Source organism: Mucilaginibacter sp. OK098, assembly GCF_900142915.1.
Taxonomy (GTDB): domain Bacteria; phylum Bacteroidota; class Bacteroidia; order Sphingobacteriales; family Sphingobacteriaceae; genus Mucilaginibacter.
This window is the reverse complement of sequence record NZ_FRCM01000004.1, coordinates 115,343-173,013: the sequence shown is the minus strand read 5'-3', so window position 1 is coordinate 173,013 and position 57,671 is coordinate 115,343. Positions and strand designations below refer to the sequence as shown.

The 57,671-nt window shown below is 41.3% G+C and carries 48 protein-coding genes (2 of these 48 running past the window's edge); 35 read left to right on the top strand and 13 right to left on the bottom strand.

Annotated elements, in window-relative coordinates:
- The 20 genes from BUE31_RS14145 to BUE31_RS14050 form a co-directional block, all read left to right on the top strand.
- Positions 1 to 1,315, top strand: the 3' portion of a protein-coding gene (locus tag BUE31_RS14145) for a TraG family conjugative transposon ATPase (RefSeq protein WP_073404469.1). Its footprint begins 1,100 nt before the window's first position; only the last 1,315 of its 2,415 coding nucleotides appear in the window; the start codon falls outside the window, past its left edge; it ends in the stop codon at positions 1,313 to 1,315.
- A 1-nt stretch (position 1,316) separates the two neighbouring features.
- Positions 1,317 to 1,982 carry a hypothetical protein gene (locus tag BUE31_RS14140; protein WP_073404468.1) on the top strand — a complete coding sequence of 222 codons (666 nt, stop codon included), beginning with the start codon at positions 1,317 to 1,319 and terminating at the stop codon, positions 1,980 to 1,982.
- Positions 1,979 to 2,641: a hypothetical protein gene (locus BUE31_RS14135; protein ID WP_073404467.1), complete on the top strand. Its 663-nt coding sequence runs from the start codon at positions 1,979 to 1,981 to the stop codon at positions 2,639 to 2,641. Before BUE31_RS14140 ends, BUE31_RS14135 begins: the two co-directional genes overlap by 4 nt.
- On the top strand, positions 2,638 to 3,297 hold the full coding sequence (locus tag BUE31_RS14130; RefSeq protein ID WP_073404466.1) for a hypothetical protein: 660 nt from the start codon (positions 2,638 to 2,640) through the stop codon (positions 3,295 to 3,297). Before BUE31_RS14135 ends, BUE31_RS14130 begins: the two co-directional genes overlap by 4 nt.
- Positions 3,294 to 4,073 (top strand): hypothetical protein, encoded by a 780-nt coding sequence (locus tag BUE31_RS14125; RefSeq protein ID WP_073404465.1) that lies wholly within the window; start codon positions 3,294 to 3,296, stop codon positions 4,071 to 4,073. Before BUE31_RS14130 ends, BUE31_RS14125 begins: the two co-directional genes overlap by 4 nt.
- The gene (locus BUE31_RS14120) at positions 4,070 to 5,224 is read left to right on the top strand and encodes a plasmid transfer protein (protein ID WP_073404464.1); all 1,155 of its coding nucleotides are present in this window, start codon (positions 4,070 to 4,072) and stop codon (positions 5,222 to 5,224) included. Before BUE31_RS14125 ends, BUE31_RS14120 begins: the two co-directional genes overlap by 4 nt.
- Positions 5,225 to 5,287: 63 nt before the next feature.
- Positions 5,288 to 5,902, top strand: coding sequence for a conjugative transposon protein TraK (gene traK / locus BUE31_RS14115; protein WP_073404463.1), 615 nt, complete (start codon positions 5,288 to 5,290; stop codon positions 5,900 to 5,902).
- Complete coding sequence (locus BUE31_RS14110) at positions 5,880 to 6,284, top strand: hypothetical protein (RefSeq protein WP_073404462.1); 405 nt, start codon at positions 5,880 to 5,882, stop codon at positions 6,282 to 6,284. The genes traK and BUE31_RS14110 overlap by 23 nt, the downstream gene beginning before the upstream one ends.
- A 6-nt stretch (positions 6,285 to 6,290) precedes the next feature.
- A complete protein-coding gene (gene traM / locus BUE31_RS14105) occupies positions 6,291 to 7,436 on the top strand; it encodes a conjugative transposon protein TraM (RefSeq protein ID WP_073404461.1) in 1,146 nt (381 codons plus the stop codon).
- Between the two features lies 1 nt (position 7,437).
- A complete protein-coding gene (gene traN / locus BUE31_RS14100) occupies positions 7,438 to 8,232 on the top strand; it encodes a conjugative transposon protein TraN (RefSeq protein WP_073404949.1) in 795 nt (264 codons plus the stop codon).
- A 12-nt stretch (positions 8,233 to 8,244) separates the two neighbouring features.
- On the top strand, positions 8,245 to 10,218 hold the full coding sequence (locus tag BUE31_RS14095; protein ID WP_073404460.1) for a type IV secretion system DNA-binding domain-containing protein: 1,974 nt from the start codon (positions 8,245 to 8,247) through the stop codon (positions 10,216 to 10,218).
- 4 nt (positions 10,219 to 10,222) lie between these two features.
- Entirely contained in the window at positions 10,223 to 10,633 is a 411-nt protein-coding gene (locus BUE31_RS14090) for a hypothetical protein (RefSeq protein ID WP_073404459.1), read from the top strand.
- A 2-nt stretch (positions 10,634 to 10,635) separates the two neighbouring features.
- Positions 10,636 to 11,067 (top strand): M23 family metallopeptidase, encoded by a 432-nt coding sequence (locus tag BUE31_RS14085; protein WP_234997823.1) that lies wholly within the window; start codon positions 10,636 to 10,638, stop codon positions 11,065 to 11,067.
- Positions 11,051 to 12,259 carry an ArdC family protein gene (locus BUE31_RS14080; RefSeq protein ID WP_073404457.1) on the top strand — a complete coding sequence of 403 codons (1,209 nt, stop codon included), beginning with the start codon at positions 11,051 to 11,053 and terminating at the stop codon, positions 12,257 to 12,259. Before BUE31_RS14085 ends, BUE31_RS14080 begins: the two co-directional genes overlap by 17 nt.
- A 1-nt stretch (position 12,260) precedes the next feature.
- On the top strand, positions 12,261 to 13,037 hold the full coding sequence (locus BUE31_RS14075; RefSeq protein WP_073404456.1) for a DUF4099 domain-containing protein: 777 nt from the start codon (positions 12,261 to 12,263) through the stop codon (positions 13,035 to 13,037).
- Entirely contained in the window at positions 13,037 to 13,642 is a 606-nt protein-coding gene (locus tag BUE31_RS14070; RefSeq protein ID WP_073404455.1) for a hypothetical protein, read from the top strand. The genes BUE31_RS14075 and BUE31_RS14070 overlap by 1 nt, the downstream gene beginning before the upstream one ends.
- Entirely contained in the window at positions 13,614 to 14,072 is a 459-nt protein-coding gene (locus BUE31_RS14065) for a PH domain-containing protein (protein WP_083619906.1), read from the top strand. The genes BUE31_RS14070 and BUE31_RS14065 overlap by 29 nt, the downstream gene beginning before the upstream one ends.
- Positions 14,073 to 14,219: 147 nt before the next feature.
- On the top strand, positions 14,220 to 14,519 hold the full coding sequence (locus BUE31_RS14060) for a hypothetical protein (protein ID WP_073404453.1): 300 nt from the start codon (positions 14,220 to 14,222) through the stop codon (positions 14,517 to 14,519).
- A 196-nt stretch (positions 14,520 to 14,715) separates the two neighbouring features.
- Positions 14,716 to 15,891, top strand: a complete 1,176-nt coding sequence (locus BUE31_RS14055; RefSeq protein ID WP_073404452.1) for a HEPN/Toprim-associated domain-containing protein — start codon at positions 14,716 to 14,718, stop codon at positions 15,889 to 15,891.
- Between the two features lie 68 nt (positions 15,892 to 15,959).
- A complete protein-coding gene (locus BUE31_RS14050; protein WP_073404948.1) occupies positions 15,960 to 16,139 on the top strand; it encodes a histone H1 in 180 nt (59 codons plus the stop codon).
- Between the two features lie 307 nt (positions 16,140 to 16,446).
- Here BUE31_RS14050 and BUE31_RS14045 read toward each other — a convergent pair whose 3' ends face one another.
- On the bottom strand, positions 16,447 to 17,382 hold the full coding sequence (locus tag BUE31_RS14045) for a putative phage abortive infection protein (protein WP_073404451.1): 936 nt from the start codon (positions 17,380 to 17,382) through the stop codon (positions 16,447 to 16,449).
- On the bottom strand, positions 17,363 to 17,764 hold the full coding sequence (locus tag BUE31_RS14040; protein ID WP_073404450.1) for a hypothetical protein: 402 nt from the start codon (positions 17,762 to 17,764) through the stop codon (positions 17,363 to 17,365). Before BUE31_RS14040 ends, BUE31_RS14045 begins: the two co-directional genes overlap by 20 nt.
- Before the next feature lie 303 nt (positions 17,765 to 18,067).
- On the opposite strand from BUE31_RS14040, the gene BUE31_RS14035 reads away from it, so the two are divergent.
- From BUE31_RS14035 to BUE31_RS14025, 3 genes are read left to right on the top strand one after another with little or no spacing between them, the layout of a single operon-like run.
- Positions 18,068 to 24,343, top strand: coding sequence for a hypothetical protein (locus tag BUE31_RS14035; protein WP_073404449.1), 6,276 nt, complete (start codon positions 18,068 to 18,070; stop codon positions 24,341 to 24,343).
- Complete coding sequence (locus tag BUE31_RS14030; RefSeq protein ID WP_073404448.1) at positions 24,267 to 24,956, top strand: hypothetical protein; 690 nt, start codon at positions 24,267 to 24,269, stop codon at positions 24,954 to 24,956. Before BUE31_RS14035 ends, BUE31_RS14030 begins: the two co-directional genes overlap by 77 nt.
- Positions 24,957 to 25,010: 54 nt before the next feature.
- Positions 25,011 to 29,243, top strand: coding sequence for an NACHT domain-containing protein (locus BUE31_RS14025; RefSeq protein ID WP_073404447.1), 4,233 nt, complete (start codon positions 25,011 to 25,013; stop codon positions 29,241 to 29,243).
- Between the two features lie 626 nt (positions 29,244 to 29,869).
- Here the strand turns inward: BUE31_RS14025 and BUE31_RS14020 are convergent.
- Positions 29,870 to 30,295 (bottom strand): hypothetical protein, encoded by a 426-nt coding sequence (locus tag BUE31_RS14020; protein WP_073404446.1) that lies wholly within the window; start codon positions 30,293 to 30,295, stop codon positions 29,870 to 29,872.
- Between the two features lie 393 nt (positions 30,296 to 30,688).
- Between BUE31_RS14020 and BUE31_RS14015 the strand changes: the two genes are divergently transcribed.
- Positions 30,689 to 31,495, top strand: a complete 807-nt coding sequence (locus tag BUE31_RS14015; protein WP_143167128.1) for a hypothetical protein — start codon at positions 30,689 to 30,691, stop codon at positions 31,493 to 31,495.
- Between the two features lie 136 nt (positions 31,496 to 31,631).
- Here the strand turns inward: BUE31_RS14015 and BUE31_RS14010 are convergent, their stop codons facing one another.
- A complete protein-coding gene (locus tag BUE31_RS14010; RefSeq protein WP_200801925.1) occupies positions 31,632 to 32,132 on the bottom strand; it encodes a VOC family protein in 501 nt (166 codons plus the stop codon).
- 375 nt (positions 32,133 to 32,507) lie between these two features.
- Between BUE31_RS14010 and BUE31_RS14005 the strand changes: the two genes are divergently transcribed.
- Positions 32,508 to 33,203 carry a hypothetical protein gene (locus BUE31_RS14005; protein WP_073404444.1) on the top strand — a complete coding sequence of 232 codons (696 nt, stop codon included), beginning with the start codon at positions 32,508 to 32,510 and terminating at the stop codon, positions 33,201 to 33,203.
- Between the two features lie 11 nt (positions 33,204 to 33,214).
- Positions 33,215 to 33,556: a hypothetical protein gene (locus BUE31_RS14000; RefSeq protein ID WP_073404443.1), complete on the top strand. Its 342-nt coding sequence runs from the start codon at positions 33,215 to 33,217 to the stop codon at positions 33,554 to 33,556.
- A 169-nt stretch (positions 33,557 to 33,725) separates the two neighbouring features.
- Here BUE31_RS14000 and BUE31_RS13995 read toward each other — a convergent pair whose 3' ends face one another.
- The 5 genes from BUE31_RS13995 to BUE31_RS13975 form a co-directional block, all read right to left on the bottom strand.
- Positions 33,726 to 34,499: an ABC transporter permease gene (locus BUE31_RS13995; RefSeq protein WP_073404442.1), complete on the bottom strand. Its 774-nt coding sequence runs from the start codon at positions 34,497 to 34,499 to the stop codon at positions 33,726 to 33,728.
- 2 nt (positions 34,500 to 34,501) lie between these two features.
- Positions 34,502 to 35,416, bottom strand: a complete 915-nt coding sequence (locus tag BUE31_RS13990) for an ABC transporter ATP-binding protein (protein ID WP_073404441.1) — start codon at positions 35,414 to 35,416, stop codon at positions 34,502 to 34,504.
- Positions 35,417 to 35,535: 119 nt separating this feature from the next.
- The gene (locus BUE31_RS13985; protein ID WP_073404440.1) at positions 35,536 to 36,219 is read right to left on the bottom strand and encodes a LytR/AlgR family response regulator transcription factor; all 684 of its coding nucleotides are present in this window, start codon (positions 36,217 to 36,219) and stop codon (positions 35,536 to 35,538) included.
- A complete protein-coding gene (locus tag BUE31_RS13980; protein ID WP_073404439.1) occupies positions 36,220 to 37,251 on the bottom strand; it encodes a sensor histidine kinase in 1,032 nt (343 codons plus the stop codon). It lies immediately after the preceding gene.
- A gap of 155 nt (positions 37,252 to 37,406) precedes the next feature.
- Positions 37,407 to 39,401 (bottom strand): HRDC domain-containing protein, encoded by a 1,995-nt coding sequence (locus BUE31_RS13975; protein ID WP_073404438.1) that lies wholly within the window; start codon positions 39,399 to 39,401, stop codon positions 37,407 to 37,409.
- 336 nt (positions 39,402 to 39,737) lie between these two features.
- Between BUE31_RS13975 and BUE31_RS13970 the strand changes: the two genes are divergently transcribed.
- From BUE31_RS13970 to BUE31_RS13955, 4 genes are all read left to right on the top strand, one after another.
- Positions 39,738 to 40,310, top strand: coding sequence for an RNA polymerase sigma factor (locus BUE31_RS13970; RefSeq protein ID WP_073404437.1), 573 nt, complete (start codon positions 39,738 to 39,740; stop codon positions 40,308 to 40,310).
- 364 nt (positions 40,311 to 40,674) lie between these two features.
- Positions 40,675 to 41,808 (top strand): FecR family protein, encoded by a 1,134-nt coding sequence (locus BUE31_RS13965; RefSeq protein ID WP_073404436.1) that lies wholly within the window; start codon positions 40,675 to 40,677, stop codon positions 41,806 to 41,808.
- Between the two features lie 201 nt (positions 41,809 to 42,009).
- Positions 42,010 to 45,327, top strand: a complete 3,318-nt coding sequence (locus tag BUE31_RS13960; RefSeq protein ID WP_083619903.1) for a SusC/RagA family TonB-linked outer membrane protein — start codon at positions 42,010 to 42,012, stop codon at positions 45,325 to 45,327.
- Positions 45,328 to 45,359: 32 nt separating this feature from the next.
- Entirely contained in the window at positions 45,360 to 46,838 is a 1,479-nt protein-coding gene (locus BUE31_RS13955) for a RagB/SusD family nutrient uptake outer membrane protein (RefSeq protein WP_073404435.1), read from the top strand.
- A gap of 104 nt (positions 46,839 to 46,942) precedes the next feature.
- On the opposite strand, the gene BUE31_RS13950 is transcribed toward BUE31_RS13955, so the two are convergent.
- The gene (locus BUE31_RS13950; RefSeq protein WP_073404434.1) at positions 46,943 to 48,805 is read right to left on the bottom strand and encodes a tetratricopeptide repeat-containing sensor histidine kinase; all 1,863 of its coding nucleotides are present in this window, start codon (positions 48,803 to 48,805) and stop codon (positions 46,943 to 46,945) included.
- Between the two features lie 290 nt (positions 48,806 to 49,095).
- Here BUE31_RS13950 and BUE31_RS13945 point away from each other — a divergent pair, with 290 nt between their 5' ends.
- The 5 genes from BUE31_RS13945 (at position 49,096) to BUE31_RS13925 (ending at position 54,871) form a co-directional block, all read left to right on the top strand.
- Complete coding sequence (locus BUE31_RS13945) at positions 49,096 to 50,013, top strand: helix-turn-helix domain-containing protein (protein ID WP_073404945.1); 918 nt, start codon at positions 49,096 to 49,098, stop codon at positions 50,011 to 50,013.
- 89 nt (positions 50,014 to 50,102) lie between these two features.
- Positions 50,103 to 51,344 carry an MFS transporter gene (locus BUE31_RS13940; protein ID WP_073404433.1) on the top strand — a complete coding sequence of 414 codons (1,242 nt, stop codon included), beginning with the start codon at positions 50,103 to 50,105 and terminating at the stop codon, positions 51,342 to 51,344.
- Positions 51,345 to 51,557: 213 nt separating this feature from the next.
- Positions 51,558 to 52,427 (top strand): OmpA family protein, encoded by an 870-nt coding sequence (locus BUE31_RS13935; protein WP_073404432.1) that lies wholly within the window; start codon positions 51,558 to 51,560, stop codon positions 52,425 to 52,427.
- A gap of 116 nt (positions 52,428 to 52,543) precedes the next feature.
- Complete coding sequence (locus tag BUE31_RS13930; RefSeq protein ID WP_073404431.1) at positions 52,544 to 53,308, top strand: SDR family NAD(P)-dependent oxidoreductase; 765 nt, start codon at positions 52,544 to 52,546, stop codon at positions 53,306 to 53,308.
- A gap of 42 nt (positions 53,309 to 53,350) precedes the next feature.
- Entirely contained in the window at positions 53,351 to 54,871 is a 1,521-nt protein-coding gene (locus tag BUE31_RS13925) for a glycoside hydrolase family 32 protein (RefSeq protein WP_073404430.1), read from the top strand.
- 63 nt (positions 54,872 to 54,934) lie between these two features.
- Here the strand turns inward: BUE31_RS13925 and BUE31_RS31685 are convergent, their stop codons facing one another.
- The 3 genes from BUE31_RS31685 to BUE31_RS13910 all read right to left on the bottom strand — a co-directional run.
- The gene (locus BUE31_RS31685; RefSeq protein WP_143167152.1) at positions 54,935 to 55,156 is read right to left on the bottom strand and encodes a PIN domain-containing protein; all 222 of its coding nucleotides are present in this window, start codon (positions 55,154 to 55,156) and stop codon (positions 54,935 to 54,937) included.
- A 185-nt stretch (positions 55,157 to 55,341) separates the two neighbouring features.
- Entirely contained in the window at positions 55,342 to 55,485 is a 144-nt protein-coding gene (locus BUE31_RS13915) for a hypothetical protein (protein ID WP_234997822.1), read from the bottom strand.
- Positions 55,486 to 55,722: 237 nt separating this feature from the next.
- Positions 55,723 to 57,671, bottom strand: the 3' portion of a protein-coding gene (locus BUE31_RS13910; RefSeq protein ID WP_073404428.1) for a TonB-dependent receptor domain-containing protein. Its footprint extends 487 nt past the window's final position; the window shows 1,949 of its 2,436 coding nt (coding positions 488-2,436); its start codon lies off the right edge, out of view; the stop codon is at positions 55,723 to 55,725.

The following is a 57,671-nucleotide window of genomic DNA, read 5'->3' as shown; positions in this document are numbered from 1 at the left end:
TAAAGAATCCCTGCCAAAGGATGAGCCTTCGGATTTTCTAATCAGGTTTACCGACCGACAGGGCATTCCAGTTGCCATTGATCCATCTGATCTTCCAATGCGCACTGGGCGGATAAATTCAAGAAATCGCTTCATTTTAGGTCCTTCAGGTTCCGGAAAAAGTTTTCTAACATGCTCATTAATAGAAAATTACATGCTATACAATATGGATATGGTGATTGTTGATACTGGTCATTCCTATTCTGGACTATGTAAATATTACAATGGCAAATATATCACCTATACAGATAAGCAGCCGATAACCATGAATCCATTTCAGATCACTGAAGCAGAGTACAATATTGAAAAAAAAGATTTCTTATGTACACTGGTTGCTGTAGCCTGGAAAGGTGCTGAAGGGATACTCAGTCCTGTTGAACGGGACGTCATCGCAAACGTGATCTCGGCTTATTATGGAAATTTTTTTGACAATGGTGAAAAATTAAACTTCAATACCTTTTATGAATTTGCGCTTGAAAAAATCCCTGAAATAAAAAGGGAAGAAAAGATATTGTTTGATTTTGATGAGTTTCGGTACGTCCTGAAAAAGTTCTATCAGGGGGGAGAATTTGAAGCAATTCTGAACAATGAAACCGATAGATCCCTATTCACTGAACGCTTTATTGTTTTTGAAATTGATAGTATAAAAGAGCACAAAATTCTCTTCCCACTGGTAACGCTCATCATCATGGATGTATTCATTCAAAAGATGCGGTACCGCTCTGATAGACGCAAAACCCTAATAATTGAAGAAGCATGGAAAGCAATCGCAAGCCCGCTAATGGCGGGGTATATTTTGTACCTCTACAAAACTGTACGTAAATTTTGGGGTGAAGCCATCGTAGTAACCCAGGAATTGGGGGACATTATTGGCAATGCTGTTGTTAAAGATAGTATCATTAATAATTCTGATACCATCTTTTTGCTTGATCAGACCAAGTTCAAAGACAATTACGATCAGATCGCAGCTTTGCTTTCTATAAATGAAACAGAAAGGCGTAAGATCTTTACAATTAACCAGCTCGATAATACAGATCAACGGGGCCGTTTTAAGGAGGTATATATACGCCGTGGCACTATCGGTGAGGTGTATGGTGTGGAGGTATCATTGCATCAATATCTTACCTATACCACAGAAAAGCCGGAAAAATCTGCTGTAGAAAAATATATCGACAGGTTTGGCAGCTATGCTGAAGGGCTTGACGCATTTGTAGGCGATTTTCAGATGAGTGGCAAATCTCTGCCCGCATTTATCACCCAAGTAAATAAATCATAACATGAAAAAAATAATTACCACCATGCTTGGCTGTTTGCTGTTTGTTGCAGCCTTAGCGCAGGAAATTGTAGTTGACCCGGCAGTGTCAGGTGCAATTGTTGTCAGTGCATCTACCATTAACGGACAACTAAATACAACCAATAATAAACTCGACCTCATCCAGAAAGGCCAGCTTGCTGTGACCGGCCAACTGGTCATAGTCAACAATATGCAGAACAAAATTTATCAGGGGCTTAGCCAGGTTGCATCTGTGATCAATAACCTAACCACTATTAAAGAAATAGCGGAATGCGGTTCGGATATTGTTTCGGATGTGGAAAGCTCAATTAAGCTGGCGCAATCAGACCCGGTGTTATTACTTTTTGCAGAACAGGGCGCTCGTGATTTTCAAACTCGGGCTGCGACCTTAGCTGCAGATGTAAGTGCATTTGTCTTGAAAGGAGGTACAAATAACCTAATGGATTCCGGCGAACGTGGTAAACTGCTTAATCATATTGCTACAGAAATGCGCATCCTTCGCGGTATTGCCTATGGAATGAACCGAGCCATGTACTGGGCGAAAATAGACGGCATCTTTCGCTCGCTTAATCCATGGGCAGAGTGGCAGAATGAGGATGTTCGCATCGCCAATGATGTATTAACCAACGCTAAATACCTGAAGCAATGAAAACTTTACTTATGCTCACCGCATTTCTCGGGCTATACATTACTGCTTTGGCTCAGCAAAAAACTCTGGACATTGTTGGCATTCATCAGTTAGTTTCTGAATCACAATCCGAAAACAAGTTACAAGGGACGGCTAGGAACGAGCAGGCGACCGTAAATGCTAATGAACAGGCTAACCTAACCTTGCTTTCAAAAATAAAAGGAACCTACAGGGAATTGCAGCATCGATATAATACGTTGGGAACGGCCATCAACCTTGCAGATATCGGTATCTACGCCAGCCCTATGGTCAGCCGAATTGTAAATAATCAGGTGCAGATCATCCAATTGGTGCAAAAAAACCCGGCATTACTGGCTATTGGTTATCAATCAGCATTACAATTTGCAGTACAGGCTAAAGACTTGATGGGTTATGTCACTGGGCTCACCTTATCATTAGGTGATATTAACCAGATGAAGGCATCTGACCGAAAAATGCTTTTCGATTACGTGATTTCGGAATTAAGCAACATCCAGAACCTATCCGGCAATATGCTGAGCATAATGCAATATTCCAGCCTTTCCTCATTGCTCAAAGCCGCCAATCCCTTTCAAAACTTTATTGATGCGGATATGAATATCGGTAAAGACATCATTCAAAACGCAAAATACCTCAAATGAAAAGGTGGCTATTTTGCCTGCTGCTTTACAATGGTATTGTGCAGGCGCAGCAATATGTTGTCGATCCCTGGCACTTTGCTGCCGTAACGGAGAATGCTGTTGTCAGAAGCAGTGCGGAAGCCACTCATGATCAGTATTTGGGCAAAATCAATAATAATATCACCGATCTCAACACAAATGTGGGCTCAGTGGTATTAGCCCAAACCATTATTTACCAGTCTTTATCTAATGTAAATTCTGCATTAAAAGACGGGCTCGCCGTAAAAAACATGGCCGTCATCATTGCCGATATAACCAACTATACGCAACAAGCTTTGTCGCTCGCAAAATCTGATCCAGCGCTATTGCTTGTCGCAAGCAGCATCACCTCCCAAATGCGGGCGCGGGCGATCATGCTGGTAACAGATGTTTCAGGGTATATTCTCAAAGACGGTGATAACGTACTCGCAAACTATAGTGCAAGAGACGAACTGCTGCGCAAAGTGACACAGCAGCTTCAGATAATAGATGGCCTTGCCTACGGTGCTTGGCGCGCCATGTACTGGGCAAAAGAGAGAGGTATTATTAGTTCCCTTAATCCTTTTTCAGGATACATCAATCAGGATAAATCCATCGTCACACAAATTATTCAAAACGCTAAATATTTAAGACAATGAAAAGTATTATTTTATTGCCGCTGCTCATTTTGAAATGGGCTTGCAGCTGTTTTGCGCAATCAGTTGTGCAAGACCAAAGTATCAGGTATCAGCAGGAACGCATGGTCTACCTGCAATGGGATCAAAAAAAATTCACCCCCAAAGCTGGTTTTCTTAGCCTGAATCCATACTACTGGCTAACATGGGGGCTTTTCTATCCCAACTATCACAAAACAGACCTGCGACCGCTGAGCGTAAACGGGCCGCAAACCCAGCGCCTTGCTTTGGTCGGCGCAATGAACACCACTGATAACAAATACAAGCTGCAATCAGATACAGTAAGAAATACGGCTTTGTCGGAGATCGCAAACCAATCCGGTCTGGTCAGTGACGCAGATCCATTGTGGTTGCTTTATTACAAAGGCCAGCTTTCGCCGGTGCTCAATAATTCAGCGGCCACTATTCTCGCCGGGCTTTCCCCCCAAGTATCCGCTAAGCTTGTCTCGGAGGGGCTTTACAGTTGGTACAAAAACGAACTGGATATGCTTAAGCAGCGTGTTGAGGCTGCCCATTCCACCGATATGGATCGCGGCGCGCGTATTCTTGCTTACCACAGGTATCTTCTGGAGTATAGACGGCTTTCCGGAGTGTGGGCGATCAGAACAGCATCGGCACGATCAACACTTACCATGGCTGCGCAACAGCTGCGGTTAAAAACAAACCAGGTCGGCGTACCTGACTGGACACCGCAGTCCGATATCGCTATTGCTAACAAGGTATTACAACACGTGCAATGAAAAAAAAACTTATCCTATTCTTGCTGCTTTGCCTGGTGGCACCGGCAGTTTTTGCACAGACTACAACCACTGACAATACTAAAACACTTGAATTCCTGCAAGGTGACGGGGTTTACGAGCATGGTGTAATGGTGTTTTTACAAGGATTAAAAGATTCTGTCTGGACGCATTTCGACTTATTTATTACGGACGCAAAAGCACTCGCTGCGATTTTTATGATCATCTATTTTGCAATTAAAAGCTATGAGATGATGGTTGGTGACAAGCAATTGGAAATCATGCCTTTGATGCGGCCATTTGGTTTAGCCATGATCATACTTTGGTGGGGAACGTTTGTCAAAGTAATTGCATTCCCGACAGATATTGTGGCCAATCAGACGGAGCAGATGTTCAATAGCGAGCAAACTACCGTTGACAACCTACGCCTGAATCGCTCTAACCTCATGCTTGCAGTGGCCAATTCGCTTTATACTTATCAGGCCCAAACGCAGGTTGCGGAGAAAGAAAGTGATACATGGTACGGTGAGGCCTGGGATTCCGTAACCAGCACTGTAAAGCAGGGCATCAGCAGTGTTGTCTCTCCTTTACTGGAATTGAAGAACAGGTTGGAAGTGGGCATGCAATTGCTGTTTACCCAAATGCTGGAATTACTTGGTATATGGATTTTGCGACTGGCGGTTTACATCATCTTCATGATTCAGATCATCTATTCCACGATACTAATTATTCTTGGGCCCTTCGCCGTTGCAGTTAGTATCCTTCCCGCATTCCGGGATAGTTTTAGCACCTGGATCGCTAGATTTGTCTCCGTTAACCTTTATAGCGGAATCGCTTACCTGATTATGTACCTGACAGGCCTGATGCAGGAATATGCGCTTACATCCGAAATTAGTAAATATCAGGAACTTGTCGGTAAGGATGGCCTCAGTGCAAATCTTGAAAAGATGGCCTGGTTTGCCGGTAACGGCGTATTGTCTTTTGGTACCGTGATAATTGTATTTCTCATTGGTGCCATCTGCATGTTTACCGTCCCAAGCATTTCAACCTGGATCATATCTACTTCGGGCATTAGTTCCGCCACCTCAACTTTCGGCAGAAGCGCAGGAACTGTTTTAGGGGTTGCACGTCGCGCCTCCGGAAGCTTTATCTAATCAACTCATCGTTCACCTAAAGGCTGCTTTTTCAAAAAGGCGGCCTTTTTTATTGCAAAAATCATGATTATTAAAAATATCGAAGCCAAGATCAGGCTTGCGACGATCATTGCCATAGGAAGCCTGATGACATCATTGGTAATCGTCGGCATGAACTGTATATACGCCTATAAGTTGGTTTCCAATGCACAAAAGAGCATTTATATACTGGATAACAATGTACCCATACTTGCCCGCCAAACAGATATTCAAATGAACAGGCCGGCTGAATATCGCGCGCACATTGACCTCTTTCATTCCCTGTTTTTTTCGCTTACGCCGGATGATAATTACATGGAGTATCAGATGAAAAAAGCAATGTACCTGGTCGATGAATCAGGGATGCAGCAGTACAACGATCTGAAGGAGAATGGTTTTTTTAACTCTATTCTGTCATCAAGTTCTGTGCTCACCCTACAAACCGATTCCATTGCGGTGGATATGCCCAAGAAATATTTCAGGTATTACGGCAAGTTAAAAATAGACCGGCGCAGCTCAACGGTCATTCGCTCGCTGGTCACGGAAGGCTACCTAAAAGATATTCCGCGAAGCGATAACAATCCTCACGGTGTACTGATCACCAATTGGAAAACCCTCGAAAATAAAGACTTGCAAGATGTGGAGAAAAATACATTCTAACCGCGATCCAAGGGATACGCTGTATTCAGAGATCCATAAAGAGTTTGGCACTTATTTCGGAGCCGCAGGAAATGTTTTAAAGCAGGTACTGAATGCCCGTCCAAAAATATTTCTCGGGCTGATGATCGTATTGATGATAACATCTGCCGCGCTGTCTTTTACGGTTTTTCGTCATCCCGAGGCTAAAATAACCAGAATAGAAAAACCTGTCGATCCGGTTGAAGACGGTTTTTCAAAGATCCTGCAAACCGCGGCAAAGATCAAGAAAGGCATGGGCCTTAAAAAGCTGGTAGATAGCCTGAGCGCCAGACAACAACTTACATCTGCCGATAGCGCGATGCTCGAAAGTGCGCTTGACAGCCTGCAACAAATCCAACATTAAAATATTATGAAAATCAATTTTAAACAACCCAAGTATATCCTGCCTTTGGTGTTGCTGCCGTTCTTTTGCCTGTTCTATTATGCCTGGCATAGCAGCTTCGATAAACCCAAACAGGATACGGCCCCCAAAGCAGGGCTAAATGCGAGTGTAGGCAATGTATCATCTGATGTTCGCAAACGACAGCTTGCCGATAAGTTGGATGCTTTTAGAAATACCTATAAGGAAGCAGATGGTATGTCAGCTGTCGGCGTCTTACCTAAAGAATCGACGAGTAATCCGTCTTACCACAATGATTATTCCGACCAGCAGCAAAAGATGCTGGATTCCATCGCAGCCAATGCGAAATCACACGACGTAGAAAACACCGGCATAAACCGCGAACGGCAACTGGCAAATATCATAAATGCAAAAGTCCCACCAAGGCAAAGAAACGAATTGCCACCTGAGCCACATGAAAAAGACCCGATGGAAGTTTTTAAACAGCAAATGGCGGTTATGGACAGCATTAATAAAGCAAATGATCCTGCCTACAAAGCCGAAAAACAAAAGCGCGATGCTGCCGACAAATTCGCCAAAGAAAAAGCTTCCCAAGTTAAGTTCACGGTTGTAAGGGCTGCGCAGACTTCAGATGATTTTAATACAGTGCTGCCAGAAAAGCGACAGGATTTCATAAGTGCCGTTATTGATGAAAACATCACAGGTTATGCAGGTTCACGCTTGCGCCTCAAACTTTTGGAGGACATAAAAGCTGGAGACATCCTGATAAAAAAAGGCACCTATCTTTTTGCCCAGATAAGTGGCTTTTCCGAGCAAAGGGTAACGTTGTCTATCACTTCAGTCCTTTACGACAGTAAAATATTACCTGTGAAACTGGAGGTTTATGACCTTGATGGTATGCCGGGCCTGTATGTTCCTGCTTCCTCATTCCGTGAGTTTACCAAGGATTTAGGCAGTAATACCGTTCAGGGAGTCACCATAGATGGCAATTCAAGCGGCAGCCAGTTCCTGATGAGTACGGTTGACAAGGTATTTCAGTCAACCTCATCTGCTATTGCCGACCTGATCAGGAAAAATAAAGCCAAGCTTAAATACAACTCTTATATCTATCTCATCGATTCAGATGCATTACAAAACGCTCAAAAAAAATATTAATATGAAAAAGTTACTGCCATACCTGTTCCTGCTTTTAGCTGCCTTTGCGCATGCTCAGGAAAAACTTCCGGTTGTTTATTTGCCGGAAAATCTAACTGTCCATTTTATCTCCCCGGAACCCGTACAGTATGTGGATATATCGGACAAAAACCTCATTGGTGATTTACCGCTTAAAAATGTGCTGCGCATCAAACTGAAAGACTCCCTTAAAAGCTTTACCGGTTCCGTTATTACCATCGCAGGGGAAAAATTCATTGCGCAATATCAATTATTGCCGGGTTCTCTAGGTGTCCCAACAGAGATTAATATCCTTCCGGCAGATACCAGGCCATTGGATATCTCGGGCATCGGCCTTTCACAAAATCAGCTTAAACTGCTTTGCCTAAAGCTATACACAGCAAGTTCAGAGAAGAAACTTGACAAGGTAAAGGCCTTCGGCCTCAAAGGGCAGGTTAACCATATAGCCACTTTAGGGGATTACATATTCCTGGACATTGCCTTTAAAAACAAAACCAATCTTAGATACGATATCGAAGATTTCAGGTTCAAGATCGATGATAAAAAGGTAACAAAAGCCAGTAATATTCAGTCTGTTGAGATAAGTCCTGTGTTTGTGCTCTCCGGCGTGCCATCGTTTTCAAAATACTATCGAAACGTTTTTGTGTTTAAAAAAATGTCCTTTCCGGGTAATAAAGTCCTTCATACGGAACTCAGCGAAAAGCAAATTTCCGGACGCGTGGTAACGCTTACCATCAATTACAAAGATCTGCTTGAAGCGGATACGATTGATTTTTAATAACAATAGTTTATGGAAGAAACCCGTGAACAGCAGAAGTTGCATGGGTTCATGCAAACTGCTATATACCTGTCTGTATTGCTCGAAGCAATCATCTTCGTTTATCGCAAAGCCCCAATCTGGGGCTTTTTTTATACCCCGTTGGATAAGATCGCGGAGATAGTGATTTACAATAACATTACTTACAGCAAACTCACTACGCTTACAATAATGTGCCTGGTCAGTATTGGTACGTTAGCAAAAAAAGAAAAAGACCTTAACCCTAAAAAGCATATCGTTTACCCGCTCAGTCTTGGTCTTTTCCTGTTTTTTGGAAGCATTATTTTCCAGGGACGTCCTTCAGCGCTGGCTTTTGCCTACACTTCATGGTATAATCTGGTCTATGTCATTTTTTCATTGGCCGGCACCTTGATGACGAGTCTTGCGATGGATAATATATCCAAGCTGATCAAATCGGGCCTCGGTAAAGATCAATGGAATACAGAGGCGGAAAGCTTTATGCAGCCGGTTGGCAAATTGGAAACACCGTACTCGGTGAACATCCCGATGCTCTTTTATTACAAAGGAAAGGTCAGAAATGGCTGGATCAACATCGTTAACGTTTTTCGCGGAACGATTGTAATCGGCACGCCGGGTTCCGGTAAAACATTTTCAGTTGTTAACCCATTTATCCGGCAGTTAATTGCAAAGGAATTTACGGTCTGCTTGTATGATTTTAAATATCCCGACCTCGGACATATTGCTTATTATCATTATCTACTGGCCAAGCAACAGGGAAAACTAAAGGGTTTTACTTTCCATGTAATTAATCTTAATGAGGTTGAAAAGAGCAGGCGTATTAATCCCTGGCGGGCCGATTACATCCGGTCACTTGCTGATGCTTCTGAGACAGCCGAAGCTCTTGTTGAAGCACTCAAAAAAGGAGATCGTTCGGGTGGAAGCGACCAGTTTTTCACGCAATCTGCTATCAATTTTCTGGCATCCTGTATTTACTTCATGAGCAAATACAACAACGGAATTTTATCCAGTTTTCCCCATGTTCTTGCCTTACTTAACTGTAGCTATGAAGAAATATTCAACGCCCTTACTTCCGAGGCAGAATTGAGGCCTTTGCTTTCGCCATTTATGACCGCTTATAATGCAAAAGCTTTTGACCAGTTGGAAGGTCAGATTGGCACTTTAAAGATCTTTACCAGCCGTTTAGCTACGAAGGAGACATTTTGGGTTTTCTCTGGAAATGATTTCGATTTGAAAATCTCCTCCAAAGAAAATCCTTCTATTTTGGTTTTGGCGAATGACCCGAGTACTCAAAATATTAATTCAGCATGTTACTCGATTGTCGTTAACCGGTTAACCAAATTAATCAATTCCAAAGGCAATCTTCCTTCGGCACTGTTAGTGGATGAGTGCTCATCCTTATATATAAATAAGTGCGACAATCTGATCGCAACTGCCAGATCAAATCGCGTATGTGTTTGCCTGGGATTTCAAGAAATTCCGATGCTCAACCAGCAATATGGTAAAGAAACAGCGGCCGTTTTGACTTCGGTAATCGGAAATGTATTGTCTGGCTCTGTGCGTAATAAGGAAACGTTGGAATGGTTGGAACGCCTGTTTGGTAAGAATAAACAAATCGGGGAGGGGCTCTCTATTGACCGTAATAAAACTTCGACTTCTCTCAATGAAAAGCTTGAGGCGCTGATTCCAGCAGGTAAAATCGCTTCATTAAATGCCGGTGAATTGGTGGGTGTCATCGCTGCGGATGTGCGTGAAGCCTACACCGGTAAATTTGAAACATCCGCAGTCAATTGCCGGGTATCGCTTGACCTGAAAGAAATTGCGAAAGAGGAAAAGGCATATAAGCCATTGCCCATCTTCTACAATTTCGGGGATAAAAGCGACGAAATACTCCGTCAGAACTTTTCCCGGATCAACCTGGAAATACAGCAAATGGTTAGCCAGTTCCGGCCATCATCCGCACAATAAAATCATGGACAATGAAAGCTTAAACGGCACGCTCGTTCTCGTGCGGCCGGATTTAACCGTAGATCCCGCAAACGGTCAGGGGAAAGTTGCTATCGTAAATTATGAAAGCCAGCAATCCAAAGAAGTGTACGTCGCCTTTAACAATGGCAGGGAAGCTATTTATCCACCGGAATCTTTACTAAAGCTAAAGAACAAGAATACTATTCTGAATGATTTGATGGCCAATGGTACGGCTATCCCGCTCAGTAACTTCAAGGACTTATACAAGATAAGTTTGCTGCTGGACAGGGGAACTAATATCGCCCACTGGCAGGCGCTTGAAGTCGCAGGCCACAATCCTGAGATATGGGATAAAGCGTTACAACCTGCAAAACCGATAGAAAAACAGGCGCTCGAAAAAGCTTACGCCCGATGAAAATGATCATCGCATTAACTATCATTTGCCTCCCATTAAAATCGCTGACAGTTACCTCGCCTTTTGGTTACCGTATCCATCCGCTTACCGGAAAATTAGAATATCACAACGGGGTTGATCTAAGAGCAAAATACGATACGGTTTACGCTGTGCTAAACGGCGTTGTCCGGTCGATATGCTGCAATTCAACGTTTGGAACGGCCATCAATCTGCAACATGGGGAAATCACGACCATATATGGCCATTTATCCAGATCGCTGGTCAGTGCCCAGGATTCCGTATCCACCGGACAGGCCATCGCCATCAGCGGTGCAAGCGGTCGTGTAACCGGAGCACACCTGCACTTCGGCGTCCGATATCAAAATCGGTACCTCAATCCACTAAATTTTTTATACCAAATACTAAAAACTACAGATCATGAGCAAAAATTTTAAGCCGCTGCATGAGCAAATTGCTAATAAGCTCATCGCAGAATTGAAGGAAGGCACGTCGCCTTTTCAAAAACCATGGAACGACTCGGATGCCCCGGCATTCACCATTCCGGTAAATCCGACCACCAACAAAAATTACCGCGGTATGAATGCCCTTTGGCTTTCCATGCAGGGTTATCAAGATCCACGCTGGATGACTTTGAAGCAGGCGGACTATGCAGGTTTCACGGTAGAAAAAGGTGCGAAAGCTACCCTGATCAACTTCGTCAAGACTTCCAACATGGAAGCCATGCGGGATGTGAACGGTGATAAGATCAAAGACGAGAATGGTGAAACCCAGACTCGTGTCACCGCTTTGGATAAGCCAATCATCACGAATGCCTGGGTTTTTAACGCCGGGCAAATCAAAGGGCTACCGCCATTAGCTGAGTATCTGGATCAAAATCGCTCCGAGCAAAGATGGACTCCTATAGAAAGAGCTGAAAGCCTGCTTGCGGCCAGCCAAGCCAATATTAATCATGGAGGGAATGAGGCTTATTATAGTAAAGCAAAAGACGCTATACAACTGCCTTTTAAAGAACAGTTTGATAATGAGACAAAGTATTATGCTGTTGCCCTCCACGAGCTTGGACATTGGACAGGTCATGAAAGTCGCCTTAACCGACCGATGGAAGGCCGGTTTGGCTCTGAACAATATGCCCGCGAGGAATTACGTGCTGAGATAGCATCCTTAATGATTGGCAGCGAGTTAAAAATAGGTCACAATTTTGGCCAGCATGCGGCTTATGTGAATAGTTGGGTGAAAATTTTAAAGGATGAGCCATTTGAGCTGTTCCGCGCCTCTGCCGATGCGCAAAAGATATATGACTTTGTGCTCGAACTAGGTGAAAAACGCGATCTGAAACAGGACAATGCAGCTGCGCAGGATAATATAGCTGCAGAAAAAGGTAGCGAGGTGACAATACTAGCGAAAGGTGATGAAATTGCCTACAATAACAATGTTTACAAAGTGCTTGACCTGAAAGGTAAAACCTTCAAAATGGAAGATATGGAAGGCAATAAGTTTAACTTGAAGCAAAGTGACGGTCTTTTCAAATCGCTTCTCAGCGCAAAAAATAACCCCGCTGAGCAGCAACTAGTTGTTGAAGAAGTGGGTGAAGAAGTAAATGTTTCACGCAACAAAATAGGCAGATAAGATGGACCTCATACACTATAACGAAAAGATGCTCCCAATCCAGGATTTGGAGACAATCGGCATCGCCGTCGGCGGGCAGCTATTGCTTAACGTAGATGACCTCAAAGCTTTGCTCTCGGGTCGCAGAACCGGTTTGATGCAGCTGCAGAACCTGGAAGGTGAGAACATCAAAATAAAATCAATGGATGCCAAAATTTCACTTAAAGCGGATGAAAGTGGCAAAGTGAACCTGTTGATCCACCCCGTTTACCGTAAGCCGGCCACGCCATCATTTTTGGATGATAATGAGGCCCATCAACTGGAGAAAGGCGAAGTTGCCAACTTCCTGAAAACAACGGTTGACGATAAAGGAAATAAAAAGGAAATACTCGTTGAGTATGATGCAGAAACACGGGAATTTATTGTTTCGGATACTGAAAAGATCCTGGCACCAGATATGGTTAACCTTGAGTTTTTGACCGCTGCCCAGAAAGAAAATTACCGCAAAGGCAAAGAGGTCACACTTCCGGATAAAACCACATTTGGATATTCAGCTAGTGATACTCATGGGATTCGTGCGAATAAACTGGCATTAGTCGCCTCAATTTTGATCGATGGTGGCTTAACTTATGTGGTTTATAAAGGGCTGAATATGCTTTTCAACCAAAAACGGGATGAAATTGACGCTGCAAAATTAAGTCCGGGCTATTACCATGCAGTTCAGGACGCGGCTGAAAGCCAAAATCAACACGTACCAAATCAAATTAATCGGACATACACACGTGGCGGTTCACGCTGATGAATGATTATTTGACCAGGCTCGGGGTTCCTCCAAAAATTCAGCAATTTTTTGCTGTGGAGGAACCCATTTTTGATTTCGGTAATGAAACAGAATACTTCAGTGACACCATCCACCGCGTACCCACAACCAGCAATTTGTGGATGGCGGGGGATCAGTTTGCAAGACAGCTCATCATTACTTTCTCTGCAATGGAAGCAATTGCATTTTTAACGCTGAACCAAACAGCCTACCAAAACTTTAACGACATACTATTTATTGCAACAGGTGCAAGGATAGGCAACGGCCAGTTGAGTTGGATTCGCTTGAACCTAAAAGGCCGTGAGTTTACAATGGCGTTTGGTAATGACTTGATCGGTAGAATAACTGACATCAAAGTTGCCACTGCTATCAGGAACAAAGCGGTAAGGCTGACATTTCAGGAAGGCAACGTTATTGCCTGGCTGAAAGAAAAAAAATCAGTTTTTGAAGAAGATAAGCTAAGCCTGCACGCTTTTGAAACCACGTTTGGCATCCGGACAATGATCCGAACCTGTAAACCACTCAATCATTTAACTTTTTTAGACGAATTAAAATATGACACACCAAGACGATATCATGCTTAAACCTTCTGTGATTTTTTCATTCATAAAGGTATTGCCATTACTGGCTTTGGCACTAACGTTTCTTTTTTTAGCTTGGAAGCTTTCGCCGTATTTCATTGTTTTCGGAATAGCTGTTACCGGGTTCGCCTGGTACCGGGTGCTGTTTTTGAGAAACTGCATATACCTGATTGGCAAGGAATATATCAAAATAAGCAGGGGTATATTTTTCAAACGGATCGATCAGGTGGAAATGTACAGGGTGAAGGATTACATTGTCACACAATCTTTTGTCCTGCAAATATTTCGATTAATGGATGTAACGCTTAAAAGCACCGATCCGGAAAATCCGGTAATATGGTTGCGGGGGATACCTTTATCCGACCTGATCGAAACGATCAGGGAGCGCGTACAGGAGGCCAGGAAAATCAACAAGATCATTGAATTGAATTAAGATATATGTGATGTCCCATTTTTTCAAAATGCTGTACTATATCTTTACTACGGCTAGCCAGTTATGAACTGTTCACTATGTTAAAATGTCAAAAAATATTTGATTTAAGCTAATATTATTAGTAACTTTAATATCATTTATAACACTATGAGAGCTATCGTACGAAACGTTTTACTTGCCTGTTTGATCTCCACTTTTGCGCTTTTTGGCGCACTGGGAAATAGCGCTACACATCACAAAACGGACCGAAAGTTATCGGCCCAGCAACTTGCTGCAAAAGATGCTGAGCGAAGCAAAGAAAGTTTAACTTGTTTAGGTGTTGCAGGTTTAGCCTGGGTATTATGCTTTTGGCGTTGTGGGGTGATCAATCGCCGGTTGAATGCAGAACGCATTTACCAACAGCGTTTTAATGAATATATGAGAAACACTTCTATTCAGCGTCAATAGCGGTAATTCGCATTAAAATAATTTTACTATTTTGCACTATCAAAAGCGGATATCTTAATCCGCTTTATTGTGATAAGGTTTAGGTTAAAGCCCCCCAGCAGCGAGTGTGAGGGGGCTTTTATTTTTTGTCAATTCTTCGAATATTATAATAAATACACAGCCTTTAACGCAAATTTGCAGTTCTATTTTAAAACATATGGAATACGAATATCTATCCCTGGGCGTCGGAAAACTGGAAATTGAGTGGCGCAAATACATCTTTGGCATGGACGATCATTTTGCATTGTTTCAGCCGGAAGACAAAACCGATGTCTTATATTATTTTGATGACGATGAAGTCATCAAGAGTAGAACTGGTCAGGGCTATAGCAAATCGCTTGGCGATGTAAGAGAAAGGCTGAATATGCTTGGTTATAGTTATCGTAAACTTCCACCTATGCTGAATGAATATTTTCGCAGTTTTTCTTATCAGCAGGAGGACTTTAAAGGTTTCAGCCCAAAGAAATTCGTTGAGCTACTAAGCGCGGTAGATATCAACGAAATAGATTGGGTTGAACATGAGGGAGACGCAGATTATGGGGAGTTTTTTAGTCGCCGGATTTTAACCTTGCCACAATTCGAACCGATTAAAAGTTACTTAGAAGCCTTCTCACGGTCAACTCATTACATTTTTGAGCAGATTGATCCTTACATTATTTTAACGGCACTGGCTGAAAATCCTAAAAACAGGAAGCTATTAGTAGAATGGCGCAAAAAAGATAAATTTATTGACCTCGATAAATACAAAACATACTTAATTGTTACGGAAGGGCCAACAGATGGTGTAGTGCTAAAAAAAGTATTGCAGATTTTGCGTCCCGAGATCGCCGATTTTTTTGACTTTATTGACATGAAAGAAAACTATCCGTTTGGTGGCGTTGGCAGCATGATCAAATTTTTTCAGGGCGTAACCAAAATAGGTACAGATCGCCAAATGGTATTCATTTTTGATAACGATACGGAGGGACGCTATAATTTTGACAGGTTAAATAATGTACCCCACCCAATAAATATGAAAAAGTTTGTGCTGTCTGATCTGACAGAGTTTCAAAAATTTAAAACAAAGGGTGATCATGGAGACGCCGAAGAAGATGTAAATAGGCGAGCCGTAGCGATTGAGATGTATTTGGATCATAAATATCTATTTACACATACCCCATTTGTTGCATGGGGTGGTATCCACCCATCTGCACAAACCTTGCAAGGGGCCTTGAAAAGCAAAACAAAATATTACGACAAATTCATGTCGCTTGAGGAGCAAGATTATGGTAGCTACGACTTCAGTAAGCTCAATAAATTATTGGAGCACCTGCTAGCAGATCTTACATCTTAGCCTGTTGCTGATCGAAACTATTACGTAAAGACAATAATTGCTATCTTCGCGGCCAAAATTTTATGACCATGGAAAAATTAGCAGAATTAAAGGCACTTGTTGAAACTGCCGAAAAAGAAGGACAAGCCTTTTATGAAAAAAATAATAAAGCGGCTGGAACACGTTTACGCAATGCGCTGCAAGAAATCAAAGTGATCGCAACCGATTTGCGTAAAGACGTAACTGAGAAAAAAAACGCGACAAAATAATTAAAGAACTATCAATATCAACATTTCAGCCCTCGTGCGCATGATTTACTAAATTCACATATTAATCAGGATATAACAATATATCAGCATACTTTAGGTCAACTTTTAATGTTGTTACATGAACTGTTATCAATAATTAAAGTAAATTATAAAGATGAGCTTGATAACCACTTGAAATTGCTTGGGAAAAAAATGATGGATTCTTTTAATGAAGAGCCGTTATAAAAAAGCGACCACCACGCTAACCTTTGTTAGCCCTTACCTTATGTACAAGTTAGTCTATTTCTAAAGCAAGAGAAACAGTCTTCTATCGAAACTTCTTTTTAAGATTACCTCTTTCTATTGGGTTTGCTCCAAACTCAAAATCCACTAATGGATAATAATCTTTGATATTCACAAGATCCAAATAGAAAGTGTCTGGTATGTTTTTTATAAAATTATACTTAGTAACCAAATAACAATTGAAGTTTTCAAAGGCCTTGTCTGAAAGTTTATTTAATTCCCACGCTCTACCCATTGATGATATAGTGTTAAAAAATAGCAGGTACTGCTCTGGAGTAGATAATTGTGCACGTAACGTTTTTAAATTTTCGTATTTCTCAGAATACTTTAAAATTTTCTGTTCGTCTATATACTTAACAGTCTGAAAAAGATGGCGATAATAATGACCTAACTTAAATTGGTGCCCTCCATAATATTTGAAAGGTCGCCGCTGAGTTATCTCTTTAATTTCTTCAAGATTCGGATACCACTGTAAATTACCGAAAACATTTTGGGTTGGATCACTCTTTTGCGTCCTAATCTTTTCGCGGAGGTCGTATAAGATATTTTCCAAATGCGTGTTTTTAAAGTTTTCCCATACCTCATTAAGCCCTGCATCAGGATGTGGTTTGTTTTTTATGAAAAACGACAAATAGGATAAAAACAACTGATTGTATTTTCCTTCAAAAATTCGGTTTAGGGTCGTTAAATTATTGTGACTTACTCCAAAATAGACGATACTATATGCTAGATCACAATGGGCTAGTTGTGTAGGATCTATCGAACTTCTTTCAGTTTGATAAATTTGAACGACTTTTAGGTATTCAGTCGTATAAATTTCTTCCGCTTCAATCCACTTAAAAAAGGGTTCAATGTCCCTCAAGCAATCGCCAACTTGCCCTAAAATAAAGTCAAAAGTTTTTCTGCCAGAATGATTGGGATGAAAATTCCGTGAATTATTTTCAGTTGGAGTTATTGCCATTATAAGGGTTTTGGTAGTTGATATTATTAGAATTATCTACATGAATCTGTAAAAGGGTAAAAAAACGCTGTTCTATCTTGTCCTTTTCATTTGACTTTACTTGATCCTTATAAGTTAAATAGACAATGATAAAGCCAGCCAGAGAAAAAATGGTCCCTATTGTTCCTGCAATAAAATCACCCACAGCGCCCGTTTTAGTCACATCAATCGGACCATCAGTAAATACTGCATATTCATTGTGAAGATCATAGAGGTAATAGCCAATCGATAGCAAGCCGCCAACCATCATTATGATTGCAACCATACGCCAAATCAATACGCTGTTGCGGACAATCCAAGTTTCATTATACCAATCGAGAAAAGGCTGAAAATATTTAATCATCAGGATAAAGTTTAGAGGAGCAATATATAAAAGTTTCAGTTAATGTTACATAGCGATATCGAGAGTTGATATTAGGCGTATAATAGTCTGTAACCGTTGCATATTAAAAAATATGGAAATGTGATTATAATATAAAAGCGATATATTTATAAATTATCACTCTTTAAACCCTATAATAATTCTTGTAATGTAGTGGATTGTTGGCTGATAACGAATAGTAGTACAAATCCGAACCTTTGCCAACAATTTCTGGTTTTTGATTCATACTATTATTCGGAGATATGAATTAATTACAGACAAAAAATGGCAGACAATAAGGTCGGATATTCCAGAGCCGGAGATACATTTCATTATCGCTGGGCTGCACGCAGGGCCCTGAAACTAATTTATCCAAATTCTGATTTGTGTCTGCTTGTCGTGGAAGGCTCTAAGGATGACCTCAAGGCAGGGGAATATGTCATAGACGTTTCTGAATATTATGGGGATCAGGACACGCCTTCAAAAATTATTTATTACCAGCTTAAACATACGACTACCCAAAAGGATAAGCCATTTATCCTTAGTGACCTGAAAGATACCTTTGTCGGTTTTGGCGAAAAGTACATAGAACGAAAGAAAAAAAACGAAATTAAAAGTAAAGGGATACAGTTCAGTATTGTGACCAACCGGCCTTTTGAAAAGGATTTTAAGCAAAATCTCACAGATATAGCAACAGGTACTTGCACAGACAAAAAGTTCATCAACACTATTTCGAGATACACCAATCTCAAAGGCATTGAACTTGCATCGTTTTGCTCAATTTTAAAAGTGGAAGATGCCGAGGCTGATTACAACCTGCAAAAACAAGAACTCCGTGTTGAAGTAGCTAGAATAGTCGCCGGAACGGTTGATAACGCACAGCTGAGCAGCCTGACTACGCTAATGTCTGAAAGGGCATTGCCTAATAGTGATGGAACCGTTTTAAAAGAAAATGTACTGCAATGTTTCGGATATCAATCTGAGAGTGAATTATACCCTGCAAAACCGATTTGGGATCCATCGGGACCAATAGTAGACCGGATAATTTACAGGGAACTCTCAACATATATCCTCACGGCTTCGCAACCGATTATTGTTCATGCACCCGGTGGCGTGGGGAAATCGGTCTTTACCAGGTATCTTATCGACAATATTGCAGAAGGTTCAGAGGTTATTGCCTACGATTGCTTCGGGGCGGGCAGTTACCGAAACAGGAGCAAATCGCGACATCGTCATAGGGATGCCCTTGTAGAGATCGCGAATGAATTAGCAGCAAAGGGCCTCTGTGATCCGCTGCTGATACAAAATGGAACGCATGAAGCCGAAATGATCCGATCTTTTATAAAAAGAATTGAATCTGCGTTGGACGCAATTAAAACTGCTTATAAAGACGGTATTTTATTATTGTTGATCGACGCGGCCGACAATGCCGAAATGGCGGCAAAGGAAATGAATGACATTTGCTTTGCTGCCGAACTCCTACGGGAAAAATTACCTGAAGGATGTAAGCTAGCATATTTGTGCAGGCCAGAACGCATGGAATTGCTTAAACCACAAAGTTATGTTGCCAAGTTTTCGCTAACACCATTTTCAAATGAAGAGACACTGCAAAACCTCCGGTTGTATTATTCCGATGCAACTGCAGCTGACGCTGAAGAATTTCATAGGCTAACTTCCGCAAACCCGCGTGTCCAAGCAAATGCCTTGGCTACTGGGGCTGCCGAAATTGCTACATTGCTTGCAGATTTAGGGCCATCAGTCATCACTGTTGAGGCACAAATACAGCAACAATTAGAACGAGCGCTCGGCAGGCTAAAGGATAACTTGCCTGCAGAATATCACAGGTACCTGGATAATATTTGTATTGGCTTGGCCTCTCTTTCCCCCAATATTCCACTTGATATCCTCGCAAAAGTTGCAGGGGTGGAAATTTCAGCTGTTAAAAGTTTTGTCACGGATATTGGCAGATCACTTTGGTTGTCAGATGACTCGGTTCAGTTTCGGGATGAACCGTCCGAAACCTGGTTCAGGCAAAAGTTTATTGCTGAAAAAAGAGATCTCGAAAAATTCATTCTGGAACTGGAGCCGCTGGCAAATCAATCGAGTTATGCGGCACAGGTATTGCCACAACTGTATCTTCAGGCCGAACAATATGAGAAGCTTATTCAGATCGCACTCTCAGACGATTACCTTCCTGCTGATAGTCCCATCGACCAGCGAAATATCAGAGTTTACCGTCTCCAATTTGCCTTGAAGGCAGCCTTGAAGGTAAATCAGATTAAAGACGCTTGTAAGCTCGCCTTAAGGGCTGGGGAGGAAACGGCTGGTAATCAAAGACAAGCCGGTCTTTTGAGAAACAATGTTGACCTACTGGTTAGGCTCCAGAGTAAAGACCAGATTCAGCAAATCGCCATGCGAAGGGAGCTTGGCGGAAATTGGGAAGGTTCTGAAAATGTTTACTCTGCTTCATTACTTTCCCAAATCAGTGAATTTAAGGGAGAAGCTAGAAGTTTTTTAAGATCGGCTGAAAATTGGCTTAGCATCTATTTTAAAACTCCGAAAGATACTACAGCCCATGAAGAACCCCTTCGCTTAGAGGACCTGATGGAATTGGCTTACGCTCATCTTAACCTAAACGGTGTCGATGCAAGCATGGGATTTTTATTAAAATTGAAACCGAAGCCAGCAGTTGCGAAAATATTTGGTGCACTTATAAAGCTCCTGATCGATAGCGCACAATTTGAGTTGATTGGTAAGCTGCTACAAAAATGTAAAAAGGAGCGACTATTTGTATTGGCAGCAAACAATGAACTGGCAAGGGTTGGCAGATTTTGCCAGAAGGTCGATGTTGAAAGCCTATTAAATACCCTGAGCAAAAAGCCAATCAAATCCGATAACAATACAGATGATGTCCATGATAAGCCTGATATGTCAATTGTCATGTTGGCGGAAGCGGCTATACATTATGACCTTGATGCCGAGCAAACAATAAAGCTTGTAAATGCTCATTTACCCTCTAAAGCAACACGAACTGTTACCCAATCATACTATCGTAATCTTACTACATATTATCTTCGTTCTTTGGCACTAAGACAGTATCTGGGTGGAAATCCAGAGATTAGTATTGAGGCGTTTCTGCCAGAGAAATTTTCAGGCAAAAAGCTTTCCTATGATGAGGAAAGAGAACTATCAGATTATAAAGAGATTCTTGGCGCTTTAATTCCCTGGTACGTTGGACGATTAGAGATCATCAAAAATGGGGGCGCAATCGATCCGCAGCGAATCGAACAGCTTGCCGAACTATCCAAAAAAGCTGGCCGGCGTTACCGGAGCGAAGACCCAATTCCAGAACACCTCTCGATCGCGTTTTTGGAGATACTGAAACATGCTGCTTCAACTTCAGAGAGTATTATCAAAACCTTTTTTGACTGCCGGCTTAAAGGAAACAAGCAGGTACTGACGCGAACATGGATTGCGACTGTACGCTGGGCTCACAGGTTAGAACACATGATCTCTTTAAGAGACGAACTGGAATCTTACGCCTACGACCAAATTCGCGCTGATACAGAAGGTAGCCCGGACGATTTGGCTTTCGATTATATTACTCTTGCGCGCGCCGTTTTGATCACTTCAGTTGACAATGCCAGTGTTTATTTCAATAATGCGGTAGAGATTGTTTCCAAGTTTGGTGATGAAATGATTCATCGGTGGGAGGCAACAACATCATTGGCGGATCGTGCCTCGACATTGAATAAGGATCAAGATGAATTATCCTATAGGTTCATCCGCATTGCAGAATTGGTAGGCAGGGACATTCGTGAAAAACATTGGAGCCGTGGCGAAGCCATTCAGCTAGCCATCGGACTGTCACCTGCCGGTGGGATCGCCGCCCTCAGCCGCTGGCGGGATAGGTATATTGGCCGGTTCGCATGGCTAATAAATAGTATGTTGAACAAACTTGTGGAATCAGGACGTATCAATTCCTTGCTGGCCTGGAGTTTCACACCTTTTTGTTCAACAGAATCTCTGCCTTATCTGGTTAAGGCATTTTTGAAATCAGGGATAATTCCTGTAAGGGAAAAAAACATCATTCTTGAAGGTGCGGTAAAACGGCTCCGGTGCGAGCTCACTACGGATAGCTATTGGTACGAATTGCTGGAATTACTTCAGGAGTATGGTTTGCAAAGTGCCGGGTTGGAGGAAATATTATTGCAATTACCCGAACGGCCGAATAAAGAATCTGCAACAACCAGTGACAAGGAATATACTCCCGATTTGGATTGGGACGAAATATTTAATGGACATGAACTGCTTACGCCCGACGGCATTACCACCATTAACGAAATAATAAAGAAAGCGGCAACAGAAAAACAGTTTCATATGGGCCGACATATCTTATTCAAAGAGGCCCTTGAAAGATTAAAAGATGGAGATCTTGTAAAGTTTATAGATGCTTTACTGCAATGCGATTGGCTTGAGCATTACGATGTGGCAAGCTTTTTTGAACACTTACCTGCGGCACGTTCGGCCAGGCCAGCTTTTACAAACAAACTGCAAGCGATTATTGAAATGGTCGGGTTCCATTTTCCATTAGAACTGACCAATCAGTATGGATTTGATCTGATGATAAAAGCACTGCCTGGGTCTGAGGAAAAATCAGTTTGGCTGAAAAAGGGGATGTTTAAAGGGATGATCAACAACCAGGAGTTCGCCAGCGCCGAAAACCTTTTTGACCTTGTCCGCCTGGCAGCCCCGGATCTCAGTGCACCGGATGCGGCGGAAGCGTTAACTTATTCCCTCGATCGATTTGAAATTCATTTAGACAATGATTTTGGTGATGGTCCATGGCTGCCCTGGTTAAAAACTACCGGGAATGCGGTCGATGGACTCGCTGGTTTTCTGTGGTCTGCATTGGCGTCACCGAGTTCAGACACCAGATGGAGGGCGGCCCACACAATTAAAGAATTAGCCGGGCAGGCGGAGACATCTGTAATTGAGGCGTTGTTCCATTATACTGAACTTTCGGGAATCGGTGCTTATGGTTGTAAAAGTTACCCTTTTTATACTTTGCATGCGCTTCAATACCTGATGATCGCTTGCGCAAGAATCAGTCTGGAACAGCCAGTATTCTTAAAAAGTCATGCAAAACGTATTGTCGGCTTTGCCCTGAAATACGATCATCTCATTATTCAGCAATTTGCGGCAGATGCTGCGATTCGTATAGGAAATGCCTCTCCCGATATATTCACCTCGGCAGAGACTGAAGCATTAAAATTAGTGGGTAAATCACCTTTTCCGGTAGAATTGGAGAAAGAGGACGGCTTTTCTCAGGCAGATCATCACGAGAACGAAGACGACGAAACCGCCTACGGTTATGATTTTGGTTATGATTTCAGTCGTTATTGGCTTGGCGGGCTCGGGGATGAATTTGGATTGTCACAAAAGGAAATTGTAAAACGTACGGCCTCAGTTATTGTCAATGAGTGGAAACTAAAGGCAGAGCGTTACGATGATGACCCTCGCGTGGAGCTTTGGAACAGGCACCGCGATGATTACAGGACATCTTTCAGTCATGGTTCTTATCCACATGATCACAACTACCGTTTTTATCTATCTTATCATGCGATGATGGTAGCCGGGGCAGGGTTGTTAAAGGAATTGCCTGTTGTAGCTGACGATGATTTGGAGGCTCAAAATTGGGGCAAATGGCTGTCTTATCACTTGCTTACACGACCTGATGGTTATTGGTTGGCTGATTGGAAAGACCCTTTACCCTTGAAAAGGCCTGCGTGGCCTGGTCAGGACTTTAAATCATGGCAAGCTGATATTAAAGCTTCGAATATGGTCGCCGATCTTATAATGAAAAAGAATAAAAAGATTTGGCTGACCGTTACCGGTGGTTGGGAGGAAGAATTGGACTCCAGAAGGGAGACTTACAGTGTCCGTTCTGCCTTGGTAAGTCCGGGAACGGCCGATGCATTAATGAGAGCACTGGCCACCTGCGTCGATCCCCACGATTTCAAACTACCGGATTACCGGGAACGTAATATGGAGATAGCAGAACCCCCGTTTGAATTAAAGGGCTGGATTGTGGAAAGAAATGTTTCCGCGGAACTTGATGAATATGATCCCTTTGCGGAAGAGCTTCCCTTTTCGGTGCTAAAAGTGGGCAAAGACATAATCCAGGATCTGAATATTTCTGCGGTGAAAAGCGGTAAGGAATACGTAAAAAATCAGGACAACGGTGAGGTAGTGATTTTTTCTGAACAATGGAGCAGTACGAAGGATGACAAAGATCAAGAACCGCAGCAACGTGGGAGTCGGACGAATTGCTCATTGGATTTTTTACAGGAATTATGCGATTCACAAGGAATGGAAATTATTATCAAAGTTCTGGTCGACAGAAATATGAGTTACAGATATCGCTCAGGCCGTGATAAAGATCGCCAGGACCCAGTTCACAAAATATTTATTTTATCAGCAAATGGAGAACTCAGAGATTCAGAACGAAGTTATCGAATTAGGGAAACTGTTAGTGAAGGAGCTGGAACTGGAAAATAGCGTTGACACGCTGGGACGGTGGATGGCTCATTATGTCGCTGAAAAGATAGCGGCGGCCAAAAAAGCTGAGGGTATTGATAAGCCGGCCGCTGAATCGGAATGCGCTAAGGCAGTTCTCGACCTGTGGAACCACCGTTGGACAATGCAGTACCGGCATCAGCCTTTGAAGGACTTTACCCGTTTGCTGGAATTGCTACGGCAGATTGACCCCGAGACGTTCGATCCGTATTACTTCCGGTTTGCGGCAGAAAAGAAAAAGGTGGAAGATAATGTCTGGTTGGTCGCAGCTTACGACATAGATAAGGCCGCAAGGGTGTGTTTAAAGTATATGTTAACCAAAGCTGCAGAGGCTGTCAGTTCAACCGACACAAAAGCTATTTTAGAAATTGCAGAAGTAATAGGCGCCGACCCCGATATTATGGTAATTCAAACTCTACTTGGCAATAAGGATTACGAGCTAGATCCGGATGACCTTAAACTTGGCGATGAATTCAATGCGGATTTTGGCCAGGAATCCATAAGGAACAACATCGTCTATTTGGACAAGTTGATTAACCACGCTGAGGAAATCAAATCAAAGTTAAATGATGAATTAGGTTTAAGCAGCAACTGAATAATTACTGGATCCTAAACCCTTAATAAAGCGAATCACCCTAACCTGTACTGCATGACGACCATCAATAAAGTTAACTTTTCCGAACTTCAACCATTTAATCACAAAGCAACCCGGTCTTTTGAGTTATTGATTTATCAATTAGCAAAAAAAGAATATGGTCATTTAGGTGCGTTTACACCTATCGCTGGTGACGGTGGCGATGGGGGAATTGAGTTTTTTCTTCAGTTAGCAAACGGGGAAATCTGGGGCTGGCAATGTAAGTTTTATGATGATAATGGCAGGCTAAGCCATGCCGGCCGAACCAAAAGTATCGAAAATTCTCTGGAAACTGCCTGTAATAATTACCCGGCCATTTCCCAATGGACCCTTTGCTTAAGAACCGATCTAACAGTTGGCCTAACCAACAAAAAGGGGATTAGACAACTGGGAGAGTTGGATTGGTTCAATGATATCCTGCCACTAAAGGTTCCCGCCGGTCACAACCTGAAAATAAAGTTCCAGGGCGAAAGTGAAATCGTTTACTCCTTAGCTGAACCGAAAAATTATGGATTGCGCCAGTTCTTTTTTGGTGAACTGGAAATTAACCAAGATTGGTTTAACAGGAAATGTGAGCACGCCTTAACCAAAACCAAGGAAAAATACGATCCTTATCTGCATACCATATCCGATTATGAACAATCACTCATAGACAGCGCCTTATTGAACCCGGACTACAAGGACCTGGTTGAGCGGCTTTTCGCTGATATCCCGAAATCTATTAGCGAAATTATCAAAGACATCGAGGAATTTAACTTAGGGTATTCCCATAACCCCGAGGAAAAAGAACTGAGAAACCGGGTTGTTCAGTATTTCTCGCGGTTCACCTGGTTGTACCAGAAGCAGCATGCCTGGTTTAACCGTGTAATGGCCTGCATCGAAGAATTTGACCTCGGCCAATATAACCAACTGATCAAACCCGACGGAAGCGACAAAGAAGCCTATAATTATTTAAACGAATTCCCCAAGGCTGAACTTAAAGATGGAACCACTCTGGAAACAAAGGCAAAGGATATTTACAATTCCATACGGCGCTATTTTGAAAACTATGACCGCGTAGTCCGGAACTATCTTCATCAAACAACAAACTATATGGTCTTCCTGGGCAATGCTGCTGCCGGGAAAACGCATGTATCCTGTGACATCGTTTTTAAACGGCTGCAAAAAGGACTGCCGGCCATCTTTCTGACAGGAGATTCTTTTAACAATGAAAGTAATTTAGGTGAGGCTTTCCTGAAATTACTGGATGTTCCTCTAACCTATTCCTTCAGCGACCTAGTGGCTGTCCTTGACAATTATGGAAAAGTACATGGCGCAAAAATACCGATCGTCATTGACGGACTTAATGAGACGATTTACGGGCGGTATTTTTCAACTATCTGGCAGGATCACCTGATTGGATTTTATAACATGATCGCCAAAACAGAGAACCTTGTGCTGGTAACAACCTGCCGGACATCCTATAAGGGTAATATCCGGAGCGACGAATACCGGCATTATTTTCATTACCTGGAACGTTTCGATTATGACATTATTAGAGAAGCGGTCGATAAATATTTTGGGAAATACCGACTCACCGCAGATCTGACCTTTGCCAATCTTTACCGGTTCGAAAGACCTATTTTCCTGAGAATCTTTTGTGAGATCAAAAATCCCGATTGGCGCACTGAGAAGGAGGTTCGCGTAAATATTGACAGCGACAGCAACGACGAACTGTTCGGCCTGTATTTCCAGCGGGTCAATGAAAAGCTGCTCAGGACTTCCCATTTGCTACGGAAAAATGAGCCGTTTGTATTACAAAGCATGAACAAGCTCGCGGCATACCTGTGGGCTAATAGTCTTCGCGAAATTCCTATCGATGATTATTACCGCTTGATCGATGGTGACCAACCTTATGCCCAAGGCTCCTCCAAAGCAGACCTGCTGATTGATGAAGGATTAATGCTGACCAGGGATATCCGAGAAGCCGGCGAATTTGTATCGCTGACTTTTGAAATTATCTCCGGTTTCATCATTGCCAAATACCTAGTCAGTTCTAAACCAGAAGCATATTTACAGCCTGGCGGCGAGTTTCATCAAAAGGTTCAGAAGGGACACCCGCACCCGCTTTATGAGAATATTGTCCAGGAAGTGGCCTTGTTGCTTCCACAATATAAAACATGTATGCTGCATGATTTTTACGGGCCCACAGATGATCCCTATATTCATAGCGAATCGGTATGCAACTTATGGCGCCTTAACGGAAGGTATATCCGACCTGCCGATATCGAAATCGTGAAATCTTATTTTTTGACAGCGCAGGAGAACAGGAATAATATCGTTTCCCTGTTCCGTATTACCCTGACGGAGAAGGACCACCCCTTAAATAGCCTGATGCTTTCCGACCTGCTGTTTAACCTCAGTGTTAGGCACAGGGATCTTTCCTGGTCAGAACACCTGCGCAGTAATAGTTATGAATTTCATCCCTTGCTGGACGAAATCATCACAGAATGCAGGAAAGATATCATAGGGACTGAAGCAGAGGAAAGATTGCACCTGCTCATGGCCTATGTGCAGTGGTTCCTGACCACTACTGACCGTAAGCTCCGGGACACGGCTACCAAAGCCCTTTATCACTATGGATGCAGATTTCCTATGGGTTTTGCAAAAAGAGTGTATGACTCACTGGCCTGTAATGATCCTTACCTTTGGGAGCGTATGCTGGCGGCACTTTATGGTGTTATCCTTTCCCGTCAAAAACATTCCGATAAAGATTTTCAAACCAATGAACTACAGGAAATTGCGATAAGCCTGTATAATCTGATGTTCGGAAAAAAAGCTCCTTATTACACTTCCCACGTCCTTGCCCGTGATTACGCCAGCCGGATCATCCAGGTGACCCTGTATTATAATCCTAAATTAGCAGAGCGTATAACCATTCAGGACATTATGGCTCCATATAAACAAAGTAAGGCGCTTAAATTCCCGGTAACAAAAGGCGCGGATAAGATATATGGTGGCCCTATTCGTATGGATTTCAGTAATTATACCATCGGCGGCTTGGTTAAAGATGGATTCTCTTACTCGAATCCTCCGGAAAAAACAAAGGTCAGGGGGCAGATTTTTTATCGCGTGTATGAGCTGGGCTGGAGTATGGAGGAGTTTGAATCGGTTGACAAACATATCCAAAGTTACGGTAATTATGATCGCCAGCGGCCTGCAGTGGAACGATATGGTAAAAAGTATTGCTGGATCGCCTATTTTGAACTTGCAGGATACCGGAGAGACCTGGGCCTATTGGATGATGAGCGGTTCAACGATTTTCGGAGTTCAGAGGCGGATATTGACCCCTGCTTTCCGGAAAGGCCGCAAGAGTCGGATTTTCCTGTCAATGACCTGCTTGGCGACCGTTCCCTTTCACTTTCCGACTGGCTTCAAATTAAAGATGTTCCTCCAATTGACAATTGTTTACGGCACACCGAAAATGGCTATGACTGGGTTTGCATGGACGGTTATATCAACCAAGTGGATAGCCTGCATGACCGCGCGAGGTTTACCTTCATCCGCGGCCTGATCGTTAAGCAGGAGGATATGGAAAAATTTATGCCCCTGTTTCTCAAACAACGACTTGGCGGAAGGTGGATACCTGAGATCCTGCAAAATCATTATTCCTTTGCCGGCGAACTGTACCTGGATCCAGCAGCGGCCTACCCGAATATTGTGGAGATGAGCTTTGAACTCTCCCGGAAGAAAAAGCGAGTTAAGGAGGGGGAGGAAGGTTATTTCCCCATTTTTACCTCCAAGGTCGAGGGGAATCAATTGATCTTTACTACAAGAAACCCCAAAAGCCGAGTTGTCGATGATGTGACAACCGCAAAATTTGAGGTGTTGATTCCGGTCATGGAGTATGCCTGGTCCAATAATGATTTTGTCAACCATATCGGTCATTACACGATCCTGTCAAAAGAGTTGGCAAAGGATATGCCGGTTTATCCTCAACCCAGGTCATTTGAATTGATAACTGCAGATGGTGAGCCGGCTACCTTGTATAAAGAATCGTTCACCGGTGAAACCCGCAAACACCGTTTGGCATTTCTGAGAAAAGACCTGGTTGACGCATACCTCAGCGCCACAAATTCCTGCCTGGTATGGGGTATCTGGGGTGAAAAAGAGCCGAAATTCGATTATGAGTATCGAATGGTATTTAACAGGAAAAACGGAGTTGATGGCTTTTTTGAATTTCAGGATGTTAGGAAATACTCGATTTGAATTTTTTTACTAAAACCTTATATTTCAATAGCCATTACTTTCATGGAATAGAAAAAAATGTTATTTTTGATCAATCGACATTATGTTTTTTGAATAGAAACCAACTTCACCTGTTGTTTTACAACTGTTTTACAAGGTGATTTAGTCGACAGTTAAGTTGTTGTAATTTAGGGCTTTATATAAGCGTACCGTAAGTTTGTGGTACCGAGGGTCGTGGGTTCGAGCCCCATCATTTACCCCGCGTGGGGCAAGGTCTTAAAATCAGACTTTTGCCCCATTTTTTTTGCCTGTAACTTTTTATTTTTCAGATGTAGTTAGGATTCGATTTGCAATCATTGGACAATTGCGTAACTAACAGCGCAGCGTATTAATTGTCACAAACACCGCTGTTCACAGTGAAACAACGTGTACAGGGTGAAACAGCAACCAGTCAATACATTTTGGTAAAAAGTGCATTTCCGGGTCATTGTATCAGTTTTACACTTAAAAACTACCACGAAAAGTGCAAAAAGTACTGACAAAACAGTGTCAGCATTTCCACCATCTTTAATGCCGATATTAACAGTGCCACAGATATCCGATTGGTATATCGTCCACCTTACCTGCTTCGCCGTTATTGAGAAAAATTATCTGTAAAGCACTTCGTCATAAGTGGATCTTGTGCCATTACCAGGTAAAACTTCAATATGCCTGGTAAGTGTTGTTTTTGTAAATGAAACCGTATAGATGTAAGGAGTGTAATAGGGAAGCGTTGGGGTCTTATATTCAGTTTCGGTATTGCCTTTAATCGAATAAGTAAACTCAAAATCTGATCCTCCATCATAAGCTTTACCTGTACCATCCTCATTATATTGCAAATATTTATCGTCGCCAAACTGTGTAAGAGTTTCATCACTATGTACAGAACCGTCAACATTATAAACCACTACGCGTTGGCTTTTATAACGCCATTTTCCTACAATTGAAACTTTGTCGTTTTGGGTTGAGTTATTATCCTTCTTGCAAGAAGCTAATCCTGATATTAAAATAGCAATGATTAAAAGTTTTTTCATTTATTAAGCCTGATTATCAAACATATTCTTTTTTATAAGACCTTGCAAATAATTACAAACTTTAAAAATATTTCGACTTGCTGTACATAGATTACATCCATATACCTGTAGCCTATGAACGCCAACTTGTGGTTCTGAGGGTAGTGGGTTCGAGCCCCATCATTTACCCAAACACTTCCCATGAAAATGGGGCGCGTTTTTTGTTCGTATGGGGCGGTGATAATATTCACCAAGGTAAATACAGATCAACACACGCCGCCGTAATGCAATTGATACTGTTAACCAAATGGCGCAAAGAGCCCCTTAAATTGTCTTTTTTTCCCCTCGTTATATATGGTTGTATCGGATAACTTTACTGTGTTCGAAACCGCCTTTTAGCATAATCCCACAATCATGAATAATTCAATCAGTTTGCCAAAGAAAAGTCAGAAGTTCTTTTTTCTCCTTGTTGCCTTATTGATAACTTCCCAGTTTTTATTGTTACCCATCAAGAGTTTTTGCCAAAAAATGGCGAATGCGAAGCTTGAAAAAATGCCTGCAGACCTGGAAAGGGACTATGCATTAAGCGCATTGCCTCCTCATCTGCGCAAAGGTGCTGCTGTTTATTTATTAGATCCGGCAAAAGGCTATTATGCCGTTCAAAAAGGAACGAATGGATTTATATGTTTTATTACCAGGACAGAATGGGAATGGGGGGAATTCAGGGAAGACCTTACCATGCCCATTAGCTTTGACCCTGTAGGCACCAAAGCAATTTTTCCTGTTTACCAGGATGTGGCGGCCATGCGCGCATCCGGAAAGTTTACAGCTAAACAGGTCAAAGATATAGTGATAGACCGGATCAGGAAAGGCATATACAAGGCACCGTCAAGCCCCGGAATATCTTATATGCTGGCCCCCGTTATGCGAGGATATCCGGGTGACCCGAATGATAATAAGATAATGACCATGAGTATGCCTCATTATATGTTTTATGCTCCCTATATGAATACTACTGATATTGGTGGCGACAAAGACCAGGGCCCATTTGTAGGTAACCCGGATAATACCGTTTTTGGAGATAAGAAAGGACCCTATGGGTACATCATTATGCCTGCTGGTGAGGTTGAAGCAGCCAAAATTGTAAAGGCTGGCAGCGACTTGCTGAAACGGCTTGTCGCTTACAAATCATATTATAAAATCAAGGCTGGTGGCATGTAGAACTCATAATCTTTCAAGGATTAAAACCGTGCTACTTGTTGTAGATCGGTAATAAACTGGTTCGAAATCAGTCCTATCATTGACCCAACATGATCAGACTTACGAAGTTTTCAAAACTTCGTAAGTCTTTTTGGTTTTATTTGGTGGTGATGGTGCCCATTTTGGCAAATTCTACATCATTGGGCTCCCATAATTCAATCTTATTGCCCTCCGGGTCCATCAGGTGTACAAAATTACCATAGCTCGTCTTTTGCACGCTGTCAGTCGGCAGGATTCCTCCCGCTTTCATTTGGGTTAAAAGCTGATCCAACCCTTCCACGCGGTAGTTGATCATAAATTGCTTTTCAGAGGGTTGAAAGTATTTGGTGGTTTCCTTAAACGGCGCCCATATGGTAAACCCCTTTTTTGTGCTGTCCATGCCCTGGTGCCATTCAAAATTTGAACCGAATCCCCCAATGCGGATGCCCAGGTTCTTGCTATACCAGGCCTTCAGCGCTGCGGGGTCTTTGGCTTTAAAAAAGATACCGCCGATGCCCGTCACACGCGGACCGCTATTGACAGGGGTTGTTAAACGGCTGAAACCATAGCCCAACAGGAAGGCCATGCATAGCAGGCCGATTAGCGTAAACTTTTTCATGATATGCATTTTAACCTAAAGATAGGGAATAGGTTTTACTTCTAAAATCCAGCACTTTGTTGCAAATCGAGTATAAACCGATTCGGGATTTGTACCATTAAGGACCATGAAAACTAATCAGACTTACAAAGTTTTTAAAACTATGTCTTTTTTATTTATGCCTATAAACTTTCAGCCCTTATCAATTGAGCCGGCGGCTTTAAGTTTAAGGAAAACATGCTATTTGCTGTTAAAATACTCTTTAAAATCCAGTAAAAACACGTATTAAAATTGAGTGTTTTTACTGGGCTTTTTTATAGATACTATATATACATTTATTTAAGATTTCTTTAACCTTTAAATCACATTAATTACAAATCTCTAAATATCAGGAATATGGAATACGATAATTTAGATCCGCTGTATAAGATATTATGTTTGACTTTAATATTTTTAGTGCCTTTAGGGCCTGCTTATGGATTATTCAAAATTGCGCCTGAAGATAAATTCTTTGCTAACGGGAACTTTAGCGGGTTTAAAATAAACGCTACAGGATCGGCCGCTATTTATATTGTTTTGTTTGCCGCTATTTATTCACAAACAAGTGTTATCCTGGCTGGTATTGATTCGTCGAGAGTATTAACGAATAAAATAACCCAGTTGGTGAAAGACAGGCCATGGAAGGTGCAATATCAATTAAAATTAATGACAGATAGTACACACGAGATCGACCAGTTACAATATGCCAAGTATGTACAGTTAGATTCGATCTTTTGCTTTCCAAGGGCTATTGATTATATAAGTAACGGAGAAATAATTCAATTTTATCTTGATAATGATGATCTGACCAAAATGGGTGATACGATAAAAAGCCAGTTATCATTCAGGAATGGATATGGGACATTTGCCTTGCCAATTGCTAAAAAATCAACAAATGTTAATGCGAAAGACAGGACAATCAAAATTACTTCGAAAATTTATAAAGCACAGCCCATAGTATCTCAATTAAGTAAAATAAACAACCACACAACAACTGTTTTAACCAGGACTAACAGCAATACTATACCGCCATCTATTTTAGCTAACCAATAAATCATCATAACATGAAATATTTATTTATAGCTTTTATTGTTTTACTGACCTTAAATGTGGAGATGGCAAAAGCTACCAATATCCGTGGTCAGGTTGTTCGTAATGTTAACGGCAAATACTATCCTTTGGCAAATGTAAGAGTTGATTTTATGCTTTGGAATGGACAAGCACGAAAATGGGAAGTTAGCTCATATGCCATTACGGGTGCAGACGGGTTTTATTATTTTGTAAACTTTCAACCGGGTATGACGTTTTGTATTTCAGTTTTGGGGCATTATTATCCTCCCCAACCTTTAATAACCCAAAGTCTTCCTTCTAATTCTTACCAGGATTTGCCTGTGATTTCTACTTAAAACTAATTACAGCGGGGTTGGTACTGAATTGATTATTTTGAAATAATCAGCATAATATGGTGTGATTGCGGATTTTGCCCCCATTATTTACCCCTTTTAAGCTCTTAGCAATTTGCCAATAGCTTTTTTGTATATTGGATTTATTTAAATAGTAAATAAATGGGTTAGCTTATCCTTTTTCTTTTAGGCGGCGGATATTCCAAGCACCGAGCAGCAATGCAAGAACAAAGCAAACAGATGAATTAACAACCAATTTTGATAAGGATTCAGGATGGTTTGTAAAGTCTGTAAAGAACATCAGTGGCGCATACATGTAGGGATAATAAATGATCTTATCCCAATCCAAAAGTACAACACCTGAGATCCAAAGTCCAATCCCGATACCTAAGGGAATAACGAAATTTTTAAAACGCAGGCTCAGCCAGTACTGAATAGCCATTACCGGTACAATCCCTAGGTAAACCCTGCCAGCCAAAGCAGTAACAGCTTCAAAAGGGATGGGATTGTCAGAAACGCGATAAGCTGTATTGACCATACCAACAGCTAATCCCGATAAAGTAAAGAATAAGCTAAATAAAACAAAGAAGAGAAAAACAAGGGCATTGATCACAATTAGCTTGGAAAAGAAAATATCCCCAAATTTTCGTGGCGAGGCATACACCTGTTTCCATGTATTATTACGGTATTCAATTTGTACAATCAAACTGGTAATCAGAATGGTATAAATAGGGACAATGATGGCAGCCGTATTTTTCCATACGAATTGTAAATAAGGCAACCAGAAACCGGGTTGCATCCGGTTAATCATTACGTCAGGCCTCTCAAGGCAAATGATAAAATCGATAACTGGAACAAAAATCGCAGCAACGATTGTTATCCATATAACGGCTGTCCCTTTACTTTTCAGGAACTCTGCATGGGTATTTGAAATAAATTTGTTCATGATTAAGCGTTTATAATTTGAATAAATAGATCTTCCAGGTCGCTTTTCAATAGAGCAAGCTGGTAAATATCGATTTGATTTTTAACCCAGATCTGGGCAATCTCAGCTACCTGTTCTTTGTTTTGGATGCTGATCAGCAATTGCCTGTCAACCTGTTTAATCACAAAGCTATTTTTGATAAGTGCTGTAGCTTTAGGCAAGTCATTAACTTCTGCTGAAAGTGTTAACGCTGCTGTTTTGAATTGTTGCAGTTCAGCTTGAGTTCCCTGGAAGATCAATTTACCCTGGTTAATAATTCCTAAATGTGTGGCTATCTTTTCTACTTCTGATAAAAGATGGCTGGAGATCAAAATTGTAATGCTGTGTTCCTGGTTCAATTTTCGGAGCAATTCCCTGATCTCAACAATACCGTTGGGGTCAAGGCCATTAGTTGGCTCATCTAAAATCAATAAATCCGGCTGGTGGAGCAGGGCAATAGCAATAGCCAGTCGTTGTTTCATGCCTAAAGAATACTCCCTTGCTTTTTTTTCTTTGGCGCTTGACAGGCCTACAATATCCAGTACTTCACCGATGCGTTTTTTGTCAGATCCATAGCTCAGTCTAAATACTTCCAGGTTTTCGCTGCCGGAAAGGTGTGCGTATAAAGAAGGTTGTTCGATCAGCGAACCTATCCGGCTTAAAACTGCAATGCGGTTAGGCCAAAAATCCTGACCGAAAATTTGAATCGATGATTCTTCTTGTTTGATCAGGCCCAGTAATAATCTTAGGGTAGTGGTTTTGCCTGCACCGTTTGGGCCTAAAAATCCATAGATGCTTCCCGCGGGTACCTGGAGGTTAATATCCCGGAGGATCGGTATCCCCTGGTGGAAGGAGAAATCCAGATTCCTGGTTTCAATGATTAGCTTGTTTATTATCATTTCTTTTTACTGTTAAATTATTTACAGCATCAAAAGAAATCTTAATAACAAAAGGCAAAGAATTAAATCATCAAAGGGAGGATTTTAGCCTTGAACCGGCTAAAATTTGGAGTTAATATTTATCGGCTGATCCGCCTCATCAATTCTTCACGGTACTGATCGCCAATAGGTATTTTTGATTCACCTATTAGTATGGCGCTACGCTCAATACTGCCGATTTTGTCCAATGCAATTACAAAGGACCGGTGAACGCGCACAAAATTTAGGGCCGGAAGTCTTTCTAAGAGAGCTGTGATGCTTAACAAAGTATTAACTGATTGTGAGATGGTATGGATACACACATAATCCTTCATGCCTTCAATGTATAAGATATCACTCAATGCAACACGGATAGTTTTATAGTCGGATTTAATAAATAGATGATCCTGGTAGCTGCTGGTCTCCGGGACCTTTAATCGTTGCTGTGCTTTCTGTACCGCTTTTAAGAATCGTTCAAATGGAATAGGCTTGATTAAATAATCTACCGCATCAGCTTCGAAACCATCGAGGGCAAATTGTGAAAACGCTGTAGTGAAGATAACCAGGGGCGGTTTTTTCAATACCTTTAAAAAAGCAAGGCCGTTGATGTCCGGCATTTCAATATCCAGGAACAAGAGGTCTATATTTTCATCAGCCAGTATTGATAAAGCTTCAATTGCATTAGTGAAAGTTCCGGCCAGGTGTAGAAATGGCAACCTTCCTGCATAGTTTTCTATCACCTCCAGGGCTAAAAACTCATCATCAATGGCAATACACCTGATCATTTACCTGGATTGAAGATTTAAAGTAAGTATAGCTGTAAAATTATCATCCTTTTTCTGTAGTTCCAACTGGTGCGCATTTGGGTATAGCAAAACCAGCCGGCGTTTTAAATTAGATAAGCCTATCCCGCCAATAATTTTTTCATTATTGCTTCTGATCTTATTGTTGGTTTTTAATTGAATCATTAGTGGACTAACTTGTAACTCAATATTTATAGGTTCGGCTCCGTGTTTAAATATATTTTCAATTATTGGTAACAACAGCAATGGCTCTATTTGAATTGACCCGGGATCTCCGATAATTTCCATGCCGATATTTTCGCCTGATTTATTTTTTAATTGTTGCAATGAGATATAGGTCGCTATCATTTCAGCTTCATGTGCTAATGGTACCTCCTTAACGTCTGTCTCGTAAAGCAGGTAACGCATGATCCTGGATATTCTCAGTATTGTTTCCGGTGTTTCCGGTGCTTGCCTGAGTGACAATGCGTAAAGGTTATTGAGGGAATTAAAGAAAAAATGAGGGTTAACCTGTGCCTTCAAAAAATCTAATTCTGTTTTTAACTGCTGATTTTCCCTTTCCTTTTCCAATTGTTTTTGCCTGAACCAGTCTGTACTGAAACGAATCAATATAGATAATATTAGAAACCAGGTAATGTTCAGGCTGTCTATCCAAATATTTTTGAGGAAAGGAAAGCGATTCAGGTTAGTATTAGGGTAATGGACGCTTGCCAGAAACACACCAAGCAGGAATACAAGGGCCATATTAAGAGAAATATAGCGCAGTATCTTCAATTTGGCAAGTGCTACAGGAATTAGATAAAGATAATTAATGTAAAAAATGAGTGCCTGGAATATAAATTTCGGCCCGTAATGGGTTGAGAACTCAATAAAATTATGTCCGGCTGAATTGCCGTTATACACTGCCAGTATATAGGCTACCCAACCCAACCAATGGAGTAATACCGGAAGGTAGTGATCTATAATTTCCCTATATTTTGATTTGTTGAAAATCATTAATGCTATAATACGCATTATTTTGATCAGGCTACAAAGTTTCCTTTAACTGGAATTATTTATCGATGAACGGGTTGATTTTAGGCGTCAAAAGTTTATCAACGTGTTCAAGCAGACTATTTCACCAGCTTTGCTCAAGCTAACAATTTGATATTCCTAATAATCTGACAGCTCTAAAACAAAATTCCCTGTTCCTTTTCCGGGCCTTGCAATTCCTTCTGATAAGAGCGGACAAGGCCGATAAGCTCCGGGCCGTATTGTGCCGCTTTTTGTGGACCCACGCCTTTGATAGCGCTAAGTGTTTTGAGCACCTCCGGAAGTTTTTCAGCAATAGTTGCCATCGTTTTTTCAGACAGGATCATGTTCGGCATTACCTTGTCCTTTTCGGCCATTGTATCACGCCAGCTGAGTATTTGATTAAATAGCTTTTCGTTTGGTTTGGCGTTCAGTGCTTTTACGTAAGAGCGTGATTGGTCGGCTGCTGCGTTAGCTTGCGCGTTTTTTTTGATTGCCAGGTACCCCTCAGCGGTAAAGTTTTCTTTAGCAAAATACTCCATTAGGTTAAGCCGGGTCATAAGGTAGCGGATGAGCTGATCAGCCTTGGCTGCTTTTTCTTTCGAGTTCCCAATCAGGCCCGGGATTTGCTTATGCAGGCTTTCGATGGCTTCCTTTAGTTTTTCGCGGAAGTAGATGGCTGCTTTCCCGGTGCGTTCTGTTGTTAATTGCCGTCCAAACTTTTCTGCCACATCAAAAATGTCTTTTTGCAGGTCAGGAATAAGTTCTTCAAAACCGCGCGCTTTAATTTTGAGGCCATTAAAGTTAAAGAGTTCCGAAAGCAGGTATTGCCGGTAAAGCTCGCGGTGCTGCTCCAGGCTCGCCAGATCTGGCTTTGTAGATTTGGCCAGTTCGTTAAAATGGGCAATGGCCGGATCGCCAATAATATTGTGCGGGGCGATAGGGTTGCGGAGCACCATGCCTGCCAGGCTGCGGCAACGGCTCAGGGCAACATAGGCCTGGCCGTGGGTAAATGCTTCGCTCACATCAATAATGGCCTTGTCAAAGCTAAGTCCCTGGCTTTTATGAATAGTAATAGCCCAGGCAAGCTTTAAGGGGATCTGTGCGAAGCTGCCCGCATTGGTTTCACTGATCTCCTGTTCCTCCAGCTGGTACTTGATATTGGTCCATTCAAGAGCCTGAACTGCTACCTCTTTACCTTCATTGCCGCATTGGACAAAAACCGTGTCGCTTTCAATCCGTGTGATGGTCCCTATCTTGCCATTATAAAATAGCTTTTCGGCCGAGCTGTCATTCTTGACGAACATTACCTGGGCACCGGTTTTGAGTTTTAGCGTAGTTTCGGTAGGGTAAGCATCTTTCGGGAACTCTCCGCGTATGGTGGCTTTAAACTCAAATTCCTGTTCCGGTAGTACTTCAATAAACTCACTATTGATTTGTTGCGCCAGTGCATTATGGGTGGTTAATGTAATGTATGGATCCTCAGCGGTAGGGCGGAAGTTTGGCTGGTACCGGGCATTCAATAATTCCAGGTTTGCCGCACTAATAGCCTGGTTGCGTACTTCATTCAGGATATCGACAAAAACCTGCTCCTTTTGCCGGAACACATGGTCAAGCTCTATCCGCACACATGATGCCTTTTGCATTACCTGGCTGCTAAAAAAATACGGTGTGGTATAATAACGGCTCAACATTACCCATTCCTCATCGCGAATGATTGGGCTGAGCTGGGAAAGATCACCTATAAGTAAGAGTTGCACACCGCCGAATGGATGTGCCGATTCTTTTACATTCCGGAGGATCAGGTCGATTTGGTCGAGCACGTCAGGGCGCACCATGCTGACCTCATCAATGATCATCAATTCTAAATTGGTCAGCAACTCTTTCTTTTCTTCGCTATAATGAACATCCGGCCTGGTATTCCCGCCCGGGATAATTGGCCCGAACGGGATCTGGAATAAAGAGTGGATGGTCATGCCGCCGGCATTGATAGCAGCAACGCCAGTGGGAGCAACCACAGCTAGTCTCTTTTTTGATTCATGGCGGATCTGTTGAAGGAAAGTTGTCTTGCCGGTACCTGCTTTTCCGGTTAAAAAAACAACCGTGTTAGTAGATTCTACATAATCAAAAGCTAATTGCATTACCGGGTTCATCGGCGGTAAAGTTATGCTAATAATTTTAGTGTTTGCAATTGTAAATGAAGAAATTCGCCCAAAACCGGGCTTGAAGAGATTTTATTTAAATGAGTTCTGTTTTCGTATCCAGGCGGATTGAATTTTGAGCTTATTCAAATGAGCCACAAAACACATTTATATTTAGAAACCTAAACTCCATAATAAAAGAGATACAATCCGGCTCAGAAGACTACTTAAAGCACCGCAAGCAAATTATTTAAAATCCCTTAGGCAGATAACGTAGTAAATTTGTTACGTACTGGAAAATACGTTATTATTGTTCAACTATTAACAATTTAATAATACTTAAGCTTAATGACAGACTACAGCAAATTCACCGATCGGGAATTAGCTGCCATTTTAAAAGAAGGCAACCCACTTGTCTATACAGAAATTTTTGACCGGTATAAAGTAATTTTATATAGGCATGCTTTCCGCTTGCTTAACAACCAGGAGGAGGCTAACGATGTAATTCAGGATGTTTTTTTAACCTTATGGGATAAAAGAGAAAACCTTAGCTTTAAAAGTTCTTTATCAGCTTATTTATATAGCTCGGTGCGGAACCGGATCTTTGACCTGATTAGCCACCAAAAGGTTATCTCTAAATATGCAGACTCTATTCGCGACTTCATAGCAGAGGGTAATTATACTGCAGATGGGCAAATCAGAGAAAAACAATTAGCAACTATTATTGAAAAGGAAATTGCCGCATTGCCATCAAAAATGCGCACTGTATTTGAATTGAGCCGCCAGGACGAGCTATCTTATAAGCAAATAGGTCAGCAATTAAATATATCTGATAAAACAGTAAAACAGCAGGTTCACAATGCTGTTAAAATTTTAAGGCTAAAGCTTACCTCCATATCCGCAATATTTCTGTTTTTTTAAAATTTAAAAGCAACATCCTCTGTGGCTCTTTTTCTTTATTTATTGGTTTCACTTTTGATTCCATCTAAAATACTTTCTTCTAAGTCTATTATTATCCGGTTCCGAACATTGGTTGTATCGGAAGCGGACGCCAATATTTATCTGTTAAAATATAACTAGCTTAAAGTCAGTTAAATAATTACTTGGAATTTGATTTGCCCTTGAGCTATCATGGGAAAAATGATCCGTGCTCCAACTTTTATTAATTCCGGGAAAGAGTATTGTTAAATCCTGTTTATCAAATTGTAATTTTTTTTTCTGTTTCTCTAATACTTTAAGATGACTTTGCCGTCTTATAGGTTATTAAGGGAAATCCCTGTTAACTATGACCGACAAACAGATAATATCGCTTTTAAAAAAGTACGGTAAAGGGAAGTTAAATCCTGATGAAAAGGCAGCTCTTGAAAGTTGGTACCTTAAACAAGCTGAAAGCACTAATAATGAACTAAGCGATGTTGACCTTGATGAAAATTTAGAGCTTATCCGCAGTAACCTGGTATTTAAATACGAGGAGCCAGCACCGAAGTCTAACTGGCACAGGCTAGCAGTTGCAGCATCATTATTGATTTTTCTTTCTTTCGGTGCTTACTTTATCCTGCATAAAAAAGATAACGCTTACACTGCTAAAGTAACCAAAAAAGATGCCAGACCTGGTAAAAACAGGGCGACGCTGATTTTATCAAACGGGAAGAAAATTATACTTAATGATGTTTCGGATGGGCAGCTCGCCAGCGATGCAGGTGTAATCATTAATAAAACCAAATCGGGAGAGATTATTTACAAGGCAAATGCAGCACCGGGTAAAGACTCACTTAAAACGCAGTTTAATACGCTAACTACAGCAAAAGGCGAGCAATATCAGTTGATTCTGCCAGATGGTTCACACGTTTGGCTTAATGCGGCATCAACAGTTAAATACCCTGTTGTATTTGATAAAAAGGAGCGCATGGTAGAATTAAATGGTGAGGCATATTTTGAAGTTGTACATAAACAGTCTTCTCCGTTTAAGGTAAAAACTCGGCTGCAGGAAGTGGAAGTTTTGGGAACTCACTTTAATATTTATGCCTACGAAGATGAGCGTATTACCAGGACAACATTGGTTGAAGGATCGGTAAGGGTTTCTTCGTTCACCAGCCATAATACTATTGTAATAAAGCCGGGACAACAGTCGCTGGTTGATGATTACAATCTAAAAGTAGAAATGGTAGATACCGACGATGCCCTGGCCTGGAAAAACGGGTATTTTGAATTTAACGATGAAAGCCTGGAAAGCATCATGAAGAAAGTTGGCCGCTGGTATAATTTAGACGTAGAATATGGTAATAACACGGCAAAATACCAGCTTTTTAGCGGTAGTGTATCAAGATATAAAAATGTTTCGCAGGTAATTAAAACCCTTGAATTAACAAATGCGGCCCATTTTAAAATAGAAGACAATAAAATATTGGTAACGAAGTAACCTTATCCAAACAATAACAATAAATTAATTATTAACTAAACTTAATCGAAATGAAAAACCTGGAAGAAGACGCTTAACGGTAAAAATCAACCGGTGATCAGTATAAAAAAAATCAGGGGTGCTTGCAACACCCCTGAAGAGAATGTCTGATCAAACCGAACAGTGTGTTGACTACTATTTTTAATTTAAACAGATAATCAAATGTATAAAATTTATACTAATTCTTTATGCTGGCTGCAAGGCCGTATAACAAAGTTCCTGCTGATAATGAAACTGACTATTGTTTTATTGATTGTAAGCTTAATGCAGGTAAATGCATTCACCTATGCTCAACGAGTAAGCTTAAAAAAGAAAGAGATAACGCTTAAACAGGTTTTTAAAGAAATTAAAAAGCAAACGGGTCATGATGTATTATATCAGCCAAATAAGCTTAAAGCCAGCCAAAAAATCAATGCGGATTTTGATAATTCTTCTTTGGATGAAGTGATGAAAGCCTGTCTGCAGGGAATGCCATTGGTTTACACTTTTTATGAAAATTCAATTGTTATAAAAGAAGGAACACCGGCAGTTAATATACAAGCTGCAGCGTCTGTGCAGCTTATTACAGTTACTGGTAAGGTTGTCGATACAGCCGGAGTGCCTTTAAAGGGAGCTACCGTTAAAGTAAAAAAGGGTAACCAAAGTACTGTTGTTGATGTAAATGGGACGTTCACTTTAAAAAATGTTGAAGAAAATTCAATTTTACAGATCTCTTTTATTGGATATATTACACAGGAAATTAGAGCAACTTCCGGTAATATTCTAGTTAAACTAAAATCGCAATCTTTTGGGTTAAACGAAGTAGTGGTTTTAGGGGGGTACGGCACACCAAATGCTGCAACTGAAAAAGTTGTATCAACAGTAGTTACAGTTTCAGGAGCTGAAACCGATGACAAGCCGGTGCCCAATGCATTGGACGCCTTGCAGGGCAGGGTTCCAGGCTTGAGTATCTTATCAGGCTCAGGCGAACCATCGACGGTACCATCTATCCGGCTTCACGGTTTAGGCTCTTTAACATCAGGCACTGACCCTTATGTAATCCTTGATGGTACTCCTATTGACTTAGCTACAGTATTGACATTAAACCCTAATGATATTCATGACTGGAAAATTTTAAAGGATGCAACAGCGCTGTCTATATATGGTGCGCAGGCAGCCAATGGTGTAATTATTATCAATACCAATCATGGTTCGTTCAATAAGCCTGCTACCATTACATTAACCAGCCAGTACAGCCTTTCGAGCATAGCAAGCTACAAATTTTTTCACAGCTTTATGAATGCCAAGGAATTGGAGAATTTTGATGTAAGTTCAGGCCTGCAAACCCAGGCCCAACTGGATGCTGTTTTAGCGGCAATACCGGTGAAGAATGCCGATACCAAATGGTATAATTATTATTATAAAAGGAATGCACCAACCGCGCAAGAAAATGTAGCTATATCTGGCGGCGGCGGCAAAACCACTTATTATATATCCGGTGGTTATCTCAAATCTGTAGGTATAGCTGCTGAATCCGGATATAATCGTTATAATCTGCGCTCAAATATAAGCTCAACGGTAAATAAATGGACACAGGTTGGCTTAAACATGGCGCTTACCTATGATATTACGCATACTAACCCTTTCACGGCTAACAGTACAAATGGCGGGTTGGGCATGTTCGCCCCTCCGTATGCCAGCCCTTATGCTCCTGACGGCTCAAGATATGTAACCATTCCCGGCTGGGGCAATCGTTACGACCCTTATTACCGTACCAGCCAAAATCCGATCAACAACAGTAAGTTTACCTTTAACCCAACAGCATATGTTCAGGTTAAACCAATTAGCGGGCTAACCCTTAAATCCCAGGCAGGCTTAAATGGCTATGATTTTACAAATTCAACCTTAACATTACCTTCATACCTTGGTGTTGGTTCTAAACTGGGTACAAACAGCGAGAGTTATGAAAGAAATGTGAGAAAAACATTCACTAACACAGCAGAATATGCATTTACTGTAGGCGCAGTAAACCATATCACCGCCCTGGCTGGCCAGGAATATTCAGACGGTGGCGATCAGGGTTTTTCTGCTTCCGGTCAGGGATTAACCGATAACCGTTTAATATTACTCGGAAATACCATAGCCAGCCCAAGGGATATAGGCTCTTATAACTATGAATATGTTTATAATTCATATTTCGGCAAACTGAATTATGATTTTAATGAAAAATATTATGCAGTTGCCTCTATCCGTAACGATGCATCGTCAAGGTTTAGTGTAGCGCATCGTTCGGGTACTTTTTGGTCTGGTGGTTTAGGCTGGGAAGCCAAGAAGGAGAATTTTTTAAAGGATGTTTCATGGATAGATAACCTAACACTAAAGGCAAACACCGGGACTTCCGGAAACTCTTTGATTGGTAACTATACAAGTCTTGCATTAATAGGCAACGCCGGTCCTTATAATAATACGCTGGGGTACAATGTAACCAACCCCGGGTCTCCGTATTTAACATGGGAACAGCACCAGAAAACCACTTTTGGGATGAACGTGGCTGTGCTTGACAGGATTAGGTTGGATGTTTCCTATTATATTGATGTTACTTCGCAAATGCTGATAGATGTTCCCTTTCCTACAACATCGGGGTTCACAACCATTACACAAAATACGGGTACCTTACAAAACAAAGGGTTCGATATTGATCTTGCAGTCGATTTATGGAAGGATAAAGTACACAACGGTTACCTTACCTTTTTCTTAAAGAACGAGATTACCCATAACAAGATCACTAAGTTATTCCAGGGCAGGAGCAGTTTCCCGCAACCTGGCTTTTTACAGGCATGGGTAGTAGGACAGCCAGTAAACTTTTATCTTCCGTTGTTTGCAGGTGTTAATTCTCAAACAGGAGCGCCGCAATGGTATCTGCCTGGCTCAAATCCATCCATCACCCGTAAAGATCCTAAAGCTGTAACAAGCGATTTTAACAGTGATGCACTGCAGCAGAACTCGGGTATTGGTCAGTTTGCACCGTCAACAGGCAGCTTTGGCTTTAACGGCGGATATAAAGGGTTTAGCCTGGAAGTAATGTTCTATTATGCTTTAGGGAAACACCTGTTAAGCAATGACGGTTATTATTTCCAAAACCCCAACGTTTATCCGGTGGGCTACAACGCATATAAAATTGTACAGAATTACTGGAAAAAACCGGGAGACGTAACTCAGTTCCCTGATATTAATAACTATCAGCTAACTCAGTTTGATTCAAGTCTGATTCAGGATGCGTCATTCATGCGTTTGAAAGATCTTACGTTAAGTTATTCAGTGCCTAAGTCGCTTCTGGAGCATACAAAAGTGTTAAAGGCTTTCAAGATTTTCCTGGAAGGGCGTAACCTGTTTACTATTACCAAATACACTGGTCCCGATCCGGAAATTGATTCAAACTTATCTTATGGTCAATTTCCAAGCACTAAACAATATTCACTGGGCCTTGAAGCTACCTTCTGAAAAATTAAAGTATAATTTAAATGATAACAGACATGAAAAGATACAATATATATTTTATGGCCGGGCTAATGATCCTTACGGTTATTACTGCCTGCAAAAAAATTGATGCTATACACCCGCATGATTCAATTGACCTCAATACTGGTTTTGAGTCGATAAGCGATGCATTAAAGTGGGATATAGGCACCTACGCAAACTTCAGGGGCGCCCAGTCTATTGCTGGCGCAGTGACTGATATACAGGCCGATCAATTAAATATTACCTTGAGTAACGGTAATAACAATACCGATTTATACAAATGGGGGGCGTTTCTTCAAGCCGGTGATGTAGGCGGTACGTGGGGGAATTATGGTAATATTACCCAGATTAATATTGCTATTGCAGGGTTTAAAACCATTAAAACCACCAGTGCAGCCGATGCTGCGAAATTAAGCCAATATACAGGCGATCTTTACCTGGCAAGGGCCTTTTACTATCATGCGTTAATAGTAAGATATGGTAAAGCTTATGACGATGCTAACAGTGCTGCTGCAAATCCGGGTGTTCCCCTGGTTTTAACCTACGATATAAATGCATTGCCTGCCAGGGCAAGTGTTAAGGCTGTTTATGATCAGATCTTATCAGATATTACAACAGCAGAAGGTTTGCTTGCAGGCGTTACGGGTGCACAGGGAGCTCACTCCTTTAACATAGATGTAGCTACAGCATTAGAGGCAAGGGTAAGGCTGCACATGCATGATTGGGCCGGGGCATACGCTGCTGCCACTAAATTAATTAACAGCGGGAAATATCCACTTGTTAATAATTTGGCAGATCTGCAAAATTACTGGTATAATGATGGTACGCAAGAAGATATTTACCAATGCTTTGCCAGCATAACTGAACTGGCTGGCGGTAATTTAACCTTTACAAATTTTACAAATAGCACAAAGGCTTATAATCCTTCATATCTTCCAACAAAATCGATAGTTGATATGTACGCTAATACAGATATACGCAAAGCCACCTATTTCTCCAATCTTCCGGTAAATATAAACGACGTTAAAGCCAATCTTAATTTAGTATTTAAATATCCGGGTAATCCCGCATTTTATCCTAAAGGCACAATTTCTAACGGGGTTAATGCATCGAAGGTATTTCGTATCGGCGAAATGTATTTGATAGCCGCTGAGGCTGCCGCTGGTAATTCTGATGAGGCAAATGCTTTAAAATATCTTAATTTATTGCATGCCGCACGTGTAGCCGGAAGTACAATTAACGCCAGCGGAACTGCTTTAACAGATGCGATCAGGAATGAAAGGACCCTTGAACTTGCCTTTGAAGGCTTCCGTTTAGATGACCTTAAACGCTGGCATTTGGGCTTCACAAGGGGCACCCCTCAAAACGCTGATGTTCTTTTAGGGCAGGGCATTACCTTAACCATTGCCGCTACTGATAATAAGTTCGTATGGGCAATACCTCCATATGATATGACGCTTAATAAAAATTTAACGCAAAACCCTGGTTGGTAAAACCATATTTGGAGTAACAAAGAGAGACAGTCTATTTTTAGGCTGTCTCTTTTTATTTTCCCATCGTAAATACCCACCAATACAGCACCTGGTTAAAAACGTTATTACACTATTGGCAGTTTTACATAAAAGATTGTTCCATTATTCCGTTTGCTGTTGAACCAGATCTCACCTCCATGTGCCTCTACAATTTGTTTGGAAATGGCTAATCCTAAACCAAACGGCTGTTCTCCGGCTGTTCCGGGTCTTCTTGCTTCGGTAAACATGTCAAATATTTTATCTTTTATCTCTACAGGGATTCCGATACCATGATCTTCTACGGCAATAATTACATGTTTTTCTTTTTCTTCCAGTTTTACAAGGATACTTGCGCCACTAGGACTAAACTTAATTGCGTTGGCAATCAGGTTGCTAACTACCCGCCACATCTTTTCCCGGTTTACAGATAAAATAACAGGTGTGGTTTGTAAATTAATATATTGCCCTTTGGCATCTGCCTTGTAACGCAACAGGTCAACACAATAATGCAACATGAGTGATAGGTCTACAGGTTCTATTTTCAAGTTTTCTACCCGGGTGTGCACCTGGAGCAGGTCGCTTACTAATTCAAGCGAGTTTTGACCTGAAGTTTTAATAAGCTCCAGCATCATCCTGTCTTCAGCCGATCGGTCCTCGTCTTCCAGCATTATAGTCGCTACCGAGGTTATTCCGCCAATGGGGTTGCGCAGATCATGGGCTACTATCTGCATCATCCGGGTATTGTCTTCCTGGCTCTGCTCCAAATCAATCAGCGTTTTTTGCATTTGGTTGTTCTGTTGGACAATCTTCCGGTTTAAATGGCGGGAGATCTGGTACTGACGGGAAACGATCAGGATCAACAGGATACTTACTGTACAAACAGCAATCAACAGCCAGATCTTGGTTTTATTGCTTTTATTACTGATTCCCAGCAACGTGTTATCATCCTGTATCGCATTATACTTGATGTAATCGCCAATGAATTTTTTTAGTTTATCATTCTCGGCCGTTAAGGCCGTTTCCATTAAATTGTGAACGCCTACGATTTTATCCTTATTGCCCGACATTTCGGTATAAGCTAAAATAACCTTTAGTACCTTAACCCTCATGAAAACATAACCCCTTTCCTGAACCAGCTTGTAGGCACGATTATAGTAACTCAGTACACTGTCAGGTTTGTCTGCATAATAAGCGGCATATAATCCAAACGAGTTGATCTCAAAATATTCCAGCCCGTCATCCCGCGATTCGGATAAAGATTGCTTGATCAGCGGCAGGGCTTCCTGTTTCCTCCCTTTATTAAGCAGGTTATTCGCTTTTATCTGCAGGATAGCGATCAGCATCCGCTCATCTTTATACCTTGCTGCAACCTTTCTTGATCTATCCAGGTAATAGCTAACACTGTCATCAGGAAGTGCGGCATTAACCAGGCAATAATTGGCATATACCAGGCTCATAATACTGTCCTGTTTCAGTCTTCTGCCGGTTTGGATAGCCTGGCGGGAAAGTACTTTAGCTTTCACGCTGTCTCCAATTTCTGCATACACTGTCGCCATGTTCAATAATGCCTGGGCTGTGTTTGCCGTATCTGCTTGTTGCCTGTAAGCTAACAACTCTTTACTGAACAAATCCAGCGACTCCCTGTACAACCCACTCAGGTAAAGCGCAGAAGCAATAACGTTGTCTGCATCCGTTTTTCCTTTGGGGTAATGGAGTCTCATCGCTATAGCTTTAGCCTTAATGCCGTAATAGAAACAGCTATCGGCGTTTTTTAGGTGGTAAAGCATTCCTATCCGGTTTAGGCAGTTTACCTGGCCGATGCTGTCTTTTATGAAGGGGAGCCTGTGCTGCTCCTGTTGGATCAGCACGGATTGGCCTTGTGCATAATTAAGGCAAAGGCAAAAAAACACTACCTTGATAAGGTATGGTATCGGCTTTGGTAAATGCATTTTCGGTAGGTGTAAATATTTTAATCTAAAATACGATTTTTTGAACAGGTTCTACGGTATTGGTATACAGGATAATATAGGTAAAATCTAAAACAATGCTGCTTTAATAAATTATAAGGCCCTGTGGTTCCCTGGATTTAGAATATACAAAGTTGCTCCCCAAAGCCTGGTACCCATTTAAAAAGCAACAACCATATTGTAAAATCAATGTAAAATAGCCGCAGCTTTACAGTTGGGGTTGATTTGCGTAGTAAAGACTTTGTAGCTTTGAGTTTGAAATGTATAATCTGATGGATATTAAAACAGAAACACTTGAACAGTTTTATGAGCGCACAAGGCAGCATATCCCCAAAGAAATGCAGAATAACATTGGAGGTGCCCACTTTAATGTAAAGCGAAGGTGTACCGTGAACCGGGTGGCGCCCTATAATCGCCGCGATTATTACAAAATATGCCTGGTAACCGGCAAGGGTGTACATTTGTCAAATAATAAAGAGACGTTGATAGAAAAACCGGCGATCCTGTTTTCAAACCCATCAACCCCCTCATCATATCAAGCGCTTGATGAAGGCCAGGGAGGCTTTTACTGCCTTTTTAACGATGCTTTTTTTTCAAGCGGACTAAAGAATGAAATAAAATATGAAAGCCCGCTATTTAACGATTCGCTTCAATCTGTATTTATACTGAATGATGACGATTTAATTCGTTTTTCGCGCTATTTTACTGATATGGAAGAGTTGTTGGAAGGTACCTATAAATTCAAATACGACATGATCCGCAACGTACTGCAAACCCTGATTCATGAAGGGATCAAGCTGCAGCAGCCGGGCCAAATCAAAAGTATTAACCCGGCTGATCGGCTATCTTCGCGTTTTTTTAGTTTACTCGACCAGCAATTCCCTGTAGATTCTCCGTCAAATCCATTACAGTTAACAATGCCATCTGCTTATGCTGAGCGCTTAAATGTTCACGTCAATTACCTGAACAACCTGGTTAAACGCACCACCGGAAAAACCACTAGCGCCATTATTCACGAGCGCATTATTGCTGAAGCCAAAATTTTATTGCTGAATACCAACTGGGATGCTGCCGAGATTGCCTACTGCCTGGGTTTTGATTATCCGTCGCACTTCAATAAGTATTTTAAACAATATGCAAGCACTACCCCTTTGCTGTTCCGCGAAACCCTGAAAATGGCAAGTAATTAAACCTTTGATTTGTATAATCATCAATTTGATTTGTATTACCCGTGTGTGTGTTATCGCTTTAGCTTTGCGCTAATTAATAATACATCACAATGAAAAGAATTGATGAATCAAATAAGAGAGCAAGCACCATACTTGGTTTTGCGCTAATCCCGCTTTCGGGCTTCGCACTCGACGTATATATCCCCTCCCTGCCTGATATGGCTTCAAAGTTACATACCGTTCCCTCAGCCATCCAGTTAACCATATCCATTTATCTAATCAGCTACGGGATCTGCCAGTTATTTATCGGCAGCTTGCTTGACAGTTTCGGGCGTTATTTGCCAAGTGTGATCGGCTTACTTTTTTTCAGCGCGGCAAGCTTTATTATTGCCCGTTCAGAAAGTCTGCACGTTATTTACCTGATGCGTGCCATTCAGGGTATTATGGTGGCCACCATTGTAGTAAGTAAGCGCGCTTTGTTTATTGACTTGTATTCGGGCGACAAATTAAAACACTATACCAGCTTGTTTTCAGTTATTTGGGCATCGGCGCCTATTATTGCGCCATTTATAGGCGGCTATCTTCAATTCCATTTGGGGTGGCAGGCCAATTTTAATTTTCTTGGATATTTTGGCTTATTGTTAGTGACCCTGGAGTTAATTATCAGCGGAGAATCAATCAAACAAAAACATCCCTTTAACCTGAAACAAATAGCGGGCGCTTACGGATTGATGATAAAAACAAAAGACTTTACTGTGGGCATGGTAGTATTAGCTTTAACTTACGCTATGATGCTGGTTTACGGTATGACCAGTCCTTTTTTAATTGAAAAGTTAATGCATTACCCGGCAACGGTAACCGGAAATGCTTCACTTATTTCCGGCGTATCCGTGCTGGCAGGCGGTCTTTTGTCAAAGTATTTCATCACCAGGCCATTTGTAAAGAAAATATTGATCGCGGCAAGTGTGCAGTCAATTGTTGCCATTGGCCTAACTATTTTTACCGGCTACCTGCATAATATTTATACATTATTAGCTTACGTAATCATCCTGCATGCCGCCATAGGGTTTATATTTAATAATGTATTGTCCTATTTACTCACCCGGTTTACAAACAATGGCGGCAAAGCCAGTGGATTAGCAGGTGGAGGCTATATTATATTTACCTCGGCATTCAGCTATACGGTAGTAAGTGCCTTGTCTATTAAAAGCCAGGTATGGTTAGGTGTAAGCTATTCTGTGTTGTCTGTTGCTGTGCTCATCATATTTGCATGTACCAAGTGGATAGGTGAACCGGTAACTATTAAGAAATTAGCCCACGAAGAGCCAATACCGCTTCCTGTGATCGATTAAATTATTTCGGGATTTCCGGAAATGTTATCCCCGGGAGTTATAATTTAAATTATCCAATTATATCCCTCTCATGCAACTGGGAAGGATTTTTGAGGTTTTTAGTGCCTGGTAAAAAGTGTAGAACATAAATAACTTAAACTTTTTAGCCATAAATGTGTTGTAAAAAATGTGATTATAAATGGATTATAATCCTGTTTTTTAAATTACATACTTATGAAAATTAAATTTTTGTTACCGGTGATACTGCTGGTAGCGGTAGTAGCCCAAAGTTGCGTAAGCAATAAAAAATACGCCGAATTACAATCAAACTATAACAAATCGCTCGACACGAACAGTAAACTAAAACAAAGCTGGCAGGTAACCCAGCAGGAGCTTTCCGGATCGAGGGCCAGGGTAACCAGCCTGGAAGAGCAAATAGCACAGGCAAAATCAAATGCTATAGCCTTACAGGATGCGCTGAATAAATGTTTAGCGGGCAACAACCAGGGTAATGTGAATATTGCGAAGCTGGCCGACCAGATCACGGCCTCGTCGCAATATATCCGTCACCTGGTAGATCTTAAAAATAAGAGCGACTCTTTGAACCTGGTGCTTACCAATAACCTTACCCGTTCTTTAAGTCCGGATGAAATTAAGGATGTTGATATAAAGGTGCTTAAAGGTGTGGTATATGTTTCGCTGTCTGATAATATGCTTTATAAATCAGGTAGTTATGAAATTTCAGACAAAGCCGGAACTTTATTAAGCAAAGTTGCCAAGATCATAAATGATTATTCAACTTATGATGTGCTGGTTGAAGGTAATACGGATAATGTGCCTATCAAGCAAATAAACATCCGTAACAACTGGGATTTGAGCGCTTTAAGGGCATCATCAGTAGTGCAGGCACTGCAAAATACGTACAGCGTTGATCCTAAACGATTAACAGCAGGAGGCAGAGGCGAATATAACCCTGTTGCAGACAATGGTACAGCCGGTGGTAAATCTCTAAACAGGCGCACACAGGTGATTATTACACCCAAATTAGATCAGTTTATGGGCCTTATTGGTAAAGATCCGGCACAAAAAGCACCGGGTCAATAATATTAAAAGTTTTTAACTAAGCTTAACGCCTCCAGGGAAACCAGGGGGCGTTTTTTATTAAAAATTCCCGGTATGTATACCCGTAGTAAATCTGCAACAAAAACGTACTTTTACGAATGACTTTTGATTTCAACAACAAAAATGTACTTATAACCGGTGGCTCAAGGGGAATAGGGCGTGTAACCGCACAACTCTTTGCCGCGTCGGGTGCCAACGTAATTATCACTTATAAAACAAGCCGCGAAGCTGCCGAACAAACGCTGGCTGATCTTAAACCAGGCAACCACAGCAGCTATCAATTGGATGTTACGGACCCTGCGGCTATTGAACACTTCTTTAACTTATACCAGCAAAAGTATAAAACGCTGGATGTTTTGGTTAATAATGCCGCTGTATTCCTGGAGCATAGAATTTTAACGGCAAGCTACGATAGCTGGCAGCAAAGCTGGGACGAAACAGTAAAAACCAATCTTACTGGTCCGGCCAATATGTGTTATTTTGCTTCGCGATTAATGGTGAACCAAAACGGTGGTAAAATTATCAATGTGTCATCTCGTGGCGCATTCAGGGGCGAGCCGGATCATCCGGCATACGGTGCGAGTAAAGCGGGCTTGAATGCGATGAGTCAATCGCTGGCTATTGCGCTGGCACCTAACAATATCAGTGTGCATATTATTGCACCGGGCTTTGTGGAGACTGAGATGGCAGCCGGGTTATTGAACAGCGCAGAAGGGGAGTTTATTAAAAAACAAAGCCCCTTTGGGCGGGTTGCCAAACCGGAAGAGGTGGCCCGCTTAATTGCCGTGTATGCCAGCGATGGCCTTGAATTTACAAGCGCCGGGATTGTTGATTTGAATGGAGCTTCGTATTTGCGGAGCTGATTTCTTTAAATTTAATACTACACAGCCCTATACACCTAAAATATGCTTAAAATAAAGTTAACCGGTTTACTTTGTATTGCATTTGCAATAAACTGCCTTGCTCAAACGCCTGTAAAATCCACGCCGCAATGGCGGCCATTATACCATTTTACACCACCTGTAAACTGGACGAATGACCCCAACGGATTGCTGTTTTTAAATGGGAAATTTAACCTGTACTATCAGCATAATCCATTCGAAAACAAATGGGGACACATGAGTTGGGGCCATGCAACCAGCAGCGACCTTGTTAACTGGAAGAATTTGCCAGTCGCCATACCTGAGATGATCAGGCGTGATACCATTACTATGATCTACTCCGGCTCTGCAGTGCTTGATAAAAATAACACCAGTGGCTTTGGCAGTTTAAATAATCCGCCGGTTGTGGCTATTTATACGGCTGATCTGCGTAATCAGCATAAAGAAAAGCAATATGTAGCTTATAGTAACGATGGTGGCTTAACATTTAAACAGTACGCTAAAAACCCGGTAATCGACCTGGATAAAGAAGATTTCCGTGATCCGAATGTGTTTTGGTATGCGCCCACTAAGCAATGGATAATGACTGTTGCAATGGTTGATGAGCATCAGGTAAGGATTTATGGTTCAAAAAATTTAAAAGAATGGACAAAGCTTAGTGATTTTGGTCCGGCTGGGTTTATAAAAAATCCATGGGAATGCCCATCGTTACTGCCATTAATGGTTAACGATAACCCGGCAAAAGTTAAATGGGTACTGCTGGTATCTGCCGGTGGCGAGCATGGCCCGTTAATGCAATATTATGTAGGCGATTTTGACGGACACACTTTTAAAAATGACAATGCCGCTGATAAAGTGCTAATGGTTGATTATGGCGACGCTTTTTATGCGGCAATAGCCTGGCGGGATGCGCCGGCTAATAAAAAGATCCTTTTAGGCTGGCTGCAAAATGGAAAACCGGAAACATCTCCATGGAGGGGCCAGATGTCTATCCCTAGGGAGTTGTCATTAAAAACAACTGCTGATGGGTTAAGGCTTATTCAACAGCCGGCATCAATTGTTACCGGTAAGCTGCTAGGTAAACCGGGTGCTTTTAAAAGCAATATCGTTATTAACAATAAAAGTATGCCTTTATTCGCATCAGGGCATTTTGATGGAAATGCTTACTGGATAGATGCTGAATTAAATGGCGCAGGTTATAAAAAAGCTGGTTTTAATGTTGCGGAGAAAAATGGCGCCGCTAAAAAGGTTGTTGTTGGTTATGATGCGGTTAAGCAGGAGCTGTTTATTGATTGTACAAGCGCTGAAAATGATAATAAATCCGCAGAACACCTGGTTCAAACCGCACCAATGAAACCTGTTAACGGTGTGGTTAAGATCCAGGTTTTGATGGATAAATCGTCATTGGAAGTTATAGGCAATGGCGGCGAAAAGGTGATTTCAACCATGATCTATCCCGACACTGATGCAACCGGGCTTTCAGTATTTACTGATGGGGAAGTTATGGTTAAAAGCTTGAAGATCTGGGATTTGAATAAGAAGTAAACTTGTCTTTCAAAAACCGATATAAGATTTACGAGGTTTTTAAAGGTAAATCTGGATTAGTTATTATTTAAAAATAATACTTTTAAATTCATTTATACTTACCACATTAATTTGAGGAAAGTCGATGGACTTAAGAGTATTAAAATGTTTGTCATTGGTAACCAGGTAATCCGCATTTCCAGAAATGGCTAAGTCGACAAATTTATTATCGTCGGGATCCTGCTCAATAAGATGCCACTTAAAATAAGGCTCATCAAAAATAACATTTGGCGCAGCAGTTAGTATTGCTAATACTAAATTAGCTGTTTGCTGAGAAAATCAAATAGCCAGCCTCTCCTCATATTCCGCCATAATTTCATTGCTAATCAACCAATCAAAGTGTTTTTCCTTAAAAGAACGATATAACCAATAATGGCTACTTTGGGGCGGTATAGATGCGAGAAGGCAATTTGTATCTATAATAACAATCATTAATCGTCACCATTAAGCATTTCGTCAAAGTCTTTTTGAGTATATCTTTTTTCAGCGATAACCTTTGTAAGCTCTTCATCTAATAAACCAGAGTAATGATCAACCATGACTTTTTTTAAGGCTAATGTTTCCTCTTCTGACATTGGCCTGTTAGAGAGCCTAAGCAAACTAACCTGTATCGGATTAAGTTCTGTATGTGACTTTTGGGTTGTTGCCATGTGTTTTTATACTTGCTTTAAACAAAATTACTGAATTAGTATAACATATCAATTCAGGCTTACAAAGTTTTAAACCATAAAATCGTTAATATATAAGTAAATGCTATTTTAAAATCGGGTCTCTCCCCATTTCAACTAATCTCCAGCCGCTAATCACTAACCCTAATTCTTCACCCTGTTCTGCTCGCTTTCTGCAGCATTGTCATTGTGTTTACGCTGATCGGAAATAGCTTTGCCGAAACGGTAGCTTAATGAAAGAACTGCTGTGCGGGTATCGCTTATGTTGCGGTAATTTGCAAGCGTATTGGCCAGGTTGTTTATATCGCCGCTGTTAACAAACGTATGGAAAACATCATTTACAACTAGCTTTACGGTGGTAGATGGTGACAGCTTTTTAGAAAGCGCTGTATTTACCTTTCCCCTGTGGCCAACTACAAACTGGCTGCTGGTAATTTTGCTTTGGTAGCCGCCATCAAGCTGTACTTTCCAGTCGTTACCAAGTTTAAATTCCGTTATCGGCCTTATAAAAAAGAAGGTACCCTGGGTGTTTAAGGTGCCGGTATAAAAATTACTTACCGTATGGATATTTTGCACATAGGCAAACAGGTGGAAATTAAACCACTTGGCCGGATCAAAGCTTGCATCAACGGTTATGGTTTTATTTACAGTGCTGCCAATATTACCTGGGCGACTGTAATAGATCCCGTCAACAATTTCAATAGTTTCATTCACATTGTCTTTTGTTTTGCTGTAGCTCAACTCTGTTGTAATATTCCCCCAGGTATATGACAACTCGACATTATTGGTGTACGACGGCTTTAAGAACGGATTGCCGGTATAATAGGTAAACTTATCAATGGGCGATAAAAACGGGTTCAGGTCTTCATAATATGGCCTGTCAATCCGCCTGCCGTAATTAAGGCTTACTGACTGTTTGCCGGCTGTATCAAGCTTATACTGCATAAACAGGGTAGGGAAGATCCCATTGTAATTTCTTTTAAAAACTGAATCTGGTTTTTGAATATTACCAAGCTGGTGCCCGTTTGAAGTTGTGTTTTCAAATCTTAAGCCTGCCTGGATAGAAAATCTTTTAAAATCTTTATTGGCATTCAAGTATGCCGCATTTATATTCTCTTTATAAATAAAATGATTGGTTTTGCCATAGTCGGGTGTGGTTACACCGGCTGCCGTATAAAAATAGTCGGCAATATTATCGGTTTTGGTATAGCTTGATTTAAGTCCGGCGGCTAATTTTATGCCATTACCCAAAGGGCGAGAATAATCTGTTTTGCCGGCGAAAATATTAATGCTGGCAGGCAAACTCCCTGTAAGCAGATCGCTGTTGGTCATGGAGTTATCAGGCAGATAAGTTTTGTTATCGAATGATTGGCTGCTTTTATTGTCATATTTAATATAATCAAAATCAGCTGTAAGCTCCTTGCCGTTCTTGTCAAACTGGTGGCGATAGTTTAGATTGATATCGCCGTTTTTAAAATTATAATGTTCTTTATTATGAGCTATGATAGTAGAATCCAAATTGTTTTGCGGATCAAGTAATTTGCTGGTTGCTACCGTTTTCTCATCAGCTGGATGGATCAGCCCATTAAAACCTATGCCCCAGGTTGTTTTATCAGATGCATAATAATCAATTCCAAATTTAGCGCTGTAGGATTTTGATGTTCTGCGAATGAATGAATTTTGCAGAAAATTGGAGGCAATACTTCCATCCGGGTTTAAAAAGTGACGATTTATATCCAGGTTATTAAAATTATTGCTGGTGCTATAACCCAAATTTCCGGTAACATTTATTTTATTATTACGATAATTGAAATTAAAGCTGTTGGTGGTTTTCCCATAAATACCCTGAGAGTAGCTAAGATTCAATCCTCCGTTAAACCCTCTGACTTTTGATTTTTTTGTGCGGATGTTGATGATCCCGCCATTGCCGGCAGCATCGTATTTTGCTGGCGGGTTACTCATCAGCTCTACCTGATCAATTGATGATGACGCCAGCGACCGTAAATAGCTTTCCAGCTCTGCGCCTGAAAGATAGGTAGGCTTATCATCAATAAAAATCTGCACCCCTTTTCCTTTAAGGCTGATCGCTGCAT

Coding starts and splice junctions, on each gene's coding strand:
- BUE31_RS14085 (WP_234997823.1), top strand. CDS start 10,636: ATGATCATCGCATTAACTATCATTTGCCTCCCATTAAAATCGCTGACA.
- BUE31_RS13995 (WP_073404442.1), bottom strand. CDS start 34,499: ATGAACAAATTTATTTCAAATACCCATGCAGAGTTCCTGAAAAGTAAA.
- BUE31_RS13950 (WP_073404434.1), bottom strand. CDS start 48,805: ATGCATTTACCAAAGCCGATACCATACCTTATCAAGGTAGTGTTTTTT.
- BUE31_RS13970 (WP_073404437.1), top strand. CDS start 39,738: ATGACAGACTACAGCAAATTCACCGATCGGGAATTAGCTGCCATTTTA.
- BUE31_RS13915 (WP_234997822.1), bottom strand. CDS start 55,485: ATGTCAGAAGAGGAAACATTAGCCTTAAAAAAAGTCATGGTTGATCAT.
- BUE31_RS14130 (WP_073404466.1), top strand. CDS start 2,638: ATGAAAAGGTGGCTATTTTGCCTGCTGCTTTACAATGGTATTGTGCAG.
- traN (WP_073404949.1), top strand. CDS start 7,438: ATGAAAAAGTTACTGCCATACCTGTTCCTGCTTTTAGCTGCCTTTGCG.
- BUE31_RS14005 (WP_073404444.1), top strand. CDS start 32,508: ATGGAATACGATAATTTAGATCCGCTGTATAAGATATTATGTTTGACT.
- BUE31_RS14120 (WP_073404464.1), top strand. CDS start 4,070: ATGAAAAAAAAACTTATCCTATTCTTGCTGCTTTGCCTGGTGGCACCG.
- BUE31_RS14075 (WP_073404456.1), top strand. CDS start 12,261: ATGGACCTCATACACTATAACGAAAAGATGCTCCCAATCCAGGATTTG.
- BUE31_RS14090 (WP_073404459.1), top strand. CDS start 10,223: ATGGACAATGAAAGCTTAAACGGCACGCTCGTTCTCGTGCGGCCGGAT.
- BUE31_RS13985 (WP_073404440.1), bottom strand. CDS start 36,219: ATGATCAGGTGTATTGCCATTGATGATGAGTTTTTAGCCCTGGAGGTG.
- BUE31_RS14050 (WP_073404948.1), top strand. CDS start 15,960: ATGGAAAAATTAGCAGAATTAAAGGCACTTGTTGAAACTGCCGAAAAA.
- BUE31_RS13965 (WP_073404436.1), top strand. CDS start 40,675: ATGACCGACAAACAGATAATATCGCTTTTAAAAAAGTACGGTAAAGGG.
- BUE31_RS14110 (WP_073404462.1), top strand. CDS start 5,880: ATGTGGAGAAAAATACATTCTAACCGCGATCCAAGGGATACGCTGTAT.
- BUE31_RS13945 (WP_073404945.1), top strand. CDS start 49,096: ATGGATATTAAAACAGAAACACTTGAACAGTTTTATGAGCGCACAAGG.
- BUE31_RS14140 (WP_073404468.1), top strand. CDS start 1,317: ATGAAAAAAATAATTACCACCATGCTTGGCTGTTTGCTGTTTGTTGCA.
- BUE31_RS13930 (WP_073404431.1), top strand. CDS start 52,544: ATGACTTTTGATTTCAACAACAAAAATGTACTTATAACCGGTGGCTCA.
- traM (WP_073404461.1), top strand. CDS start 6,291: ATGAAAATCAATTTTAAACAACCCAAGTATATCCTGCCTTTGGTGTTG.
- BUE31_RS14010 (WP_200801925.1), bottom strand. CDS start 32,132: ATGAAAAAGTTTACGCTAATCGGCCTGCTATGCATGGCCTTCCTGTTG.
- BUE31_RS14020 (WP_073404446.1), bottom strand. CDS start 30,295: ATGAAAAAACTTTTAATCATTGCTATTTTAATATCAGGATTAGCTTCT.
- BUE31_RS14080 (WP_073404457.1), top strand. CDS start 11,051: ATGAGCAAAAATTTTAAGCCGCTGCATGAGCAAATTGCTAATAAGCTC.
- BUE31_RS13975 (WP_073404438.1), bottom strand. CDS start 39,401: ATGAACCCGGTAATGCAATTAGCTTTTGATTATGTAGAATCTACTAAC.
- BUE31_RS13990 (WP_073404441.1), bottom strand. CDS start 35,416: ATGATAATAAACAAGCTAATCATTGAAACCAGGAATCTGGATTTCTCC.
- BUE31_RS14125 (WP_073404465.1), top strand. CDS start 3,294: ATGAAAAGTATTATTTTATTGCCGCTGCTCATTTTGAAATGGGCTTGC.
- BUE31_RS14030 (WP_073404448.1), top strand. CDS start 24,267: ATGGAGAACTCAGAGATTCAGAACGAAGTTATCGAATTAGGGAAACTG.
- BUE31_RS14045 (WP_073404451.1), bottom strand. CDS start 17,382: ATGGCAATAACTCCAACTGAAAATAATTCACGGAATTTTCATCCCAAT.
- BUE31_RS14135 (WP_073404467.1), top strand. CDS start 1,979: ATGAAAACTTTACTTATGCTCACCGCATTTCTCGGGCTATACATTACT.
- BUE31_RS14035 (WP_073404449.1), top strand. CDS start 18,068: ATGGCAGACAATAAGGTCGGATATTCCAGAGCCGGAGATACATTTCAT.
- BUE31_RS14040 (WP_073404450.1), bottom strand. CDS start 17,764: ATGATTAAATATTTTCAGCCTTTTCTCGATTGGTATAATGAAACTTGG.
- BUE31_RS13925 (WP_073404430.1), top strand. CDS start 53,351: ATGCTTAAAATAAAGTTAACCGGTTTACTTTGTATTGCATTTGCAATA.
- BUE31_RS14055 (WP_073404452.1), top strand. CDS start 14,716: ATGGAATACGAATATCTATCCCTGGGCGTCGGAAAACTGGAAATTGAG.
- BUE31_RS14070 (WP_073404455.1), top strand. CDS start 13,037: ATGAATGATTATTTGACCAGGCTCGGGGTTCCTCCAAAAATTCAGCAA.
- BUE31_RS14060 (WP_073404453.1), top strand. CDS start 14,220: ATGAGAGCTATCGTACGAAACGTTTTACTTGCCTGTTTGATCTCCACT.
- BUE31_RS13940 (WP_073404433.1), top strand. CDS start 50,103: ATGAAAAGAATTGATGAATCAAATAAGAGAGCAAGCACCATACTTGGT.
- BUE31_RS13955 (WP_073404435.1), top strand. CDS start 45,360: ATGAAAAGATACAATATATATTTTATGGCCGGGCTAATGATCCTTACG.
- BUE31_RS14015 (WP_143167128.1), top strand. CDS start 30,689: ATGAATAATTCAATCAGTTTGCCAAAGAAAAGTCAGAAGTTCTTTTTT.
- BUE31_RS14065 (WP_083619906.1), top strand. CDS start 13,614: ATGACACACCAAGACGATATCATGCTTAAACCTTCTGTGATTTTTTCA.
- BUE31_RS14000 (WP_073404443.1), top strand. CDS start 33,215: ATGAAATATTTATTTATAGCTTTTATTGTTTTACTGACCTTAAATGTG.
- BUE31_RS14095 (WP_073404460.1), top strand. CDS start 8,245: ATGGAAGAAACCCGTGAACAGCAGAAGTTGCATGGGTTCATGCAAACT.
- BUE31_RS14025 (WP_073404447.1), top strand. CDS start 25,011: ATGACGACCATCAATAAAGTTAACTTTTCCGAACTTCAACCATTTAAT.
- BUE31_RS13960 (WP_083619903.1), top strand. CDS start 42,010: ATGTATAAAATTTATACTAATTCTTTATGCTGGCTGCAAGGCCGTATA.
- BUE31_RS13935 (WP_073404432.1), top strand. CDS start 51,558: ATGAAAATTAAATTTTTGTTACCGGTGATACTGCTGGTAGCGGTAGTA.
- BUE31_RS13980 (WP_073404439.1), bottom strand. CDS start 37,251: ATGCGTATTATAGCATTAATGATTTTCAACAAATCAAAATATAGGGAA.
- traK (WP_073404463.1), top strand. CDS start 5,288: ATGATTATTAAAAATATCGAAGCCAAGATCAGGCTTGCGACGATCATT.